Origin of the sequence: Mycolicibacterium peregrinum (genome assembly GCF_001665625.1) — a bacterium.
In the GTDB taxonomy this organism is placed as follows: domain Bacteria; phylum Actinomycetota; class Actinomycetes; order Mycobacteriales; family Mycobacteriaceae; genus Mycobacterium; species Mycobacterium peregrinum_B.
Window position 1 is genome coordinate 1 of sequence record NZ_LZSY01000200.1, and the last position, 57671, is coordinate 57671.

Annotated in this window: 49 protein-coding genes; 26 read left to right on the top strand and 23 right to left on the bottom strand. The window is 66.4% G+C overall.

All coding sequences use genetic code 11. The annotated features are described in order from the left end of the window. Positions 1-103 precede the first annotated feature (103 nt). Positions 104-328: a hypothetical protein gene (locus A5779_RS31685; RefSeq protein WP_064887905.1), complete on the bottom strand. Its 225-nt coding sequence runs from the start codon at positions 326-328 to the stop codon at positions 104-106. A gap of 111 nt (positions 329-439) precedes the next feature. On the opposite strand from A5779_RS31685, the gene A5779_RS31690 reads away from it, so the two are divergent. Further along, positions 440-3157 (top strand): HAD-IC family P-type ATPase, encoded by a 2718-nt coding sequence (locus A5779_RS31690; RefSeq protein ID WP_064887907.1) that lies wholly within the window; start codon positions 440-442, stop codon positions 3155-3157. Positions 3158-3219: 62 nt separating this feature from the next. On the opposite strand, the gene A5779_RS31695 is transcribed toward A5779_RS31690, so the two are convergent. Next, positions 3220-5118, bottom strand: a complete 1899-nt coding sequence (locus A5779_RS31695; protein WP_064887909.1) for a DUF7159 family protein — start codon at positions 5116-5118, stop codon at positions 3220-3222. A gap of 183 nt (positions 5119-5301) precedes the next feature. Between A5779_RS31695 and A5779_RS31700 the strand changes: the two genes are divergently transcribed. Further along, complete coding sequence (locus tag A5779_RS31700) at positions 5302-6960, top strand: DUF7937 domain-containing protein (protein WP_064887911.1); 1659 nt, start codon at positions 5302-5304, stop codon at positions 6958-6960. Here the strand turns inward: A5779_RS31700 and A5779_RS31705 are convergent. From A5779_RS31705 to A5779_RS31715, 3 genes are all read right to left on the bottom strand, one after another. Beyond that, positions 6957-8624: a PE-PPE domain-containing protein gene (locus A5779_RS31705; RefSeq protein WP_236734945.1), complete on the bottom strand. Its 1668-nt coding sequence runs from the start codon at positions 8622-8624 to the stop codon at positions 6957-6959. The two genes, A5779_RS31700 and A5779_RS31705, sit on opposite strands and share 4 nt — an antisense overlap. Before the next feature lie 206 nt (positions 8625-8830). After that, positions 8831-10468 (bottom strand): PE-PPE domain-containing protein, encoded by a 1638-nt coding sequence (locus A5779_RS31710; protein ID WP_236734946.1) that lies wholly within the window; start codon positions 10466-10468, stop codon positions 8831-8833. A 268-nt stretch (positions 10469-10736) separates the two neighbouring features. Further along, complete coding sequence (locus tag A5779_RS31715) at positions 10737-11450, bottom strand: TetR/AcrR family transcriptional regulator (RefSeq protein WP_055111525.1); 714 nt, start codon at positions 11448-11450, stop codon at positions 10737-10739. 350 nt (positions 11451-11800) lie between these two features. Between A5779_RS31715 and A5779_RS31720 the strand changes: the two genes are divergently transcribed. Beyond that, positions 11801-12685, top strand: a complete 885-nt coding sequence (locus A5779_RS31720; protein ID WP_082941937.1) for a cutinase family protein — start codon at positions 11801-11803, stop codon at positions 12683-12685. Between the two features lie 4 nt (positions 12686-12689). On the opposite strand, the gene A5779_RS31725 is transcribed toward A5779_RS31720, so the two are convergent. The 3 genes from A5779_RS31725 to A5779_RS31735 all read right to left on the bottom strand — a co-directional run bounded on the left by A5779_RS31725 (position 12690) and on the right by A5779_RS31735 (position 14706). Beyond that, positions 12690-12974: a hypothetical protein gene (locus tag A5779_RS31725; protein ID WP_064887919.1), complete on the bottom strand. Its 285-nt coding sequence runs from the start codon at positions 12972-12974 to the stop codon at positions 12690-12692. Positions 12975-12989: 15 nt separating this feature from the next. Continuing rightward, a complete protein-coding gene (locus tag A5779_RS31730) occupies positions 12990-14093 on the bottom strand; it encodes an inorganic phosphate transporter (RefSeq protein ID WP_413784962.1) in 1104 nt (367 codons plus the stop codon). 166 nt (positions 14094-14259) lie between these two features. Next, positions 14260-14706, bottom strand: coding sequence for a hypothetical protein (locus A5779_RS31735; RefSeq protein ID WP_064887922.1), 447 nt, complete (start codon positions 14704-14706; stop codon positions 14260-14262). A gap of 145 nt (positions 14707-14851) precedes the next feature. Between A5779_RS31735 and A5779_RS31740 the strand changes: the two genes are divergently transcribed. Continuing rightward, the gene (locus A5779_RS31740; RefSeq protein ID WP_064887924.1) at positions 14852-15985 is read left to right on the top strand and encodes a DUF7159 family protein; all 1134 of its coding nucleotides are present in this window, start codon (positions 14852-14854) and stop codon (positions 15983-15985) included. On the opposite strand, the gene A5779_RS31745 is transcribed toward A5779_RS31740, so the two are convergent. Further along, entirely contained in the window at positions 15969-17915 is a 1947-nt protein-coding gene (locus tag A5779_RS31745) for an SNF2-related protein (RefSeq protein ID WP_064887926.1), read from the bottom strand. The two genes, A5779_RS31740 and A5779_RS31745, sit on opposite strands and share 17 nt — an antisense overlap. Before the next feature lie 183 nt (positions 17916-18098). On the opposite strand from A5779_RS31745, the gene A5779_RS31750 reads away from it, so the two are divergent. Continuing rightward, positions 18099-18341, top strand: coding sequence for a hypothetical protein (locus A5779_RS31750; RefSeq protein ID WP_110777958.1), 243 nt, complete (start codon positions 18099-18101; stop codon positions 18339-18341). 25 nt (positions 18342-18366) lie between these two features. Then, positions 18367-20142: a molybdopterin-dependent oxidoreductase gene (locus A5779_RS31755; protein WP_082941938.1), complete on the top strand. Its 1776-nt coding sequence runs from the start codon at positions 18367-18369 to the stop codon at positions 20140-20142. Positions 20143-20194: 52 nt separating this feature from the next. Here the strand turns inward: A5779_RS31755 and A5779_RS31760 are convergent, their stop codons facing one another. Continuing rightward, positions 20195-22570, bottom strand: coding sequence for a lysylphosphatidylglycerol synthase transmembrane domain-containing protein (locus tag A5779_RS31760; protein WP_064887930.1), 2376 nt, complete (start codon positions 22568-22570; stop codon positions 20195-20197). Between the two features lie 247 nt (positions 22571-22817). Here A5779_RS31760 and stpK7 point away from each other — a divergent pair, with 247 nt between their 5' ends. Further along, positions 22818-24617: a serine/threonine protein kinase StpK7 gene (gene stpK7, locus A5779_RS31765; RefSeq protein ID WP_064887932.1), complete on the top strand. Its 1800-nt coding sequence runs from the start codon at positions 22818-22820 to the stop codon at positions 24615-24617. A 13-nt stretch (positions 24618-24630) separates the two neighbouring features. On the opposite strand, the gene A5779_RS31770 is transcribed toward stpK7, so the two are convergent. Further along, positions 24631-25311: a sensor domain-containing protein gene (locus A5779_RS31770; protein ID WP_064887933.1), complete on the bottom strand. Its 681-nt coding sequence runs from the start codon at positions 25309-25311 to the stop codon at positions 24631-24633. Positions 25312-25560: 249 nt separating this feature from the next. Here A5779_RS31770 and A5779_RS31775 point away from each other — a divergent pair, with 249 nt between their 5' ends. Then, a complete protein-coding gene (locus tag A5779_RS31775) occupies positions 25561-26664 on the top strand; it encodes a fatty acid desaturase family protein (protein WP_064887935.1) in 1104 nt (367 codons plus the stop codon). A 195-nt stretch (positions 26665-26859) separates the two neighbouring features. Here the strand turns inward: A5779_RS31775 and A5779_RS31780 are convergent, their stop codons facing one another. Together A5779_RS31780 and A5779_RS31785 are read right to left on the bottom strand one after the other, a co-directional pair. Continuing rightward, positions 26860-27513, bottom strand: coding sequence for a hypothetical protein (locus tag A5779_RS31780; protein WP_207549149.1), 654 nt, complete (start codon positions 27511-27513; stop codon positions 26860-26862). 128 nt (positions 27514-27641) lie between these two features. Next, entirely contained in the window at positions 27642-28307 is a 666-nt protein-coding gene (locus A5779_RS31785) for a sensor domain-containing protein (RefSeq protein WP_064887938.1), read from the bottom strand. Between the two features lie 337 nt (positions 28308-28644). Between A5779_RS31785 and A5779_RS31790 the strand changes: the two genes are divergently transcribed. Next, entirely contained in the window at positions 28645-28857 is a 213-nt protein-coding gene (locus tag A5779_RS31790) for a hypothetical protein (protein ID WP_064887940.1), read from the top strand. A gap of 78 nt (positions 28858-28935) precedes the next feature. After that, complete coding sequence (locus tag A5779_RS31795) at positions 28936-30288, top strand: cytochrome P450 (protein WP_064887942.1); 1353 nt, start codon at positions 28936-28938, stop codon at positions 30286-30288. Here A5779_RS31795 and A5779_RS31800 read toward each other — a convergent pair. Together A5779_RS31800 and A5779_RS31805 are read right to left on the bottom strand one after the other, a co-directional pair. Continuing rightward, positions 30285-31013: a hypothetical protein gene (locus tag A5779_RS31800; RefSeq protein ID WP_064887944.1), complete on the bottom strand. Its 729-nt coding sequence runs from the start codon at positions 31011-31013 to the stop codon at positions 30285-30287. The two genes, A5779_RS31795 and A5779_RS31800, sit on opposite strands and share 4 nt — an antisense overlap. 3 nt (positions 31014-31016) lie before the next feature. Continuing rightward, a complete protein-coding gene (locus tag A5779_RS31805; RefSeq protein ID WP_064887946.1) occupies positions 31017-32189 on the bottom strand; it encodes an FAD-binding domain in 1173 nt (390 codons plus the stop codon). Between the two features lie 190 nt (positions 32190-32379). Between A5779_RS31805 and A5779_RS31810 the strand changes: the two genes are divergently transcribed. The 7 genes from A5779_RS31810 to A5779_RS31840 all read left to right on the top strand — a co-directional run bounded on the left by A5779_RS31810 (position 32380) and on the right by A5779_RS31840 (position 40868). Next, entirely contained in the window at positions 32380-33414 is a 1035-nt protein-coding gene (locus tag A5779_RS31810) for a patatin-like phospholipase family protein (RefSeq protein WP_064887948.1), read from the top strand. Next, complete coding sequence (locus tag A5779_RS31815; protein WP_064887950.1) at positions 33414-34487, top strand: galactokinase; 1074 nt, start codon at positions 33414-33416, stop codon at positions 34485-34487. Before A5779_RS31810 ends, A5779_RS31815 begins: the two co-directional genes overlap by 1 nt. Before the next feature lie 45 nt (positions 34488-34532). Next, positions 34533-35408, top strand: a complete 876-nt coding sequence (locus A5779_RS31820; protein WP_064887952.1) for a formylglycine-generating enzyme family protein — start codon at positions 34533-34535, stop codon at positions 35406-35408. A gap of 125 nt (positions 35409-35533) precedes the next feature. Next, positions 35534-36346, top strand: coding sequence for a GntR family transcriptional regulator (locus A5779_RS31825; protein WP_064887953.1), 813 nt, complete (start codon positions 35534-35536; stop codon positions 36344-36346). A gap of 62 nt (positions 36347-36408) precedes the next feature. Continuing rightward, positions 36409-37761: an arylsulfatase gene (locus tag A5779_RS31830; RefSeq protein WP_064887955.1), complete on the top strand. Its 1353-nt coding sequence runs from the start codon at positions 36409-36411 to the stop codon at positions 37759-37761. Positions 37762-37821: 60 nt separating this feature from the next. Continuing rightward, positions 37822-39738: a DNA topoisomerase (ATP-hydrolyzing) subunit B gene (gene gyrB / locus A5779_RS31835; RefSeq protein ID WP_064887958.1), complete on the top strand. Its 1917-nt coding sequence runs from the start codon at positions 37822-37824 to the stop codon at positions 39736-39738. Between the two features lie 194 nt (positions 39739-39932). After that, positions 39933-40868, top strand: coding sequence for a hypothetical protein (locus tag A5779_RS31840; RefSeq protein ID WP_064887960.1), 936 nt, complete (start codon positions 39933-39935; stop codon positions 40866-40868). Here A5779_RS31840 and A5779_RS31845 read toward each other — a convergent pair. After that, complete coding sequence (locus A5779_RS31845; protein ID WP_064887962.1) at positions 40816-41154, bottom strand: DUF202 domain-containing protein; 339 nt, start codon at positions 41152-41154, stop codon at positions 40816-40818. The two genes, A5779_RS31840 and A5779_RS31845, sit on opposite strands and share 53 nt — an antisense overlap. Next, positions 41151-41519: a YidH family protein gene (locus tag A5779_RS31850; protein WP_064887964.1), complete on the bottom strand. Its 369-nt coding sequence runs from the start codon at positions 41517-41519 to the stop codon at positions 41151-41153. The genes A5779_RS31845 and A5779_RS31850 overlap by 4 nt, the downstream gene beginning before the upstream one ends. Positions 41520-41662: 143 nt before the next feature. Here A5779_RS31850 and A5779_RS31855 point away from each other — a divergent pair, with 143 nt between their 5' ends. Genes A5779_RS31855 through A5779_RS31870 form a run of 4 tightly spaced genes read left to right on the top strand, consistent with a single transcriptional unit; the run spans position 41663 to position 46317 of the window. Further along, positions 41663-43120: an ABC transporter substrate-binding protein gene (locus A5779_RS31855; RefSeq protein ID WP_064887966.1), complete on the top strand. Its 1458-nt coding sequence runs from the start codon at positions 41663-41665 to the stop codon at positions 43118-43120. A 38-nt stretch (positions 43121-43158) separates the two neighbouring features. Further along, positions 43159-44046 (top strand): ABC transporter permease, encoded by an 888-nt coding sequence (locus A5779_RS31860; RefSeq protein ID WP_082941939.1) that lies wholly within the window; start codon positions 43159-43161, stop codon positions 44044-44046. Beyond that, on the top strand, positions 44043-44792 hold the full coding sequence (locus tag A5779_RS31865; RefSeq protein WP_064887968.1) for an ABC transporter ATP-binding protein: 750 nt from the start codon (positions 44043-44045) through the stop codon (positions 44790-44792). The genes A5779_RS31860 and A5779_RS31865 overlap by 4 nt, the downstream gene beginning before the upstream one ends. A 28-nt stretch (positions 44793-44820) precedes the next feature. Further along, positions 44821-46317 carry a SulP family inorganic anion transporter gene (locus A5779_RS31870; protein ID WP_064887970.1) on the top strand — a complete coding sequence of 499 codons (1497 nt, stop codon included), beginning with the start codon at positions 44821-44823 and terminating at the stop codon, positions 46315-46317. A gap of 18 nt (positions 46318-46335) precedes the next feature. Here the strand turns inward: A5779_RS31870 and A5779_RS31875 are convergent, their stop codons facing one another. The 3 genes from A5779_RS31875 to A5779_RS31885 are packed head-to-tail and all read right to left on the bottom strand — an operon-like array spanning position 46336 to position 49217. Continuing rightward, positions 46336-47142: an NYN domain-containing protein gene (locus A5779_RS31875; RefSeq protein ID WP_064887972.1), complete on the bottom strand. Its 807-nt coding sequence runs from the start codon at positions 47140-47142 to the stop codon at positions 46336-46338. A gap of 28 nt (positions 47143-47170) precedes the next feature. Next, positions 47171-48166 (bottom strand): ABC transporter ATP-binding protein, encoded by a 996-nt coding sequence (locus tag A5779_RS31880; protein WP_064887974.1) that lies wholly within the window; start codon positions 48164-48166, stop codon positions 47171-47173. A gap of 1 nt (position 48167) precedes the next feature. Further along, positions 48168-49217 carry an ABC transporter permease gene (locus A5779_RS31885; protein WP_064887976.1) on the bottom strand — a complete coding sequence of 350 codons (1050 nt, stop codon included), beginning with the start codon at positions 49215-49217 and terminating at the stop codon, positions 48168-48170. A gap of 152 nt (positions 49218-49369) precedes the next feature. Here A5779_RS31885 and A5779_RS31890 point away from each other — a divergent pair, with 152 nt between their 5' ends. Together A5779_RS31890 and A5779_RS31895 are read left to right on the top strand one after the other, a co-directional pair. After that, complete coding sequence (locus tag A5779_RS31890) at positions 49370-51019, top strand: acyl-CoA synthetase (RefSeq protein ID WP_064887977.1); 1650 nt, start codon at positions 49370-49372, stop codon at positions 51017-51019. Between the two features lie 222 nt (positions 51020-51241). Further along, the gene (locus tag A5779_RS31895) at positions 51242-51562 is read left to right on the top strand and encodes a PASTA domain-containing protein (RefSeq protein WP_064887979.1); all 321 of its coding nucleotides are present in this window, start codon (positions 51242-51244) and stop codon (positions 51560-51562) included. Positions 51563-51670: 108 nt separating this feature from the next. Here the strand turns inward: A5779_RS31895 and A5779_RS31900 are convergent, their stop codons facing one another. After that, a complete protein-coding gene (locus tag A5779_RS31900; protein ID WP_064887982.1) occupies positions 51671-52669 on the bottom strand; it encodes a hypothetical protein in 999 nt (332 codons plus the stop codon). 273 nt (positions 52670-52942) lie between these two features. Continuing rightward, positions 52943-54517, bottom strand: coding sequence for a serine/threonine-protein kinase (locus A5779_RS31905; protein WP_064887985.1), 1575 nt, complete (start codon positions 54515-54517; stop codon positions 52943-52945). Positions 54518-54647: 130 nt separating this feature from the next. Between A5779_RS31905 and A5779_RS31910 the strand changes: the two genes are divergently transcribed. Further along, entirely contained in the window at positions 54648-55601 is a 954-nt protein-coding gene (locus A5779_RS31910; protein WP_064887987.1) for a hypothetical protein, read from the top strand. Positions 55602-55609: 8 nt separating this feature from the next. Here the strand turns inward: A5779_RS31910 and A5779_RS31915 are convergent, their stop codons facing one another. Next, the gene (locus A5779_RS31915) at positions 55610-56101 is read right to left on the bottom strand and encodes a hypothetical protein (RefSeq protein ID WP_064887989.1); all 492 of its coding nucleotides are present in this window, start codon (positions 56099-56101) and stop codon (positions 55610-55612) included. A gap of 199 nt (positions 56102-56300) precedes the next feature. Here A5779_RS31915 and A5779_RS31920 point away from each other — a divergent pair, with 199 nt between their 5' ends. Together A5779_RS31920 and arr are read left to right on the top strand one after the other, a co-directional pair. Continuing rightward, a complete protein-coding gene (locus A5779_RS31920) occupies positions 56301-57047 on the top strand; it encodes a Mut7-C RNAse domain-containing protein (protein WP_064887991.1) in 747 nt (248 codons plus the stop codon). 128 nt (positions 57048-57175) lie between these two features. Further along, positions 57176-57616, top strand: a complete 441-nt coding sequence (gene arr / locus A5779_RS31925; protein ID WP_064888008.1) for an NAD(+)--rifampin ADP-ribosyltransferase — start codon at positions 57176-57178, stop codon at positions 57614-57616. Positions 57617-57671: the final 55 nt, after the last annotated feature.

The following is a 57671-nucleotide window of genomic DNA, read 5'->3' on the forward strand; positions in this document are numbered from 1 at the left end:
GCCTACCTCAGCCCGGCCAGACCGTGGCCCGCACCGGGTAGGCGCAACGGAGGGAAGTCACATCTGCCGTTGCCTGGCCGCATATGACCAGGCAACGGCAGACTCATGACTTGCGCCCGGCGACCAGATAGACCACGGGAACCACGCCCGAGGAGCTCAGCACGCCGAGCGCGCTGCCCCACAACCATTTCGGTCCATTGATCCGGCTCGCTTCGCGACCGGCGAGGTCACGCAGCGCCCAGGCGCGCAGCCCGGCGTCGACCGCTGCCACCGCGATCACGGCCGTCTTGGCTCTAGGAGACAGGTCGTTCCAACGCTTCTTGGCCACTGTGGCGTTCCTTTCGGATGAATGGACGTCACCCTCCAAGGTATCCGGTGCCTGCGGCCCCACAGCGAGCTACCGTTTGCGCGGCGGCGCTGCGCCGGGCACTATCCGAATATGGCGGAAACCACCGCCCCGGCACAGGATGCATTGGTCAGCGCGCTCGCGCATTCCCGCAGCGCCACTGAAGTGCTTGAGGTTCTGGGTAGTTCAGGCGACGGGCTGGATGGTGGCAGCGCGCGGGAGCGGCTGGCCGCCCACGGTCCGAACAAACTTCCCGAAAAGCGGCCCCGGCCTGCGATTCTCCGATTCTTCGCGCACTTCAACAATGTTCTGATCTACATCCTGGTCGCCGCGGGTGTGCTCAAGGCCATCCTCGGCGAATGGGTCGATTGCGCCGTCATTGTTTCCGTGGCGGTGATCAACGCCGCGGTCGGCTTCATCCAGGAAGGCCGGGCCCAACGGGCCCTCGACAGCATCCGGGGCATGTTGTCCGTTACCGCGCAGGTGCGCCGTGACGGTCACTGGCAGCAGGTTGATGCGCAGACGCTGGTGCCCGGCGACATCGTGCGCATCGCCTCGGGGGACCGCATCCCGGCTGACATGCGTCTGCTCGCGGTCGCGAACCTGAGGGTGGAGGAGTCGGCGCTGACCGGTGAGTCGCTGCCGGCCAAGAAGGATGTGGCAGAGGTGGGCCCGGACGCCGGCCTGGGCGATCGGATGTCGATGGTGTACTCGGGCACCATCGTGGCGGCGGGCTCGGCCACCGGCGTGGTGACCGCCACCGGAACCCACACGGAGATCGGCCGGATCCAGTCGCTCATCGCCGACGTGGAAACCATCGATACCCCACTGACCCGCAAGTTGGCCCGGTTCGGCCGTCAGCTGTCGGTGGGCATTCTGGGTGCGGCCGCGGTGATGCTCGTCGTCGGCAAGCTGGTGCATCAATTCACGGTGAGTGAACTGATCACGGCGGCAATCGGTTTCGCCGTAGCCGCGATCCCGGAGGGACTGCCCGCGGTCGTCACCATCACCCTCGCGCTCGGCGTGCAGCAGATGGCCCGCCGCCGGGCGATCACCCGCAAGCTCCCCGCCGTCGAAGCGCTCGGCGCGGTCAACGTCATCTGCTCGGACAAGACGGGCACGCTCACGCAGAACGAGATGACGGCCCGAACCGTTGTCACCGCGCGGCACCGGTTCGACGTCACCGGAACCGGATATCGGCCCGAAGGCGGTATCGAACTCGATGGGACACCGATCACGCCGGCCGACCATCCCGACCTGGCTGCACTGTTGACGACGATGGCCGTCTGTAACGACGCACGCCTGGACGAGTCCGACGGTCAGTGGCGGGTGGTGGGCGAACCGACCGAGGGTGCGCTGCGCACGCTCACCCAGAAGGCGCAGATCGACGACGCCGACTGGCCGCGGCTGGCCGTAGTGCCGTTCGAGTCGGCCAACAAGTTCATGGTGACCCTCAACGACACCCCGGGCGGGGAGCGCTACCTCTACGTCAAGGGTGCGCCGGACCGGTTGCTCGATCGGGCGGCCACCGAGGCCGGGTCAGCCGCAGCGCCTCTCGACCGCGCCGCATGGGAGGAGCGCATCGACGAACTCAGCGGACAGGGCCTGCGGGTACTTGCCGCCGCCCGACGGCCGGCGTCCGGATCGGACACCGTGGACATCGACGACATCGAGGGCGGACTGGAATTTCTCGGCGTCGTCGGCATCGTCGATCCGCCCCGCCCCGAGGCCATCACCGCCATCGAGACCTGCCATGCCGCCGGGATCCAGGTCACCATGATCACTGGCGACCACGCCGGCACCGCGCGGGCCATCGCGCGCGAGATGGGCATCATCAAAGTTGGCGACGCACCGCGGGTCGTCACCGGAGCCGAGCTGGAGGAGATGAGCCAGACCCGGTTGCGGCAGGTGGCCGACGAAGTCGACGTCTACGCCCGCACGAGCCCCGAACACAAGCTGCGCATCGTCAGTGCCCTGCAAGCGCAGGGCAAGGTGGTCGCAATGACCGGTGACGGCGTCAACGACGCACCGGCATTGACCCGCGCCGACATCGGGGTCGCGATGGGGATCAAAGGGACCGAGGCGACCAAGGAAGCGGCCGGGATCGTCCTGGCCGACGACAACTTCGCGACCATCGAGCGGGCAGTCGAAGAGGGTCGGCGGATCTACGACAACATCCGAAAATCGGTGTTGTTCATGCTGCCCACCAACGGTGCGCAATCGCTGATCATTCTCGTCGCGATCCTGGCCGGGTTCGCGCTGCCGTTGCAGCCGGTGCAGATCCTCTGGGTCAACATGGTCACGGCGGTGACGCTGTCGCTGGCGCTGGTGTTCGAGAAGGCCGAGGACGGCCTGATGCAACGGCCGCCCCGGACGCCGCGGCAGGCGTTGGTGAACCGGGCCGACGTCGCGATGATCTCTCTGGTGTCGGTCTTGATCGCCGGGGCGACCCTGGCCGAGTTCTTTGTGGCGCGGGCCGGCGGTTATCCGCTCGCGGTGGCGCAGACCGCCGCGGTGAACATGTTGGCCCTGGGCCAGCTGGCCTATCTGCTGAACTGCCGGTTCGTCACCTCGTCGAGCCTGCGGCCCCAGGTGTTCCGGGGTAATCCGTGGGTGTGGCGGATGGCCGGCGCGATGATCGCCCTTCAGCTGGTCTTCACCTACGCGCCGTTCATGCACACCTGGTTCCACTCGGCACCCATCACGATCCGCGGGTGGTCGGTGGCGGTTGCGTTGTCCGTCGTGATCTTCCTGACCATCGAGACGGCGAAGTGGGTGGGACGCAGATTCATGCCCGAGTGGGCGACGTAGCTACCGGCCAACCATCCCGTGCTTGCTGCCCGAGTCACGACTTATGAGCGGCGACAGAGCGGCTACGGACTGACCGGCATCGTCGTCACCGGCGAGCCGCCGGAACCGCTCCCTGAGCTGCCGCTCCCCGAGCTGCCGCTCCCGCGACCGAAGAGCCCGCCGCTGGACGAGTCACCCCCATACGACCCACCGCTGGACGACGAGCCACCGCCGTACGGGGAGTCCCCGCCGAACGGCGACTGCGGCGCAACCGTTGTCACCGGAGTCTGGTACGTGGGCTGTTCGACCGGTGCCGTGTAGGTGGGCACGGTGCGGGTCGGCACCTCGACCGGGGGCACGGTCTCCTGAGCCGACGTGTGGGTCGGCGCCACCGTGGTGGTCGGAGGCACGGTGGTGGTGGGTGGCGCTGTCGTCGTGGGCGGTGCCGTGGTTGTGGGCGGTGCCGTGGTTGTGGGCGGTGCCGTGGTGGTGGGTGGCGCCGTGGTCGTCGTCGGCGGCGCCGTGGTGGTGGTCGGGGGAGCCGTCGTTGTCGTGGGCGGTGCCGTGGTGGTCGTGGGCGGTGCGGTGGTGGTCGGCGGGGTCCACGTCGGCACCGTGGGCCATACGACCGGTGGAAGCGGGATCGGAACGGGCACCGGAATCGGGATGGGCACCGGTGCGGGTGGAGCGATCGGCGCGGGAGCGGGCTGGACCGGGGGCGCGACGGGTGGGGCTACTGGAGGAACCTGGTTGACCGGCTGGTTGCCGGTGTCCTGGCGCACCTTGGGTGCTGCCGGAGCAGCGGGTGGCGGGGTCAGCACCGAGATGGGCAGCGCCACCGGATCCGGCTCGTGCGGGACCGGCGGAAGGTAATTGCCGGGCACCGTCGCCGCCTGCTCGGTGGGCGCAGGCTGTGCGCGTACGTCGGCCGTCGGCCGGACGTTGATCGCGACCGCGGTGGCCAGCGTGGCGAAGCTCACCACGACGAAGGCCAGGGCGCTGCCCATCAGCAGCATCCGTGGCGGCGGCGGTGCGATGACGGTCGTGTAGTCGGGGTCATCCTCCTGCTCGGGGATGAACTCGTTGACCGCGTCCATCGGCATCTCGTCGGCCCACGGCTGGTCCTCGGGGTCCTGCGAGTACGCCAGATCAGGTCCGACGGCCGCGGAATCTGCGGGGGCAGGTGCCATCTGGGTGGCCTCGGCGGCAGGAGCCATCGGTGCCATCTGCGTCGCGTCCGAAGCCGGTGCCATCTGCGTGGCATCCGAAGCAGCGGGGGCCATCTGGGTGGCACCCTGTGGCACCCCGACGACGGGCGCCATCTGGGTGGACGCACTTGCCGGCGCGAGGTCGTCGACCAACTGGGCCGCACCCCGGGCGATGGCATAGCCCGCATCCGGTGCCACCTCGACCGGTGCCGTCGAACGAAGCTCTGCCGCAACAGAATCAAGATCGAGTCGCTGTCCGACCAACAGCACCCGGCTGGGGGCGTCGTCGGCGGACACCCGCTTGAGCACTGCCGCGCACGCAGCGGCGGCCCCGGCGGTGCCGATCGGGATGGTGGCCAACGTCGAGCTCGGCGCGGCATCCTCTTCGCCGACCACGGTGAGCGACACCGTGTCATCGTCGGCCACCAGCAATGCGGCGTCAGCGCCCACACTGCGGGCCAGGGCCGCGGCGGCCTCGGCTTCCGCCACCACCTCGACGTTCGGCACTCCGGCGTCGAGCACGGTCTGGCGCAGCGTGTCGGCGGCCGTTTCGTCGGGCAGGCACAGTCGGGTCGCGGCAACCTGGTTGCCCGACTCGGTCACCGCGCGGTAGGTGCCGATGATGGTCTCGGCAAGCTCCGACATCTCGGCCACGAAGTCATCGGGCAGGTCGAGCGCGTACTGATCCAGAACCTGGCCGCCGCTCGCGGGCGATCCGATCATGGCCAAGCGCGCCACACGCCCGGTGACCGCCACCCCGAGGACTACGTCCACGGTTCTTCTCCTTGCCTTGTGCATGTTGTACGAGCCCCGACGGACAAATCCAAGCTACCGCACAGCCGAGGCCCACCTAGGTGGCCGAACGACCGCGGCTGCCAGCGCTGCTTGTGCGCCGGAGCAAAAGTGAGCACGCTGGTTGGGTCCGTTGCGATGTCACTCATAGAGAGGAATCGGTACGTGAGCGACGAGCGTTACGACGCGTCCGCCACCGTCCAGGTGGCGACCACGGCCGCGCCGGCGGCGGAGCGTCCTGGGCGGGTCGGCTACGTACCGACCCGCACCAACCGGGTACGTGACGGCCTCGCCGTGGCACTGCTCGTCGTCGCGATGCTGCTCCCGTGGAACCTGGAATTCGGCTTGGGTGTGCCCGGCAGCGCCGGGTCGACGTTTGTGATGTTGGCCATCGTGACGGTGCTCGCCATCGCCGGCGCGTTGGCGCCGCACCTGGGACCGTTCCGTCTCGGCTCTCCCCGCTCCGACGTGGGGCGCACCAGCCGCATCCGGTTCGTGCTCACCGCCGCCTACCTGGTGGTGGTCATCTGTTTCGTCGGCTATCACGTGGTGCAGACCGTGCGCGGCGGCGGCACCGGGGCCGTGCCGCCGGGGGTGGGTCCGGGCATGCTGCTCGGCGTCGCGGGCGCGCTGCTGGCCGGGCAGCCACCCATCACGTCGATCACCGTCGAGGACAACAAGTTTCGGCGCTGGTATGCCATAGCGCGGGTGATCGGTTTTCTGTCGATCGCTCTGGCGACGCTGTCGGTCGCGTTCAACGTCTACTGGCGGCTGCGGTACCTGTTCGTCACCCAGGTCGAGTTCGGCGGGCACGACATCGCCGTCATCGTCACGACACTGCTCTACGGCGCGGAGGCGATGATCGCGCTCGTCATCGCCTCACGCTGGCTGACCGAGCGGACCGGCGCGGCGCGGTTGGCCACGACGGCGATCGGGGTCTCGGGCGCGGTCGCCGCCACCCTCGTGTGGCTGGCCGGCATCGGCCGCGATATCGATGCGTTTCACGGCATCGCCCAGAACACCTCGACGGCGGCGGTGGGCTACGAGGGTTACCTCGCCTGGGCCGCGGCCGCCGCGATCGTCGCGCCCACGACGCTGTACGCCGTCTTTCTGATCAGGCCGCCGACCATCGGCGCCTATCGCGGTGCCGCGCAGAAGTGCCTGACGCTGATCGCCTTCTGGGCGTTCGCGGCGGCGGCACTGCGGGTCGTCGACTTCCTGATCGCCCTGTCGCTCGACCTCCCGCGCGCGCTGTACGACACGGTCGCGATGACGGTGTTCAACCTGGTGACCGCGCTGGTTGCACGGTGGCTGCACCGCCAGCTCGACAGGGGGCTGACGTCGACGACCGTGGCCGCGGCTTTCAGCGCGGTGTTGTTCGTCTTCACTGTGGCGAACGTGGCCATCGGGGTGGCCCTGGCACCGCGTTACTCCGGTCCGGCTCCCGCGGCGATCTACGGCAACAACCTCGCGCAGCAGATCACCAGCACCTTCGATGTCGCAGTGTGCGTGTTGAGCCTGCTCGTGTTGGCGGTCATGGTGTTCACCGGGCCGTTCGCCGGCTACCTGGTGCGACGCCAAACCCGCGCGGCCAAGCCGGTGGCCCCGGAACCTCCCACGGAGGTCGTCCCGTCAAAGCCCGCCGTCGAGGAGTCCGCACCGCCGACCATCGTCCGGCAGCCCCGGGCCGCGTCGGTGCCGAGAATTGTTCGCCTGAAAGAGGATTCGACGACGGTGCTGGCTGCTCCGCCGACCACCGATCTGCAGGTGCCGACGCAGGCGCTGCGGATCCAGCGTCGTCCGCAGCGTCCGCCGCAGGGCTAACCCGCGCGGTCGCTCCTGTGCTGCGAGGGGCGATGGCGCTGAGCGGGTGGGGATTTCGGAGCCTTCTTGGCCGAGCCGATCGTTGAGCGTATCGCTGAGCGAACGGAATCCCGGTCGGAACCCTTCGCTCCCGGAACCGCCTTCAACCGTGGCGCCACACCGGTGCGTGGCGAGTCCGGTTGGGTTCTGGTGGGCCGACCGACACGGCTGGGGGCGGTGGGCTTCGGCGCAGCGACGGGACTGCCGTTGTCTCCCTTGTCTCCCTTGTCGGCCTGGTCGGTCGCAGCGGGCGCAGCGGGCGCAGCGTTGGGTGCGGCCTTGGGCGGAGTGTTGGGCGGAGTGTTGGGCGCGGCCTGGCCGGCATCACTCGGCTCAACGACCTTCTGCTGCGTCGGCGTCCTGGCACCGAGAGCTTGGAACACCTTCGCCAGCGGCCTGGTCGCGTCTGTCAATGCCGCCCCCACATCGACCACCACCTGTCGCAGCGCTTGTTCGAACGGTGAATCGCGCACCGGATCGGCCGGGTGCTCGGGCAGCGGGGTGTCCGGATCGGCGTCGGAGACGACGGGCTGGGGCAGGGTCGGAACATACTTTTCGCCGGCCAGGATCGCCAGTGACTGCTCGAACGCACCGGGCAACGCGTTCAGAGCTTCGTGGAACTTCTCTTCGGGGGCGATCCAGCTGAATTCCTTGACCCGGCTGGGGTCTGCGGTGCGGTCGTATCCCATTTCGACGAACACCCGCAGCACCGGGTCGATGGCATCGACGAAGCGTTCCGCGCCGATCAACGCGGCGGGTATGCGCAACGGCGCCAGCAGCGGAAGGTACTGGGGCAGCGTCACGTAGGTGGTGTTGCCGACCTGGGTGGTGACGGCGTTGGGGGCGTCCGGGTACTCCAGCACGTAGCCGGGGAAGGCGTGCTCAAAGACCTGCCCGGCAAGGGCGTTCGCGATGGACAGCACGTTGAAATAGGCCGGGAAATCGGCGATGCCGTCGTATTGATTCTGGTAGAACGTGGTTTTGAACGGGCTGTCCGACGGTCCCGGCCGGCCGAACGGGAAGATGTCACCCAGCACCGGCAGATCGCTCCAGGACGCGAAGCGGGCGAGGATGCCGCCGTTGGGCTGATACGGATCACCGAGCAGGATGAACTCGTAATTCTGGGCATTGGCCACATAATTCGGAATTTTGGCCATCTCGGTACGCGCGATCTCGAGGACCTGTGTGCCCTGCGATACGCCGATGATCGTCACCTTGTCGCCCGCCGGCGTCCTGGCGATGTCCTGCAGGAGGTAACCGGCACCGATCGCCTCGGACCGCTTCAAAGACTGTGTCCAGTACGGCAGGTCGGACCAACCCGGCAGATCCGAGATCACCGGGATGCTGATGCTGATCTGCGCCGGATAGGGGACCGTGCGGTACGAGTCGCCTTCGGGAACGATGCTGCCGTAGAAGAACATCGGGATGCTCAGACCGAACGCGTCGTAGGACGCCCCCACACCGAGGGTCGTTCCGGCCAGTTGCACCGCAGCACTGTAGGTAGCCGTCGGGGTGCTGACGGTGACCCCCGCCGATACCGCGACGACGACGCCGCCGGCGAACACCATCGCTCCCCACCGGCGTGCACGGCGCGGCGGCACCCCTCGTCGACCCCGACCCTTCATAGCCTGCACCTTTCCCCGATGTGGTGCTTACAGGGACCGCAAGTTACCAGCGAAAACAGCGGTCCACTGCAAGTTCGCGGCAACTTCTCGGACGGCGGTTGTGCCGTTGGTTCGGGAAATGACGGCCAAGAGTTGTTGCGGCAAACGAAGATTCGTCGACGGTGCGGGCAACACCGTCGACGAAATCCTTCAGGAGCCGGTGACGGCTAACTTGCGTGCGCGCTCGCGCGCTTTGAATTCCCTTCGCGCTGACCGTCTGCCGGGTGCACGGGCTGCTTTGCGGCGCCCCTCGCTGATCGAACCGACGCCCGGTCGGAGCGATCGGTTCCCGACACCGCGCTCGCTCCCCGCTCACGGGTCGACGTGCGGTCGGGCGTGGTGCTCGGGCCGCGCTTCCCGGAACCGTCGGCATCCGGGACCGCTCTCAGTCGTCGCTGCGCCGAATCGGTTTGGGGAGAATCTGTTCGCGCCCGCTGGTGCCGACTCAGTGGGCTGGGCTTCGGAGTGGTGTCGCTGTCGGCCTCGGCGTCGGCTTTGGCTTCGTCCTTCGCCACGGGGTCCGACTCGGCGGCCACCTCGGCCGCCACCTTGGCGGTCACCGGAGTGGCGCCGTCAGCCGGCTTGACGGTCTTCGGTGCCGTTGCCTCGCCGATGGCCTGCAGTACCTTAGCGAGTGGTCGGGTTGCATCCGACAAGGCCGCCGCCACGTCCTCCACCGAGTGGCGCACACCTTGCTCGAACGGCGAGGTGCCCACCGGGTCGATCGGATGTTGGGTCACCGGGGTTTCGGGTTCGGTGCCGGAGACGACAGGTTGCGGCAGCGTCGGGGTGTACTTCTCGCCGGCCAGGATCGCCAGTGACTGCTCGAACGCACCGGGCAACGCCTGCAGAGCTTCGTGGATCTTCTCGTCAGGGGTGATCCAGCCGAATTCCTTGACCTGGCTGGGATCTGCGGTGCGGTCATAGCCCATCTCGACGAACACCCGCAGCACCGGATCCATCGCGTCGACGAAGCGTTCCGCGCCGATCAGGGATGCGGGTATGCGCAGCGGTGCCAGCAGTGGAAGGTACTGGGGCAGCATCATGTAGGTGGTGTTGCCGACCTGGGTGGTCACGGCATTGGGGGCGTCGGGATGTTCCAGCACGTAGCCGGGAAAGACGTGCTGGAACAGGATCCCGGCGACGGCGTTGGCAACGGACAGCACGTTGAAATAGGCCGGGAAATCAGCGAAGCCGTCGTATTGGTTCTGGTAGTAGGTCGTCTTGAACGGGCTGTCCGACGGTCCTGGTCGGCCGAGGGGGAAGACATCGCCGAGCACGGGCACATCACTCCACGAGGTGAAGCGGGCCAGGATGCCGCCGTTGGGCTGGTACGGGTCGCCGATGAAGACGAACTCGTAATTGTCCGCATTGGCAACGTAATCCGGGTCTTTGGCCATCTCGGCGCGCACGATCTCAGCCACCTCGGTGCCCTGTGACATGCCGATGATCGTGACCTTGTCGTCGGCCGGTGTCTCGGCGATGTCCTGCTGGAGGTAGCCCGCTCCGATCTGTTCTGACCGTTTGAGCGAGTGCGGCCAGTACGGAATGTCGGACAGCCCGGGCAGATCGGAGATGATCGGGATGTCGAGGTTGATCTGCGCCGGGTAGGGGACGGTGTGGAACGAGTCGCCCTCGGGCACCGTGCTGCCGTAGAAGAACAGCGGGATGCTCAACCCGAATCCGTCGAACGAGGGGCCGACGCCGATCGTGGTGCCGACCAGCCGGACCGCCGCACTGTAGACGGCGGATGGAGTGCTGACGCTGACCCCGGCTGATACGGCGACGGCCACTCCGCCGGCCATCAACATCGATCCCCAACGACGTGAACCGCGCTGCCGGCGCGCACCGCGCGACGACTCCCCCCGACCCCTCATCTGTTCCCGCTTTCCTCATGGTGGTGAGCGGCCGCCCAGATGGCACGGCCGAATCTCGGGCCCGCGACCAGCGTGTCAACAGGGAAATGTGACGGGCGCCACTTCGCGTGCTGCGGGAAAGTTACCAGCGGGTAGCGAGTTGTGACAAGAGCCACTTTTTGCAACAAGAACTCTTGTTGCAATGAGGGGTGCGGTTTCAGCGGGCCGTCGCTGCGATCCCGGCGCGAACCACCGAGACGAACGTCGTCATGGTGCCGATCAGGGTGTCGATGGTCGGCGGCGAGTCGCTCGTGGTCTCTCTTTGGTGCAACCAGTCGGCCACGCTCTCGAACAAACCGCCCACGGTCGACACCGCCAGGTCGTGGTAGTCCACCGCGCCGTTCTCGGGTAGGCAGGGAAACTCGCGTTGCCGCCACAGTTCTTCGAGAAAGGCAGCGGTCCAGCGCCGATTCTCGCGGCGGGCCCGTTCGACCCGCGGCGAGATCCCGGCGCATTCACCGAATGCCACCACGGCCACTCGGGGATCGTCGACAAGTGCGTGGGCGAACGCCGACAGCAGGCGATGGACGGTTTCGTCGGGATCATCGGGGGCGTCGGCCAGTGCTGCGACCGCCTGCTCCTCGATGCGCTCTGCGATCTGGGTCAGCAGGGCCAGGTAGCAGTCCTCTTTGCTGTCGAACACCTCGTAGAACGCCTTGTTGCCGACATACGCTGCCTGGCAGATCTGCTCGATCGAGGTGTTCGGGTACCCGTCGCGGGCGATCAGCTCGAAGGCCGCCGTCAAGAGTTGTTCGCGCCGATGGGCACGACGCTGCTCGGCATCGAGTCCGCGGATCGTGCGCTGCCCGCGGGGCTTCGCAGTGGGCTCCGGCGTTTCGTGCGCACCGGGGGCCACCGGCGGTCTACCCATGGGTTGCAGTGTAGTGGCGTCACCGGCACGCAGACCTTCGATGTGGACCTTCTGATGCCCGGCTCGGGTGACCGGTAGACGATGATCGCCCGGGTTTGCCGGTGTGCCGGCGGACTGCTGGGGCTCCTGCGTCGGGCTACAGCCGAGAGTTGTTGCGGGAAAGGCAATTCGGTCGGATATGTCGGACAGGATGAGACTGAGTGGATGCCAAACGTCTTGGCTCACTTATTGAGAGTTCTCTTTGGTTCTTGAGGGAACTCTATGCTTCACATTCTCGGAGCGCGCCAACAGCGCTGCTATGCCACAGTAAATCGGTGGGAAAGTTCGGAAGTGCCGGTTTGGTTGCCGTCATGGCGGGGGCGGCTTCCGTGATGGGCAACATGGCGATGCCGTCCGCCGCTGCGGCACCGTGTCCGGATGCCGAGGTGATATTCGCCCGCGGCACGATGGAAGCGCCCGGAGTAGGCGATACCGGCGACGCATTCGTTAACTCGTTGCGCGCCAACGTCGGCGCGAAATCGGTGGATGTCTATCCCGTCGATTACCCCGCCACGACTGACTTCCCGACTGCCGTCCAGGGGATCGCCGACGCACGAGCGCGCATCATGACCACCGCCGCCACCTGCCCCGACACCAAGATGGTGCTCGGCGGGTTCTCTCAGGGCGCGGCGGTCATCGGCTTCGTGACGGCCAGTGTTGTGCCCGACGGGGTTTCAGTGGCCGACGTGCCTGCGCCGATGCCGCCCGATGTGGCGGATCATGTCTCGGCCGTGGCCTTGTTCGGCAAACCATCGCCGCGTTTCATGAAGGTGCTGAACAACCCCTCGGTGGTCGTGGGCCCGCGTTACACCGCGAAGGCCATCGACCTGTGTGTCGACAACGATCTGGTGTGCGATCCGCAGGGCAGGAGCTTCGGTATCCACACCCAGTACGCGGAAGCCGGCCTGGTGAACCAGGGGGCAGCATTCGCGGCGAGCAAGCTTCAGGACGACTGGGCGCAGGAGGCAGCTCAGCCGGTGCCGCCGGCCACGCTGGTGGGTACCGGACCGTCGCAGCCGTCGCGGGTGCAACCGGCCCAGCCCGCGCAGGCTCCTCCGCCCGCACAGCACATGGGCCCGGCCCCGCAGAACCTTCCCGGCCCGGCACCGGCGCAGAGTCCCACGGCGCCGACGCCCGCCGCACCCGGGCCGGTCGCACCGGCGCCGGCGGCACCGCCCCCGATTGCGCCGGTGTAGCCGACTAGTGGTGCGCGTTGTTGCCGAATAGGTAGACGCCGGTGTGGTGGCCGATGAAGTTGTTCGCGATGTAGAGCACTCCGACAACCACCACGACCAGCACCAACGCGAACATCACCCAGCTGAGGCCCACCAGCAGACGACGCCGAGCCGTAGTCACGGGCCCTTCGGCCACGCCCGCGATGTGCAGCCGGACGCCGATCGCGAACAGCGTGGGCACGGATGCGCCGACGGCCAGGCCGAAGAGCAGGATCTTGCTGACGGCCACGAGGTTGATCCAGTTGTACATCTGATTGCCCCGTCCCTAATTGCCTGCGGCCGTGCCGTCGACCGCGGTGAGGCTGCCCTGCCACGCGTCGTTGACGTTCTTGTGGTCGATCGGCGGTTTACGTGACTTGAGCCAGATGGGCACTGTCGCGGCGACCAGGGCCAAGAACCCGACCAGTGCCCCGGCAAAGCCGCCGATCCCGTGCACCAGGAAGTAGGTCAGCGCACCCACCAGACCGGCCGCCGGCAGGGTGATCAGCCAGGCGGTGGCCATGTTGCGGGCGACGCCCCAGCGCACCTCGGTGCGCCGGCCCAACCCGCTGCCCAAGATGGACCCGGTGGCGACGTGTGTGGTGGACAGCGAGTAGCCGAAGTGGCTGGACAGCAGGATGGTCGCCGCCGAGGAGACTTCCGCGGCCATGCCCTGGGGAGCTTCGGTGTCGACCAGGCCCTTGCCGAGGGTTCGGATGACGCGCCAGCCGCCCGACAGTGTGCCGAGGGCGATGGCGACGGCGCAGGCCACGATCACCCAGAACGGCGGCATGGTCGCGGATTCGTCGACGGCGCCGTAGGAGATCAGGGCCAGGAAGATGATGCCCATAGTCTTTTGGGCGTCATTGGTGCCGTGCGCCAGCGAGATGAGCGATGCCGAGCCGATCTGCCCGTAGCGGAACGCGGCGATCGTGCGGTCCTTGGGCAAGCCGCGGATCAAGCGGTAGACCAGCCAGCTGGCGATGCAGGCGACCACGCCGGCGATCAGCGGCGAGAGCACCGCGGGCACCATGACGGTGGAGACGACGCCGTGCCAGATCACGCCATGGCCACCGACCGCGGCGATCATCGCCCCGACGATGCCGCCGATGAGGGCGTGAGACGAGCTGGACGGGATACCGAGTAGCCAGGTGAACAGGTTCCACAGGATCGCCCCGACGAGTCCGGCGAACACCAGCTCCAGGGTCACCAGATCGGCATCGACCAGGCCCTTGGCGATCGTGGCCGCCACGGCAGTGGACAGGAAGGCGCCGACGAGGTTCAGCAATGCCGAGAGTGCTACGGCGGTACGGGGTTTGAGTGCGCCGCTGGCGATCGATGTCGCCATCGCGTTGCCGGTGTCGTGAAAGCCGTTGGTGAAGTCGAACATCAATGCGGTGAAGACGACGATGCACAGCAGCAGAAACTGTAACGACACGGTAAACAATTCTTGAACACAATCGCAACGAAAACCTAATTAACTGGCTGAGTTTTCGGTCACGTTTGGGCGCTCCAGGTAGAACCCCGGAGATTGCGGTGGCGTGGTAGCGACCCGGTCAGCGCTTCGGGATGTCGATGCCGAGGAGTTTGAGCCCCTCATTGATGTGCAAGTGGGCCTCGTCCATGGTGGCGCCCAACTTCGTCAGCCGGGTGGAACTGTTTGCCGGTGTCAATGCCTCGCACTGGTCGGCCATGCTGCGGAAGCCGTCGAAGCCTTCCCCCAGGGCGTTGTTCACCGCGACGTCGGGTCCGGGCAGGACCTTGGGTTGGACGGAGTCGACGTATTTACGCAAATCGGTGCATGCGGTGTGTAGTGCGCCGTAGTTGGTGACGGGCGCCGTCATCGCATCGCCGATCGGGCCCAGTTGAGTGCCGAGGCCAACGACCGCGTCGATGACGGCCTGCCGCCATTCATCGGTCACCGGGGCTGCGGTGGGCTTGCCTGCGACAGTGCAACCGGCGAGCACAGACGTGGCGGCCAGGAGGGCAGCGATGTACCTCATATGCAGCGAGCTTATGGGGTGCAACCGTTCCCGCGCGGCACGATGCCGCACAGGGGAGTTTGCGCGGAGATCGCCGCACCCACGTGTAAGCGCCGTCACACCGGTAACCTGGGTGACGACTGACTAGGCAGATCGGGGGATCGGTATGGATCTCGTGCTCGGCCTCGCGATGACTTCGAGAGCCGTTCGATGGGTGCTCGTCGAAGGCACGACGGGCGAGGGGCGCCCATTCGACCGTGGCGCGATCTCTCTCGACGACGCCGGCAGTTACGACCCCGACGGCCTGCTGCGCGGACTGGTGGACGACACCGAACTCGACGGCGGACACCACATTCACGCGATCGGCGTCACCTGGACGAATGACGCTGCGCCACTGGCGGGCCACATCATGCAGTCCCTCGATACCCGCGGCTACGGAAATGTTTTCGCGGTGTCGGAGATCGAGGCGGCCGGCATGCTGGCCAGCGGCATCGCCGAGATCACCGAGCACGACGACATCGCCGTCTGCATCGTCGAACCCGACGCCGCGGTGGTGGCGATCGTGACGCCCGACGACGTCAGCGCCGACCGCATCGATCGTTCGGACACGTTCGTTGCCGACATCGCCGGCCTCCTGGCCCTCACCGGACGGCCGATCAGCGCGCTGTTCATCCTGGGCTCCGACGCGCATGGTCCGATCGTCGCCGATCTGGCCGAGTCCATTCCGGCCGCGGTGATCACCGCCAACGAATCCGATCTCGCGTTCGCCCGCGGTGCGGGACTGGCCGCGGCGCTCGCGGTGAATACCGTTACCGCGCCGGTCAAAGCGGTGCACTGGACCAAGGTCGGCGCGCTGTCGTCGGTGGTCGGCGGTGCCTTGGTGACGCTCGTCGTCGCGACCTCCGCCGCGATCGGGCTGCATCTGCATCCCGGAGCAGTATCGGAGACGGCGCAGGCTTCCAGCATCCACGAGTCGGCCCCTGAGGCCGGGCCGGCACCGAAACCGGTGCAGAAGCCGGTGGACAAGGCTGCGACCAAACCGGCCCCCGCCGCCCCGCCGCCGGCTCCGGCCGCCCCGCCGCCGGCCCAAGCGGTCGAGGCCGCCAATCCGCCGGCACACCAGCCGCCCGCCCAGGTCCCGGCCGCGCCGGCACCCGCACCCGCTCCGGTCTATGTGCCGCCCGCACCGGCTCCGGTGTACAGCCCTCCGCCGTATGTGCCGCCGCCGGTGACTTATCCGCAGCCGCGGCTGCGGGACCGGATCATCGAGCGCATCCCGATCATCAACCGTTTCCACTGAACTTGGCGGTGAGCCCGGCCCTGGCCAGTCGCGCCTGCTCGGCGCGCACCACCTCGTCCTGATGCGGGGGAGGCTGGTCGGGATGCTGCGCCAGGCGGCGGATCGGTTCGTCGACCGTGCCCCTGGCCAACAGGCGGTAGACCCGCACGGAGTGCAGTTCGCTGAGCCGCTGGGTACGTCCGATCACCTGTCGTTCGGTGCGCGGCTGCCACTGAGGTTCGGCGATGATGAATACCGCCGGGGCGTTCAGCCGGCGCAGGTCCAGCTTGCCGGCACCGATGTGGGCCAGCAGGGTCGCCGGGCCGCGGTCGGTGGCGAATGCGTCGACGACGGCCTGCTGATCGGGGACTGACGCGTCGATGGCGCCGAAGATGTTGCCCGGCAACGTTTTCCGAATCACCTCGAGCACTGCGGGAAAGTGGGAGAACACCACCACCCTGGCGCCGTTGATGTGGGCCTCGTTGGTGAGTTCGACCAGTCGGTCCAGCTTGGCGCCCGGCGTCGGTGAACCGGATGGCCAGGCGCCCTGCCGGATTGCGCTGAAGTTGCCACTGGTGACGGCCTGGCGGTAGCGCTCGCGGTCAGCCCGATTGGGCCGCACCCATTCCTCGGTGGCGATCCGCGCCGGCAGCTCGTCGACCACGTCCCGGTAGTCGCGTCGTAGGTACACCCGGTCCACTGCGCGGCGGAATGCGATCGACCCGCGATCGCCCGCGTTGGGCGCCACCTTGCCCGCCACATCGGGCTGCAGGAAATCGGCGAGGTGGCGAAAACCGCCGACCCGCTGATGCATCGGCACGCCGGACAGGAACAGCACGCGGTTGTCGGAAGTCAACACGTTGCGGACGGCGCGGGCCCGGTCCGATTTGGGGTCACGCAGCAGGTGTGCCTCGTCGACGATGACCAGGCCGGGCCGCTCGGGCAGTTTGATGCGCTGCAGGGTGTCGTAGGAGACGATGGCCACGCCGCCGGAAGTCTTCCAATTCTCCAGGCGCGCATCGCGTTCGCTGCCGCGGATCTCGACCGACCGCAACACGGTGTGCTTGGCTATTTCTGCGGCCCAATGGATTCCGGTGTTGGGCTGGCAGATCACCAGGGTGTGACGCAGGTGCTGGGTGGCGGCCAGGTGCGCGGCGACGGCGAGCGCCTGCAGGGTTTTGCCGAGGCCAAGGTCGTCGCACAGCAGAACCCGCTCGCGCGCCACCGCATAGCGGGCGCCGAACTCCTGGTATCCGCGCAACTCGGTCTGCAGTAGGGAACGGTTCAGCGCGGTCTGTTCGACCTGCGCGGCCACCTCTGCCCCGACGAAACCCTGGGTGGCATCAACATCTGTTGTCCCGGAGGCGAACTCGCTGAGAAACTGGTCGATCAGGTGGGGGTCGGCACGGTAGGACGTCCACGGGTCGCCCTGGGAGCGGTGGGCCTCCTCGATCTGGTCGAGCAGCTCTGCGACTGATTCGCGCAACTGATCGGAGGCGGTGTGGCTGCGCAGGCGAGGCATCAGCCGGCGCAACTGTTTGACCGGTGCATCGGCGTGAGCGAGCGTGAGTAGCGACGTCAGTAGCTCGGTGTCTTCTTTGCGCAGCCGGGGTCGAGTGGTGGTGCGGATGTGGTCGGCCATGGCCTGCGCCGCGGCCTGGACGGATTGGGCGGCCTCGATGTCGACGCCGGGTACCTGGGTCAGCACCCGGGCCGGCACCGTGTGGATGTCGGCGACCGTCCGATACTCCGAATTGGTGAGCCCGCCGAGGCGGGCGCCGCGGGCGAGATATGGGCGCAGGTGCTCCAGTGGTGCAGCCTGCAGCGTTCGGGTCACCACCTCGTCGGTGCCCGCCTGGACACGGTCGACGATGTCGGCGCGAAGTTTGCCAATATCGGCGAGCGCCGCATCGGCATGGGGGATCAGCTCGGCGGGGTCGGCGCTGTCCATGAGAAATCATCATTGCACTGTCGGGCCGCGGCCGGGTGCACGGATTTGTCCGACCGGCCGGACTTCGCTGGCGGGCTCTGCGCGAAGTTCTCGCATCCACTCACCTCCGCCACAGGAAATGCCCAGCCAGCAGGCCTACCGTGAGGGAAGAGCCATACAAAAACATATGGAAGGTGGCAGATCATGCGAATAGTCCCTGCCGCCGCGCTGGCCATGGCCGGCGTCGCGGCGTCGCTCATCTTTGCGCCCCTCGCGGGAGCCGCACCGGTACCGACCGGCAGTCAGCACATTGGACCGGCGCCGCAGTCGTGCACCACCACCAACGTGGGTAGTGAGTGCATCTCACCAGGAAACGCGCAGATCAACGATGCTCCGCCGTTCGTCAACAATTTCCCGATGTATGGGGACTTCCCGTGGATCCTGTGATGCGCGGTGATGAGGAGGTCGGGGCATGGCCGTCGACAATCGGCTGGAGGCACTCCTAGATAACGATCGGCCCGTCGGGGCGCTGCGAGAATCCGTCGATGAACGGCAGTTCGCCGGCGGCATTCCCCGGGCACCTGCCCGGTTCCCGATGGTTCGGCTGGGCCGACGCTGGGTCAACGGATTGTGGCTGGTGCTTGTCGGTGCCGTCGCGTTGATCGTCGTCGTGGTGGTGGCCCAACAATTACGGCAGTACGGCTGGATGCAGGACTTCCTGGCCCGCTATCCGGGTACGTCGACCAGCTATGCGCCCGCGGTCACCACCGGGTTCCCGGCGTGGCTGCGTTGGCAGCATTTCTTCAACATCGTCTTCATGATGTTCATCCTGCGCTCAGGATTGCAGATCCTGGCCGACCATCCGCGGCTCTATGTGAACTCGGGTTGCCGGCCGGGCACCGAGTGGCTCAGGTTGCGTGGCGCGGTCCCCGAAGACCGGCTGGACAAGGCCGACGCACCACGTCTGTGGACCTCCAAGGACGACGCGGTGACCCTGCCGAAGTGGTTGGGAATACCGGGTATTCGTCACTCGATCGGGCTGGCCCGGTGGTGGCATTTCAGCTTCGACCTGTTGTGGTTGGTGAACGGAGCGGTGTTCTACGTGCTGCTGTTCAGCACCGGGCAGTGGCACCGGATCGTGCCGCAATCGTGGGATGTCTTTCCCAACGCAGTGTCGGCCGCGGTGCAGTACGCGTCGCTGAATTTCCCGGTCAACCAAGGCTTTACCGTCTACAACGGTCTGCAGGTGTTGGCGTACTTCATCACCGTGTTCGTTGCGGCGCCGCTCGCGTTCATCACCGGCCTGCTGCAGGCGCCGGCCGTTGCCGCACGGTTCGGCACCGGCCGCGGACCGCTCAACCGCCAGGTGGCCCGAACTGTGCATTTCGTGGTGTGGCTGTGGATGGTCGGTTTCATCGTCGCCCACGTCACCATGGTGCTCAGCACGGGCGCGTTGGCCAACCTCAACCACATCACCCTCGGCAGTGACACCCGGTCTCTTCGGGCGGTGGCTGTTGTCGGGGTGGCCGTCGCGATCGTGCTCGGGTTGTGGTTGGCGGCAACACCATTGACGTTGCGCTATCCGCGACTGGTGCAGAACGTCGGGCGGTTCACCGTCGGTTGGGCCAAGGCCTGGATGGAGCGGACCCACCCCCGGGCGTCGTACCGGGACAAGGACATCACCCCGTACTTCTGGGCCAATGGCCGACTGCCCGACAGCGAGCGGTACCGGCGGTTGCGGGACGGCGGCTGGTCGCAGTACACGCTGCAGGTGGCGGGGCTGGTGGCCAATGCGGTCGAGCTGTCCTACGCAGAGTTGTTGGCACTGCCCAAACATGAACAGATCACCCAGCACTACTGCATTCAGGGCTGGTCGGGGGTGGCCAAGTGGGGCGGTGTCCGGATGGCCGACATCCTGGCGCTGGTGCGGCCGCTACCGGAGGCGAAGTGGGTGGTGTTCTACTCGTTGGCCGACGGCGCCGAACCCGGCCATGGGCGCTACTACGACTGCCACCGCATCGAGCACATGCGTGAGCCCATGGCGTTGCTGGCCTACGAGATGAACGGCGAACCGCTCAGCGAGGCGCACGGTGCGCCGCTGCGCCTACGAAATGAGTTGGAACTCGGCTTCAAACAGGTCAAGTGGATCGAGGCCGTCGAATTCGTGGCGGATTTCCGGACGGTCGGATGGGGCCGTGGCGGCTACAACGAGGACCACGAATACTTCGGCCATCGGATGCCGATTTAGGCGGTTCGGGCCAATGGTCCAGTGCCCGCCGGCCGGGACACACCGACGGGCGTCAGATCATCTCGTTCTTTGTCAGCCACCGCATCACGGGCCAGCCGATGAACACCGGCAGCCAGCAGGTCAGCACCCGGTAGAGCAGCACTGCGGGCACCGCGATCGCAGCGGGCACGCCGAACGCCGCCAGGCCACCGATCAGGGCCGCCTCGACGGCGCCGACACCGCCGGGGGTGGGGGCCGCCGAGGCCAGGGTGCCGCCGACCATCGTCACGACTGTCACGGTGACGAACGAGGTGGTTCCGCCGAATGCCTCGACGCTGGCCCAGAGTGCCAGGGCCGCACCGAGAGTCGTACCTGCGGCGCCCAACACGATGAGTGCGAGCCGTTGCGGTTCGCGGGCCAGTTTCACCAGGTCCTCGGTGACCTCTTCGAGCTTGGGTCGCACCGAGGACGACAGCCAGCGCCGCAGTTTGGGTACGGCCAGGAATGCGCCGATGAGACCGAGGGCCAACCCCGCGATCAGGTACAGGATCGTGGAACTCGGGACGAAGTGCGACAGGTCGGCGGAGGCTCCGGCCGCGGTGCTGAACAGGATGAGCAGGATCACGTGCACGATCACCTGCACCGACTGCTGCAGGGCCACTGCGGCGGTGGCGCGCGCCGTGCTCAGCCCGCCCTTCTGTAGGAACCGCGTGCTCAAGGCGAGGCCGCCGACGCCCGCGGGTGTGGTGGTGGCGGCAAAGGTATTGGCCACCTGCATGATCGACAGATTGCGAAAGCTGACCAGCCCATCGGCGCACGCCCACAGGGCGGCCGCCGCACCCACATAGGTCAGCGCCGAGACGGTCAGCCCGAGCAGGGCCCACGCCCAGTTGACGGTGCGCAGTTCGGAAAAGAAGGTCGGCACGGTGCTGATGAACGGGTAGGCCACGTACACCAGGGCACCCAACAGCACCAGCTGGATCACCTGGGTTCGGGTGAACCGCGTGATGGTCTCGGTCTGGATCTGGTCGGCACCGGTCTGGCGTTTCACCTCGTCGCGCGCGGCGGTCATGATGGCCTTGGCGTCGGGAACGGCGTCGCGGACCCGGGACGGCACGGCGGCCTTCGTCAGTCGCCGCGACGCGGTCAGCACGGCCTCGCGACCGAACGCGTCGATCGCCGCGGCAACGGCAGACTGCGGGTCGTACAGCGCCGTGGTGGTGACGAGTAGTTGGGCGATGTCGGACTGCAATTGGGCGTCGGTGGCGCCGTATTCGGCGCTGCCGAAGCCGCCGAACAGCACGGCACTGTCGTCGACGGTGATCTCCTTGCTGCGGAGGTCGCCGTGGGAGATCTGGTGGTCGTGCAGGGTGCGCAGCGCGTTCCACACCCGCCCGACCGTGGTCTCGTCGATGCACTGGTCCAGCGGGATTCCGCGTTTGCGGTTGTGCGCGTACAGGGTCCAGCCGCGGTCGAGCGCGGCCACCGACATGGTCGAGGTACTGGCCAGGCCCAGGTCGCCGATCGCGATGGCCATCAGCGCCCGGTGCTCGACGGCGCGGCGCATCGAGGTCTGTAGGGGGGCGGTCTCGTTGGAACGCAGGCGCAGCTTCCGCCACACCTGGCGCACGGCGCCGCCGCTCTGTTGATTGGGGCCGTAGAGCTCGATGACAGCACTGGAGTCAGGATCCTGGGAGGCCGCGTCGAGCATCAGTGGTCCGGCGCCGGCCGGGCGCACCACGGTGAACGAGGAGACGACGAAGCCGCGCCGGGCCAGGGCGCGCACCGCGCCGTCGAGCGGGACCTCCAGCGCCGGGGTGCCGACGATCCACACCACCAGGGCGCCGACGAACCAGCCGGCGGCCAGACCCAGTAGAGAGCGGGCCGGCACCACGGCGCTGACCACGAGGTGGATGGGCACGAACGCCAGCAGCAGCGTCCACCACCAGCGCCGCAGTCGCCGGGACAGCCACGGCCCGGAGACGGTCAGGACCGCGGCCAGCATGCCGATCCAGCGCGGGTCGTCGAGGAACTGCGACAACTGGGAGCTGAGCCGGTCGGACAGGTCGAAATGCCATCGGGGTGCGGCGATGCCGTTGGCGGTAATCGACAGCGACAACATGGTGATCAGCGCCGCGGCCGCGTATGCGCCGAGCAGTTTCCACTGCCGGCCCAGGATCAGGCTGACCAGGATCACGAATGGCAGCGCCAGGATCGCGATGCCGTACGCGAGGTAGACCAGATTGGACTGGGTGGGGGTCAGCACGCCGACGATCTTGGAGATCGACTTTTCCAGCGCCACCCATTCGTAGCGGGTGATCAGTGAGCTGGTGATCACGGTGGCCAGGAAGATCGCGGCCAGTGTCAGACGCAGGATGTCGTTGGTGCGACGGGTCGGCGGTTGCAGGAGGCTGCCGGTGACGGTGATGTCCCGTCCGTCAACGCGCATGTTCCCCCTTCCTGGCCCGGTATCGAGACGCGCTATCAAAGCCCGCGACCAAGGTAGCGGGATCGGATGCGGATATCGGCATTTGATCGCCATCTGGACCGTTACGAATTCACATCGTTCTCATCTGTCACCGCAGGCGACAATTTTTGCTCGCTCGATGTGATCTAGAGCGACGCATGCGGCAAACGTGATGTAACTTCGATCGACATGCCGACGCCGAATTGGCCGGTCCGGAGGAGTTGAACGGGTGGATTCGACCCCATTCGGGCACTATCAGCTGCAGAAGCTGATCGGTCGGGGCGGAATGGGCGAGGTTTACCGGGCCTACGATTCCGACACCGACCGCATCGTTGCGCTCAAGGTCCTGCCGCCGCACCTGGCGCAGGATTCGACGTTCCAGGAACGGTTCCGCCGCGAGTCGCACGCCGCGGCGGGCGTGAGCAATCCGCATGTGGTGCCCATCCACGGCTACGGCGAGATCGACGGGCGGCTCTATCTGGACATGCGGCTGATCGAGGGCCGCAACCTCGGCGCCATGCTCACCAAGACCGGCAAGCCACTGGACCCGGCGTTCGTGGTCGGCATGGTGGAGCAGGTGGCCGAGGCGCTCGACGGGGCGCATGCGGCCGGGCTGATCCATCGGGACGTCAAACCGTCGAACATCCTGATCGCCGACAACGACTTCGTGTACCTGATCGATTTCGGGCTGGCCCGCACCGCGGGTGATTCGGGCATGACCACTGCGGGCAGCACGCTGGGCACGTTGGCCTACATGGCGCCGGAGCGGTTCGACGGCGGCAAGGTCGATCTGCGTTCGGACGTCTACGCATTGGCGTGCGTGCTCTATGAATGCCTCACCGGGGAACGGCCCTATCCCTCCGACAGCCTTGAACAGCAGATCGCCGGGCACATGGTGTCCCCGGCGCCGCGGGCGTCGGAGAAGGATCCGCGGCTGGCGGCCTTCGACGAGGTGATCGCCAAGGGCATGGCCAAGAAGCCGTCCAAGCGTTATCAGAGTGCCGGGGCGCTGGCGGCGGCGGCGCGGGCCGCGCTGCAGGTGCCGGTGCGCACCACCGGGCGGTCGGGTCGCCATTCGGCGCAACGGGTTCCGACCCGGGTGCGGGTGTCGAAGAAGGTGACCGTGATCGCCGGTGCGACCGTTCTGGTGGCCGCGCTGTGCGCGGTGGGGGTGTGGCAGCTGCGCGATGACGGTTCGGATCGTGTCGCCAATACGGTCGGGTCAGCCGGATCCGGACCGGTGCAGGCGCCGACGGGTGCGGTCGACGAGGTCGCGAAGACCGTGCCGTCCGGCATCCGTGACTCCGGTCGATTGGTGGTCGGGGTGAACGTGCCCTACGCGCCCAACGAATTCAAGAATTCGAGCGGCGAGATCGTCGGGTTCGACATCGATCTGATGAAGGCGGTGACCCGCACGATGGGGCTGGTGCCCGACTTCCGCGAGACCGGTTTCGAGGGGATCCTGCCGTCGGTGGCCGACGGCAATTTCAACGTCGGCATGTCGTCCATGACCGATACCGCCGAGCGCGAGAATCAGGCCGACTTCGTCACCTACTTCGAGGCGGGCACGCTGTGGGCGCGACGCCCCGGCTCATCGGCAGACCCGGGCTCGCCGTGCGGACTGCGAGTTGGGGTGGCGTACAGCACGATTCAGGACACGCAGGAGATCCCGGCCAAATCGGACGCTTGTGTGGCAGCGGGTTTGCCGCCGATCGAGAAAGTGGTCCGAACCCATCAGGACGAGGTGACGGCCGCGCTGATCGCCGGTGAGGCGGACGCCATGACCGCCGATTCACCCGTCACGGGGTTCGCGATCAAGCTGAGCGGCGGTGCGTTGGAGCCGGCCGGTGAGGTGTTCGACGCGGCGCCCTACGGTTGGCCGGTGGCCAAGGGTTCCGGTCTGGCCGAATCGTTGCGGCTGGCGCTGGAGCACGTGATGGACACCGGCGAGTACCGCACGATCGCCACGATGTGGGGCGTGGAGAAGGGCATGATCACCCAGCCGGTGATCAATGGGGCTGCCCCTTGAGCGTTTTCCGTCCTCAGACCGCGTTGCGTCCGGCGATGGCCTTGGCCAGCTGCACGACCTGGCCGTCGGTGAGATTGGTTCCCGTGATCCGGACGTCGACCACGAGGTTGTCGACGGCCAGGATCGCGCGCCGGCTGCCCTGCTGCGGGCTGAAGGGTGACTGCTCGTTGGTGACATCGATATCGTCGACGACGCTCGGGTTTCCGAGCACGTAGGTGCTTGGTCGGCGGTTGCCGTCGTAGCTGATCTTGAGGCTGTCCCCGGCGCACTGCCGCCAGGTGTCGACCGTGCGGCTGACGAGTGTCCTTGCCGCCGTGGGGGTATCGAAGGCGGTGACAGCCTGGTCGACCTCGAGGTCGTCGCCTTCGTCGGCGAACAGCGACTCGCGGAACTGCCGGAAGCCGCTGTCGCGGTACACCTCGTCCATGGCGTTGCCGATCACGGCCAGGCACACCGGGCGCGAGGCGTGCTCGTCGGCGTCGAGCCGGGCGGGCTGGCGTAGTGCTGTCTTGGAGTGCAGGTCCGAGGTGGCGAGGATGGTGTTGAGTTCCGATTCGCTGGCCAGCATGCTGCCCAGGACGTCGACCTGTGAGCCGGTGTCGTCCTCGGTTGGCTTGGTGCCGCACCCGGTGAGCGCGGAACCGGCCAGCGTAATGGCCGCGATGGCCGCTACGGCCGCCCGCTTCACGTCCATCTGCCCCCCTTGATCGTGTTTGCTGATCGTAAACGGTCAGAGGGGCCCGGCGCAGCGCTCCAGCGTTGCTGCGGCATCTGTGGACACACCGGTCTCAGCAGCACCACGAACGGGACTTTCGCGGCGCGCCGGCGCTCGCGTCTCGTGCCCTGACCTCGTGCTGTGGCAGGGATCCGCATCCGCCTCTAGGCTGAGGGGACTCACCCAGGTGGCCCGGACCATGCCGCCGTACACAGACGGACCGGGAAACTGACTATCAGCCATATCGCGGCATACGCGAAGTTGAGCCGCGCGGACATCGACGCCATCGCGGCCGAGCTCGATACCATCCGCAGCGACGTCGAGGAGTCTCTGGGTGCTCGGGATGCCGCCTATATTCGACGCACCATCGTGTTCCAGCGGGCGCTCGAGGTGGCCGCGCGGCTACTGATCGCAGGCACCCGGTCGAAGGCCGGTCTGCTTGCCGGGACGGTGACGCTGGCCTATGCGAAATCCGTCGAGAACATGGAGATCGGGCACAACGTCGGCCATGGCCAGTGGGATTGGATGAACGATCCCGAGATTCACTCCAGCACCTGGGAGTGGGACATGGTGGGCCCGTCGGCGCAATGGCGGTATTCGCACAATTACCACCACCACGTGTTCAGCAACGTGCTGGGCGTGGACGACGACCTCGGCTTCGGCATCCTCCGGATGAGCCGCGACCAGCAGTGGGAACCTCAACATCTGGTGCAACCTTTGCGAAATGTGCTGTTGGCGCTCATTTTCGAGTGGGGGATAGCCCTGCACGACTTGTACTCCGCTCAGGACCGGGCGGACACCGAAGCCGGCAGGAAAGCTGCGGGGCAGAAGTTTCGCGCCAAGATCGGGCGGCAGCTCACCAAGGACTACGTCGTCTTTCCAGCGCTGAGCCTGGGGCGTTGGCGGCGGTCCCTGGTCGCGAATCTGGGCGCGAACGTGCTGCGCAATCTCTGGGCGTATCTGGTGATCTTCTGTGGGCATTTTCCCGACGGTGCCGAGAGGTTCACTCCGGAAACGCTGCAGGAGGAGAGCCGCGGTGAGTGGTACCTGCGGCAGATGCTGGGCGCGGCGAACTTCAAAGCCGGTCCGGTACTGGCCTTTTCAAGTGGAAATCTGTGCTATCAGATCGAGCACCATTTGTTCCCGGACCTGCCCAGTAATCGCTTGCCGGAGATCAGCGTGCGGGTGCGCGCATTGTGCGAGAAGTACGACCTGCCCTACACCAGCGGGTCTCTGCCCCGGCAGTATCTGCAGACACTGCGGACGATCTTCAAACTCGCACTGCCCAATGCGGGGTGGCGATCACTGTTCGGAGCGGCGCCACCCGTCTGACCGGGATCCCGAAAAGGAACTTTACTTCTGCAGTCCCTGTGCCGTTGACGGTCGAACAGGGAGAAGCTGTCGATCAGCGGATGGCGCGCCCTGTACCCCCAGTAGACGCCGATATGGGAGCAGTGTCAACGTTCTTGGAATAGTCGTTGTAATACATTGTGGTGCAATGTTTTTCGGTTTCGCGGACGGTGCCGCTCACACCTCGTCGACACCTATCGACGCCGGGGCGGCGACACCGCAGGCGGCGGCGAACTGCACCGGGTTGAGGCCGTCGGCGGAGTTCATGTCGCAGTTGCCGAATGGCGGTGCGCCCTGCGGTAATCCGAAACCGAACCCGCTGCCGTCGGTGTACTGATGGGCGACCTTGCCCGGATAATCGGGGTTGCTCCCGTATGCGGCGATGATGAGCCGGAGCCCGCTGGGCTTGGTGCGCCACATGCTGTTGAGGTCACCGACGTTGCCGTAGCCGATGATGCGGGCTCGGTCGCCGGCGTAATCGGCGAGGTTCGCGTACAGCAGGTTGATCCAATCCGAGCCGTCGCCGCGCGGGTTACCGCCCTGTTCGACGTCGAGCATGAGCGCGATGCGCGGGTGCAGGCCCCCGTTGGCGTCGATCATCGCGCGCACGGTGGTGGCGTTGGCCAACCAGTTGGGCCGGCAGTAGGTGTAGACGATGCCGAACACCAGCCGCCCGGAACTCAGCGCACCGCGCATCCAGGCGTAGTTGGCCGCGAAATTGTGGTCGCGGTACGTGCCGTCGCTGACCCGGATCGACAGCACCTGATACGGGTAACTGTCGTCGACCGGTTGTTGCCACTCGGAGACGTCGGCGAACAGGGTGTCCTTGATGACGGCGGCGGTCTGTACCACCCGCGGGACTCGGCCGGACATGCGCCGCTTCCCCCGCGGGACCCGTTGATTCACAGCACCGCTGGGCATGGTCGTACTCCTATGACCAGGGTAGGCCGGGGCCGGGGTCAGAGTGCGTTGCGGCCGGCGATGATCTTGGCCAGCTGCACGGTCTGCTGGTCGGTGATGTCGTTGCCGCTGATCCGCAGGTCGACGACGAGGTTGTCGACCGCCAGGATCGCCCGGTGGGTGATGCGGTCGGTGACGTCCACGGGTTCGTCGTGCGTGATGTCGACACCGTCGAGCACGCTCGGGACGGCCATCCAGCGGGCGTCCTGCGTTTTGCCGCCGTCGTAGCTGAAGGTCAGGGTGTCGTTGCCGCAGCGGCGCCAGATGTCGACGGTGCGGGCCACCACGTCCTTGGCGGCCTTGGAAGTATCGAACTTGGCGATGGCCTGGTCGACCTCCACGTCGTCGGCGTCGTCGGCCAGTTGGGTTTCGCGGAACTCGCGGTAACCGCTGGGGCCGTAGATCCACTCCATCGCGTTGCCGATGACAACCATGCACTCGGGGCGGGAGACGGGCTCGTAATTGGCATTCGTCATCGGGGAACGCAGTGCGGTCTTCGGCCGGACCTTGGCGTTCATCACGGTGTTGATCTCGGATTCACTGGCCATCATGCTGCCCAGCACGTCGACGTGAGTGCCGTCGGAATCAGGGGCTGTGGGGGTGCAGGCGGTGAGCAGGGCAGTGCACAGCGCCAGGCCGGCCGCCGCGTTGCGATGAGCGCTCATCAGGTCCCCCTTGGATCTGTTTGCTGATCCTAAACGCCATCGCGGGGTGCACCAGACGGTAATCGGTGACCAGAGGGTGAACTGGCTCGCGCGGCTCGCCCGTTCGGCACTCGCGCCCGTTTCTACATCCGGGTCGTGATGGTCGAGCTGTCACGACCCAGTGGTGGAAAACGGCGCGGCTCGCAGCTTGCTCGTTCCCCCGATCGGAGGACATGGGATTCGTCCGGCCGATGGGCCGGTCGGTCGATACAGGCGCGGGCCGGATCGGCGCATTCTTATTTCAACGCCGGAACACACCGGAACAACACCAAAAGCCTTATCCGACAAAGGAGTCGACATGAGCACCATCGCCCGCCGCATCGCCGCAGGATTCACTCTGGCCGCCGCTCCCGCGCTGATCGCCCTGGGCGCCGCCACCGCTCATGCCGATTCCGCCACCCTGAACGCCGGCCCGTCGGTCAGCGCGCATCAGGCCTTCCCGCACCAGCACAACATGCCCCAGCCCGGGTCCGCGACCCATCACCACCACCAGCGCAACCACGCCAAGTAGGCCTGGGGGAGGCAAGGCCCGGACGCAAGCCGGCGTCCGGGCCTTTGGTATGCGGTCGACGGCTCGTATGGTGGGTTTATGGGCGGTACCGCGTCACTACCGCCGGGGCCGCCGTTGCCCCGGGTCGTACAGGCCGCGTTGATGATGCATTACTGGCCGCGTTTCGTTTCGGCCTGCCGCCGCCGCGACGGCGACGTGTTCACGCTGCGGGTCGCGGCGATGGGCACGATGGTGTACCTGGCCGACCCGGCCGACATCAAGGTGGTGTTCGCCGGGGATCCGACGATTTTCCATGCCGGGGAAGCGAATTCGGTGCTCAGTGCGCTGCTGGGTGACAGCTCGGTGTTGGTCATCGACGAGGACGAGCACCACGAACGCCGCCGGCAGATGCTGCCGCCGTTCCACCGCGACGCGGTGGCCCGCCAGACCGAGATCATGGCCGAGATCGCCGCGGAAAACATCGCGGGCTGGCCGGTGGGAACCGCGTTCCCGGCGGCACCGAAGATGGCCGAGATCACCCTGGAGGTGATCTTGCGAACCGTGATCGGGGCATCGGATCCGGCCCGGCTGGCCGCGCTGCGGGAGGTGATGCCGCGGCTGCTCCGGGTGGGGCCGTGGGAGTTGATGGCGGTCGCCCGGCCGGCCCTGATGCAGCGACGCCCGTGGCGGGCGCTGCGGCGAAACATCGAAGAGGCCAACCGGCTGCTGGGCGCGGAGATCTCCGAGCGTCGCGCCGACCCGGAGCTGGCGACCCGCACCGATGTGCTGGCCATGCTGGTGCGTTCCACCGATGAGCGCGGGCACACCATGACCGACCGTGAACTGCGCGATCAGCTGATGACGTTGCTGGTCGCCGGGCATGAGACGACAGCGACCGCGTTGTCGTGGGCGCTGGAACGGCTGACCCGTAACCCGGGAGTGCTGGACAAGGCGGTAGAGGCCGCACGAACCGGCGACGACGAGTACCTCGACGCCGTGGCGAAGGAAACCCTGCGGATCCGACCGGTGGTGTTCGACGTGGGGCGGCTGCTGAAACAGCCGGTCGAGGTGGCCGGTCACCGGTTGCCGGCCGGGGTGATGGTGGCCCCGGGTATCGGACTGGTGCACGAACGCGACGACGTGTATCCCGACGCCGACAAATTCGATCCGGACCGGATGCTCGGCGCGACGCTGGGGCCCACCACCTGGTTCCCGTTCGGCGGCGGCAACCGTCGTTGCCTGGGCGCGACGTTCGCGACGGTCGAGCTGCGGGTGGTGCTACGCGAAATCCTATGCCGGGTCGACCTTTTCACCACGACCGCGGCCGACGAAGGGCAGCGCGTCAAACACGTCACGCTGGTCCCGAACCGTGGGGCACGGGTCTGTGTGCGGGCGCTACGGGAGGTGCCGTCCGCCAGCGCTGCTCAGGCGTCGCTGGCGGGGGAGGGCTAGTCCACCTCGAATCGAACGAGCACGAGGGCGTCGAGCTGCTCGGCGAACTCACCTGGCGGGTCTGGATCGTCGTCGCGGAATACCTGAACACCCATTCCCGGTGGCACATCTGGGGACAGACACAAGCGCAGGCCGCTATAGGTCCGAGTGACCATCAGCAACCGGTCGGCTGCCGGGCCCTCATCCCACTCCGGGACGTCGTCGGGGTCGCCGTCGGCCACGGCCTCGGCCAGGGTTGGCATCGCGTCCACGGCCATCAAGCCAAAGGACTGCCCGTCGGGCACGGTGAACGAGCCATGGACTGTGCGATAGAAATCGGCCAGCTCGGCCGGAGCCGCCGACCACAGCTCCGGGTACCGCGCAACCGCCTCTGCCGTCGGCGGCTCACCGACCCATACCGCAACGGTGCGCTGGGCCTGTTTGTATCCCACGTCGGCGAATCGGAAGACAAACTCGACGACATAGACGAGCACTGGTCGGTCATCGCGCTGACCCACCCATGCGTCGACCAGGAACTCTTGCAGCACCCCCCAAAATCGCGGGACCAATGTCCGCGCGCCGTCGGTCCACAGCGACAGCGCCGCCACCGCACGCACGCTCGGATCGGCCGCGTCGAACACCGGTAGCCACGACGCAGGGATCATCTCCCGCTGCTCGGGTGCTAGACGGGACACGGCCGAGCCGCGGCGGAACTGTTCGTCGATCTCCTCGTCGGTCACGCCCATGGCTCACCCGATCCGGTAGTCGGGCAAATCGAGGTCATCGCGCACGCTGCCGGCAAACAGCCCGGCTATCGGACGTCCCAGGTTCATCGCCCGCAACGCGACATCGCGGAACCACAACCCGAACCGGGTTCTCGTGGCGAAGAAACCCAGCATCCGTTCGGCACCGGCCTGCTTGCCCTCGATGAACGGCCGCAGCAGCGATTCATAACTGTCGAAGGCGCGGCGGTGATCGTCGCCGGCGCGGGCGAGTTCGCCCGCCAGGGCGTACGCCTCGGTGATCGCCAGCCCAGTGCCCTCTCCGCCGAGCAGCGAGATGCAGCCCGCCGCATCGCCGATCAACAACACCCGATCCTCGGACCAATGGTCCATCTTGATCTGGCTGACCACGTCGAAGTAGAGGTCGTCGACGTCGTCCACCGCGGCCAGAATCTGTCGCGATTCCCAGCCGGCGTCGTCGAACTGATTGTGTAACTGCTCTTTTGGTGTCAATCCGCGGTTGTCGTGCTGGTCGCGGAACACGAACAGAAACATGGTGCGGTCCCCGCGCAAGGTGAACTGCCCGATCTGGCGTCCGGGAACGCTGTACGTGAGATAGGTATCCGAACTCCCGCCGCCGTAGCCGTCCACCACACAGGCCGCGACCTTGCAGCCCAGGTAGTGCTCGAACCGGGCCTCGGGACCGAACACCAGGCGGCGCACGTTGGAGTGCAGGCCGTCGGCGCCGATGACGAGGTCGAAATCGGCGGCCGGGTTCTTCTCGAAGGCCACCCGAACCCCGTCGGGCCGTTGGTCGATGCCGGTGATGCTGTCGTCGAACACCGTCGGCACGTCGCCCTCGACGGTGCGGTAGATGGCGGCGGCCAGGTCGCCGCGGGGCAGGCTGGTGTAGTCGTTGCCGACCATGCGGCGGAACACGTCGACGCGGAGCTCGGCACGTGTCCTGCCGTCGGATCCGAGCGAGCGCACCGACTCCACGTCATAACCCGCGTCGCGGATCGCGGATTCGATGCCCATCTTTCGGGTGACCCGGTAGCCGATGCCCCAGAAGTCGATCATGTAGCCGCCCGTACGAAACGCCGGCGCGCGTTCGATCAGCGTCGGGTTGTGGCCGGTGCGCTGCAGCCAGTGCGCGAGCGCCGCCCCGGCGACCCCGGCTCCACTGATGGCTATTCGCATGATGATTCGAGGCTACTCGCGTGGCGGGATGCTTAGCCGTGCCGTTGACGAGGCCGCCGCTTTCTACACCAGGGCTGCTCGCGCGGTGGGAGCACAGCCCTGACGTAGAAGTCGGCGCGAACTCCGATCAGGTCCACCGTGCGGCCCCGATGTCCAGCCGAGCGTCAGACTCGCATGCCAAGCTGGAGGCATGGCTGCGAAACGTTCCCCGCACCGTGCCGACCTTGTGCTTTCCGGCGGCGGGGTGAAGGGCATCGGCCTGGTGGGCGCCGTCGTTGCACTCAAGGACGCCGGGTATGCGATCGAACGGATCTCCGGAACCTCGGCCGGCTCACTGGTCGGCGCCGTGGTGGCTGCGGCCGAGCAACGTAACGAACTGACCAGTGCGCAGCTGCGCGAGCTGGCGTTGAACGTGCCCTACCGCAAGTTTCGCGACAGTGGGCCGATCGAGCGCATCCCGGTGCTGGGAACGGCGTGGGGGCTGCTGCGTGAGACCGGTATCTATCGCGGGGATTTCGCCTACGACTGGATACGCAGCGAGCTGAAGAACCTGGGCGTCAAGACTTTCGGTGATCTGGCGATCGACGATGATCATCTGCTTCCGGAACGGCGCTACCGGTTCGTGGTCACGGTGACCGACGTGACGACGGGGCAACTGGTGCGTCTGCCCTGGGACTACCAGCGGGTGTACGGGCTCGACCCCGACGAGCAGCTTGTCGCCGACGCCGTGCGCGCCTCGATGTCGATTCCGTTCCTGTTCCATCCGGTCACGCTGAACACCGCGGCCGGCGAGCCGTGCACGCTGGTGGACGGCGGCGTGCTGTCGAACTTCCCGATCGACTCGTTCGACCGACCCGACGGCGCGGAGCCGCGCTGGCCGACCTTCGGGGTGACGGTGGTGCCGTATCTACCGGCGCCATCGGCCGAGCAGCTCATCCCCGGGTTGGGGATGTTGCGCTGCGGCGAGCCGACCTTCCTGGAAAGTCTGCTCACCACCATGCTGGTCGGTCACGACCAGGCCCATCTGAGCCTGCCGTGGGTGAAGGTGCGTGCGGTCCAGGTGGATTCGACCGATGTCGGGGTGCTGGACTTCGACATCACCCGCAACGAGGCCGAGGCGCTGTACGACAAGGGCTACGCGGCGACGACGGAGTTCCTGACCACCTGGGACTGGCCGGCCTACCTGGACCACTTCCGCCGGGCCACGCGGGTGGATCCGCGCTAGTGCGAATCAGATACTCCGCGCCGGGCCGGGTCAATCTGATCGGCGAGCACACCGACTACAACCAGGGCTTCGCACTGCCGATTGCGTTGCCGCAGCGGACCTTTGTGACTTTCGACCCGGACCCGTCGGGCGTGCTGTCGGTGTCGAGTGCGTTCGGCGACGGGCCGGTGCGGATCGGACTGGATACCGTGCCCGGGCAGGTCACCGGCTGGGCGGCCTACGTCGCCGGAGTGGTGTGGGCGCTGCTGAACGCCGGGATCGCGGTGCCGGGCGGGACGATGACGATCACGAGTGAGGTGGAGATCGGATCGGGGCTGTCGTCGTCGGCGGCGCTGGAATGTGCGGTGCTCGGTGCGCTGGTCGCCGCCGTCGGTGCCGATCTCGATCGCATCGAGCAGGCCCGGATTGCGCAGCAGGCTGAGAACGAGTACGTCGGTGTGCCAACGGGACTGCTCGACCAGTTGGCGTCGCTGTTCGGTTCGACCGGGCAGGCCCTGCTTATCGATTTCCGCGACGTCACCGTGCAGCCGGTGCGCTTCGATCCCGACGCGTCCGGCGTGGCACTGCTGTTGATCGACTCCCGGGCTCGGCATGCGCACGCCGGTGGCGAGTACGCGGCCCGGCGGGCATCGTGTGAGCGGGCTGCCGCCGTACTCGGGGTGGCGTCGCTCCGGGAGGCCGACCCGTCCGCCCTGCACAGGGTCACCGAAGTCGATGCCCGGCGGGCACGTCATGTGCTGACGGAGAACCAGCGGGTGCGCGATTGTGTTGCCGCGCTGGCATCGTCGGACTTCGCGGCGGTCGGCGCGCTGTGGAACGCGTCGCACGCCTCGATGCGCGACGACTTCGAGATCACCACACCGCACCTCGATCTGATCGCGGCGACCGCCGTGCACGCCGGTGCGCTGGGAGCGCGGATGACCGGCGGTGGATTCGGTGGCTGCGTCATCGCGCTGGTACCGGGAGAGCGGGCGGAGGTGGTCGGCGACGCGGTGGCGCGAGCGGTGCGTGCGGCCGGCTATCCGGCTCCGGTCATCACGAGGACGCATGCGGGCAGTGGGGCGGGGCCGTAAGAGTTCCGGACTGCGCTGGGATCCGGACCTCCCTACTCTGTCCGAATGCTCACCGAACTCGTCGAACTTGACGGCGGCACGTACCGCATGGGATCGCAGAACTTCTATCCCGAGGAATCGCCGGTGCATGACGTGACGGTCGCACCGTTTGCCATCGAGCGCCATCCGGTCACCAACGCCCAGTTCGCCGAGTTCGTGGCTGCCACAGGTTATGTCACGGTCGCCGAGCAACAACTGGATCCGGCAGCGTTTCCAGGGGTGTCCGCCGACGAGCTCGTCCCGGGTGCCCTCGTGTTCCGAGCGACCGACGGGCCGGTCGACCTGCGCGACTGGCGGCAATGGTGGACCTGGGCGGAGGGGGCCTGCTGGAAGCATCCGAAGGGGTCCGGGTCGACCATCGCCGACCGGCCGGACCACCCTGTGGTCCAGGTCGCGTACCCGGACGCAGCGGCGTACGCAGCGTGGGCCGGACGTTTGCTGCCCACCGAAGATCAATGGGAGTATGCGGCCGGCGCGGGTTCGGCCACCGTCTATGCCTGGGGCGACGATGTGCGGCCGGGCGGGCGGCTGATGGCCAACACGTGGCAAGGCCAGTTCCCGTACCGCAATGACGGGGCACTGGGTTGGATCGGGACTTCACCGGTTGGCGCGTTCCCGTCGAATGCTTTTGGCCTGTTCGACATGATCGGCAACGTGTGGGAGTGGACCGCTACCCGCTTCACACCCAGGCATCAAGAGACCACCGAGGCATCTGGATGCTGCCCCACACCTACCGGTGACCCGTCGGTGATGCAGACCCTCAAAGGTGGGTCACACCTGTGCGCCCCCGAGTACTGCCATCGCTACCGGCCGGCCGCCCGGTCCTCGCAATCGCAGGACAGCGCCACTACTCACATCGGTTTTCGTTGTGTCGCGAGCTAGCGTGCGGTGGCGGAAGCCGCGTCTAAACGCCGCCTCATAGCCGCTGGCCTAGGGCTTTACGAAGTAACAGGTGGCGTAACACGCGCCGTATCGCCACCAGGTGTCAGCGGTGGCACAGTGAGGTCATGACCCGCCGCCCGCACATCCCGCCGAAGGACTTTCCCCGTCCTGCGACCAGGGAGTATGCAGGCACTCGGGCCGACGCCGCCCGGTGGGCCCGCGATGTTCTGCGCGGCCAGATCCTCGACGGTGTCTATGGCGGATTGGCGGCCGCGCGCCCGATGTTGCCGCCGGAGAACGAACTCGCCGCCGAGTTCGGAGTCAGCCGCAACGCGATCCGTGAAGCGCTGGAGCTGCTCCGCGGCGAGGGCCTGATCACCCGGGTGCAGGGCGCAGGGACCTTCGTCACCGGCGCCAAGCTGAGCCAGCGCATCGATCGCCTCGAGGGGTTGGCCGAGTCTCTGGCGGGGCACCAACTCCCCGTCGAGAACACGGTGCTCTCCGTGCGCGAGTCGGTTGCGTCGCCCTTCGTCGCCGCCAAACTTCAATTGCCCGAGAACGCACCGATTCTCTTCATCGAACGGCTGCGGTCCGTCGGCGGGGTGCCGCTGTCGCTGGACACCACGTCGTTGCGGATCGGGGCGATACCCGTGGACGCCAACCTCGATCGCCAAGATGTGTTCGCCTTGATAGAACGCGAACTCGGCATGCGGCTGGGTTGGGCCGAGATGACCGTGGAGTCCGTCTCGGCGGATGCCGATACCGCCGCACTTCTGCAAGTCCGTTCCGGCGCACCACTGTTGCTACTGCACCGGTTGACCCACCTGGAAGATGGGACCCCGTTCGACTTCGAGACCGTGCGCTATCGCGGGGATCGATGCTCCTTGATGACGATTGCCGCGCGATCGCCTGACCAACCGTCACAGCCGCCAAAGTAGCCGGCACTTCTCCGCTTCACCTTCACTGGATTTCACCCTATCGACAGAGAGGTAGCTCAACCATGCCCAAAAAACCCAACATCGTGTATTTCCACGTCGACAACCTAGGAATGGGCGAGCTCGGCTGCTACGGCGGTGGCATCCTTCGTGGCGCTGACACCACCCGGATGGACGCGTTCGCCGCCGAGTCGCTGAAGCTGTCGCATTTCGTCGTCGAACCGCAGTGCACACCCACCCGCTCCGCCTTGATGACCGGGCGATACCCGATCCGATCCGGCAATCACACCATCGCGCTGGGCGGAAACGGAGGTGGCATCGTGGCCTGGGAACGCACCATGGGTGACATCCTGTCCGAAGCCGGCTACGCCACAGCATGTTTCGGGAAGTGGCACATCGGTGCCGAGGATGGTCGGTGGCCCACCGATCACGGCTTCGACGAATGGTACGGCCCGGCCCGCACCTATGACGAGTGCCTGTGGCCCGACGACCCGTGGTACAAGGCCGAGCGCGACGGCTACTCCTACATGTACGACGGGACCAAGACCGACGGCGTCCGGACCACCGATCAACAGCTCACGGTCAAACTCAAAGGTGAGGTAGACGGCGAATATGACCGGCGTGCCAAGGATTTCATGAAACGAAGCGTCGAGGACGACAAGCCGTTCTACCTGTACCACAACCACTCGTTGATGCATTTCCCCATGGAGGTCCGCGAGGAGTTCAAGGGCAAGAGCACCAATGGCGCGTGGGGTGATTCGTTGCTCATGCTCGACCACGACTTCGGCAGCATCCTGGACTACCTGACCGAACTCGGCGTCGAGGACAACACCATCGTCATCATGGCCGGTGACAACGGCGCCGAGGACCACCTGGCCGGCCGTGGTACCGCGGGGTTCTTCGACGGGTCCTACTTCAGCTCCGCTGAGGGCGGTATCCGTACACCGTGTCTGATCCGTTGGCCGGGACACGTGCCGGTGCGCGAGAGCAACGAGATGGTTCACGTCACCGATATGTTCCCGACCTTGCTGCGGTGGGTCGGATGCGAGATTCCCGAAGACCGGATCATCGACGGTATCGATCAGCGGGAATTCTTCAGTGGGGCAGAGGAATCCAAGCGCGAGGGCTGCATGGTGTGGCTCAACGAGGAGCTGCACGCGGTGAAGTGGTCGCAGTTCAAGATCAACTTCAAACGCCAGCAGCATTTCCACGACCCGGAGATACCGCTGGGCTTCGCGCGGATCACGAACCTGCTGGAGGACCCGAAGGAACGTGAAGCGGTCAACCAGACCTGGGTGCGGTGGTGGGTGATGCAGCACGCGTACCGCTTCATCCAGGAGTTCGACGCCAGTGTCGAGACCGAGGAGTTGATTCCGGCCGGCGCGCCCATCGATTTCGTTCCCGCCCGCAGTCAGTAACCCCGGAAGCCCTGTCCGCCAAGTCGGCGGGCAGGGCCTCCTTTCGAGAGGACCCCGGCTATGACCACCAGCTATGGTGCCGAATCGATCACGATCCTCGAAGGACTCGACGTTGTCCGCAAACGACCCGGGATGTACATCGGGTCGACCAGTGAACGCGGTCTGCACCACATGGTCTGGGAGGTTGTCGACAACGGGGTCGACGAGGCAATGGCCGGGCATGCCACCCGCGTCGACGTCGTGCTGCTCGCGGACGGCGGTGTCGAGGTGCGCGACGACGGACGCGGCATCCCGGTCGCCATGCACGAGACGGGTATTCCCACCGTCGACGTCGTGATGACCCAGCTGCACGCAGGCGGAAAGTTCGACGGCGACTCCTACCAGGTGTCCGGAGGCCTGCATGGCGTGGGCGTTTCCGTCGTCAACGCGCTCTCGACACGCCTCGAAGTTGTCGTCCACCGTGACGGCTACGAATGGTTCCAACGCTACGACTACTCGGAACCGGGCACCCTCACCCGCGGTACCGCCTCGACGCTCACCGGCACCACGGTCCGATTCTGGTCGGACCCGGATGTTTTCGAGATCACCGAGTACAACGTCGAGATCATTGCGCGGCGCCTGCAGGAAATGGCCTTTCTCAACAAAGGCCTCGTCCTCACGCTCGCCGACCTGCGTGGCTCCGGCGGGGACACCCGCATCTACCACCATCCGGGTGGGTTGATCGATTTCGTCGGTCACATCAATCGCGTGAAGGACCCGATTCAACAGAGCATCATCGCGTTCGAGGGCGCCGGGCCGGGCCACGAGGTGGAAATCGCCATGCAGTGGAACGGCGGGTATTCGGAGTCGGTACACACCTTCGCCAACACGATCAACACGCATGAGGGCGGTACCCATGAAGAGGGTTTCCGCGCGGCATTGACGAGTGTGGTGAACAAGTACGCCAAGGAGAAAAAACTCCTCAAGGACAAGGATCCGAACCTCACCGGTGACGACATCCGCGAGGGGTTGGCGGCGGTGATCTCGGTGAGGGTGGCCGAGCCGCAGTTCGAGGGGCAGACAAAGACCAAGCTCGGTAACGCCGCGATCCGGTCGTTTGTGCAGAAGGTCTGCCATGAGCAGCTGACGCACTGGTTCGAGGCGAACCCGGCCGAGGCCAAAGTCATCATCGTCAAGATCGCGTCGTCGGCGCAGGCCCGGGTTGCCGCCCGCAAGGCGCGAGACCTCGTGCGCCGAAAGAGCGCCACCGACATCGGCGGGCTGCCAGGCAAGCTGGCAGACTGCCGTTCCACCGATCCGGGCAGGTCCGAACTGTATGTGGTGGAGGGTGATTCGGCCGGCGGTTCGGCCAAGAGCGGCCGCGACTCGATGTTCCAGGCCATCTTGCCGCTGCGGGGCAAGATCATCAACGTCGAAAAGTCCCGTATCGACCGGGTTCTGAAGAACACCGAAGTCCAGGCCATCATCACCGCCCTGGGAACCGGGATTCACGACGAGTTCGACATCACCAGACTGCGGTATCACAAGATCGTGTTGATGGCCGACGCCGATGTCGACGGCCAGCACATCTCCACCCTGCTGCTGACCCTGCTGTTCCGGTTCATGAAGCCTCTGATCGAACATGGCCATGTGTTCCTGGCTCAGCCGCCGCTGTACAAACTCAAATGGCAACGCAGTCAGCCGGAATTCGCCTATTCCGACCGGGAACGCGACGTACTGCTGGACTCGGGCGTCAAGGCCGGCATGAAGATCAACAAGGATGACGGCATCCAGCGCTACAAGGGTCTCGGCGAGATGGATGCCAAGGAACTGTGGGAAACCACCATGGACCCGTCGGTGCGGGTGCTGCGGCAGGTGACACTCGACGATGCGGCCGCGGCCGACGTGCTGTTCTCGATTCTCATGGGCGACGACGTAGAAGCGCGGCGCAGCTTCATCACCCGCAACGCGAAGGACATCCGGTTCCTCGACGTCTGACCCCTCTCCGTCCCACATCCCTTTCGCGACGCTGTGACGAGCGTGCAGCCTTTCCGGCCAGAACTGCGGGATCATGCGGAAAAGCTGCACACTCGTCACAGCGTCGTCGCCACACACCCCAGACCGGACCTCGCCTGTGGATAACCAAGGCCCGGGGGCCGGAATCTGTCGGTCAGCCTGCCGATGCTGGCTTCATGGACGGACAGTTTCCGGGCGGCCTTTTCGGGCGAGCGCGCGTACCGTTTCTCGGTGGTGAAGCGATCCGCACCGGCCGCATCAGCGCGCGCGATCTCGAGACGAAGTATCGCGCTGTCTATCGCAATGTGTATCTGGCCAACGACGTCGCCCTGACGCCGGAACTGCGGGCTCGGGCAGCGTGGTTGTTCGCCGGCGCCGATGCGGTGCTGAGCGGGATCTCGGCCGCGGCGGTCTATGGCACCAAGTGGCTCGACGCCAATGCACCGGCTGAGGTTGTGCGGGCCAATCGTCATGCGCCAGAAGGGCTCCGAGTGCATTCGTATGCACTTGCGCCAGAAGATGTTCGCGAGTTCGACGGGATGCGGCTCACCACCGAGGCGCGTACGGCGTTCGATCTGGGTCGGCTGTTGCCGACCACCGAGGCGATACCGATCCTGGATGCGCTGATGAACAAGACCAAACTGGACCCCGACGCAGTGTGGCGCTTGGTCGACGTGAATCCAGGGATCCGCGGTATCGATCGTCTGCGGATATCTCTGGCACAGTCTGACGGTGGTGCCGAGTCGCCGCTCGAGACACGCACTCGGCTCGTGCTGCAGGACACATGCATACCAGGGCTCGAAACTCAGATCCCGTTCTACGACCAGTGGGGTTTGGTTTGCACTCGAGTGTCGATGGGCTGGCGCCGATGGAAGGTCGCGGTCGAATGCGACGAGGAGCCCGATTCTGCGGGTCACCGCACGTGGGTGCACGAGCAAACGGCCGAACTTGAAGCCCGCGGCTGGGTCGTGGTGTGGGTGACCGAGTCAATGGTGTTCGGGCAGAACAACCTTGTCCAGCGGGTACGGCAGAAGTTGTGGGCCGCGCAAGACCGGGCCATCACGACCCCTCGGGCAGCGCCAGATATGCCAGGACCAGCGCGCCTTCCATGATGACGGCGGTCCCGATCGCCGGCACACACCGGCGGCCCGTCGCGGTGCAGGGCCGCGGGTCCGCCCGTAGTTGTCGGCGTCGGTGGACGCCCACGGCATACACGGCGGCGGCGAGAGCGGCCGTGCCGACAAAGACCGCGATGCGCGCTGGGCTGCTCAAGAAGTGTCGGTCGCGCACCAACAGCAGCGCCCCGGAGACCGCGACGGCCAGGGCGGTGCGTGTCCACGCCAACGTTGTCCGTTCGGCCTGCAAACCGCGATCCTGCACCAACGCCAGGCGGGTCATCGAACGGTCGCGACCATCGCGAAACCCACAGTGACGAAACCCAACATCGTCAGACCGACAGTCAGATACGTAGGCATGACGGCACGCGGTAGCGGCTGATCGCGACGCATGGCGCGGTCCACGTGAGCCCACCGGAGCAGGCCGGCGACCGCGGTCAGGATCGCCATGGCGCCGACCGCCATCCCCAGTATGTGCCGAAGGCCAGGAACTGTCATTTCGGGCATGAATTGCACGACGGCAACCGCCGCTGCGAGCAAGCCCAGGGACGTGCGCTGCCACGCCAGAAACGTCCGCTCGTTGGCCAGGGTGAACCGATAGTCGGGTTCGATCGGGGTATCGATTGTTGTTGGGTCCGGGATATCCACGGCTGCAATACTTTCCGATGAAAAGGGGGACTGCCGACGCTATCGTGGTGGCGTAACTCAGGTGTCGTCTCGGTGCGGATGGCGTAACTGCTGCGCAACCTCGCATGACAGTGAGGTAACAGAAGCCGTCGACCCTTGTCGGTATGGACGACGTGCAACATCTCCCACGTGGCCGGTGGCGTGCCCGGTCCGCCGCTCTGGCGGCCACCCTCACCCTCGGTGGAGTGCAACTGCTGACCGGCTGCGGTCTGCTCACCGAGCCGACCGTCGTCGTCAACGTCGGCTATCAATCCAAGACCATCAACACCGTCAACGCCGGCACCCTGTTGCGCGACCGCGGCGACTTCGAGCACGCCCTCAGGGAGCTGGGTGCAACCACCGGCACGAAATACCGGGTGGTGTGGCAGGACTTCGCCTCGGGCGCCCCACTGACCGCGCAGATGATCGCCACCCACGTAGACATCGGATCGATGGGGGACTACCCGTTGCTCACCAACGGGTCCAAGACGCGCATGTACGACGATGCGGCAACCGAGATGATCGCCACCACCGGCTACAACCTGCGCGGCTCGTTGAATCAGGTTGTAGTCCCTGCGGATTCGCCTGCTCAAACCCTTGCTGATCTGACCGGCAAGAAGGTGTCGACCAGCCTCGGGTCGGCCGGCGACGGAATGTTCTCGTCGGCGGTGCGTAACAGCGGGATGGACAAGAGCGCTGTGCACATCGTCAATCAGGACCCGTCGGTGGGGGCGTCCGCCATCGACGGCGGGCAGGTCGACGGGCTGGCGCAGTTCGTGCCGTGGCCGCAGCTGGTGATCTACCGCAACCAGGGCCGGTTGCTCTATGACGGCGGCGACAACAACACTCCGACCTTCCACGGGGTGGTGGTACGAAAGCAGTTCGCCGACGGTCATCCCGAGGTGATGGCGGCCTTCCTGCGGGCGATGAAGACCACCACGGACGACATCGTCGCGCATCCACTGCAAGCCGCACTGAGGGTGGGAGAGCTGACCGGTATCGAGCCCGAGGTGATCTACCTCTATAACGGCCCCAATGGCCTGGTCAGCTTCGACATGACCCTCAAAGACCAGTTCCTACGCGCCTTCGCGGCCGTCAAGGACTATCTGGTGGGCCGCGGCTCCGTGACAGCGGATTTCGATGTTCCCGCCTTCGTCAACGACGGGTATCTGCGGGACCTGTTCGGCGATCAGTACGCGCTGCGCCGAAACAGTGTGGCCAATCCGATGACCCTCGCCGGATTCGACGATGTGTGTGGAATGCCGGTCGACGACGCGACGCAGGCCTCCGAACTGTGGGCGTCGGGCGCTGAGACCACCGACGTCGCGGCCACACCGAGCTGCCTGTTGCGCCGGGTGGCCGGCGCACCCGAGGTGCGGGCGGCATACGTGCCGGACTCCCTGACCGGTCTGCGGATCTTCGCCGATCACGCCATCTGGCTGCAGGATCCATCCGCCCCACCCGCCCATCGGTACAAGCCGTTCGCCACGTCAACCGGGGCTGATGCCTACCGGCACGACCAACCTCAAGCCCAAGCCGTCACATACGCCACCGCGGTCGGACAGTCCCGCACTGCCGGCTGACCACCTACCCATCAGGACCAATCAAGAAGGGAAACCGCATGACCGAGCTCATGACCAGACCCACGATCGTTCCACCACGAGTGTGGTCGCCGGCGGAGCACCACGGAGGATCCATGCGGCGCAGGGTCGCCGACCTGGTACCTGCTTCCGTGGCCCGCAGGATGCCGGCACTGCTGCTGCCGTTGATTCCCATCACCGGGTTCCTGGCGGCCTGGCATTTGTTGACGACCAACAATGTCGTTGCCTGGCTGCGGTTCAACCGGATGCCGAGCCCGGAGAGCGTGCTGCACGCACTGACGGCGAGGATCAGCGCGGGCAGTTACTACGACGACTTGCTGGCAAGCCTGCAGCGCATCCTGCTGGGCTTCGGTCTGGCCGCGGTGGTCGGGATCGGAGTGGGCGTTCTTGTCGGCCGCTCCGAGATCGCCCGGATGGCGTTGCGCCCCTTCATCGAACTGATCCGCCCCATCCCGGCGATCGCATTGGTGCCGCTGACCATTCTGCTGTTCCCGTCCAGCGAGCAGGGCATCGTGTTCATCACGTTCTTCGCCGCGTTCTTCCCGGTGGTGGTCAGCACCATCCATGCCATGGACTCGATGCCGAAGGTGTGGGAGGAAGCCGCGCAGACCATGGGTGCCGGCCGGACGTCGCTGTTGTTCCACGTGATCATTCCCGGCGCGTTGCCAGGTATTTTCGCCGGACTGTCGGTCGCAATGGGTGTGGCCTGGATCTGTGTGGTGAGCGCGGAGATGATCTCGGGCCAGTTCGGCATCGGGTACTACACGTGGCAGGCCTACGGTCTACTCGACTATGCAGGCGTGGTGGTCGGCATGATCTCCATCGGTGCGCTGGGGCTGGGCACCGCCTGGTTGGTCGAGCGCGTCGGACGACGGGTCAACCGCTGGCTGCCGAGGGCCGCTCGATGAGCGCCGGGGCCGTCAACCTCCGGCAGCTGCAACTCGGCTTCAACGGCGTTGTCGCAGCGAACATCACCCTGCAGATCGAACCCGGCGAAGTCGTGGTGTTTCTCGGTCCGTCCGGCTGCGGTAAGTCGACCATCCTGCGGGCATTGGCCGGGCTGCTGAAACCGATGGGCGGCACCGCGACCGTCGATGGTGCGGCCGTCACCGGCAACGCCGCGCAGTGCGCCATGGTGTTCCAGGAGGACGCGCTGTTCCCGTGGCGCTCCGCCCTCAAGAACGTTCAGTTTCCGCTCAAACTCCGAGGGATTCGGGGCAGGGAACTCAAGACGACGGCGGCCGCTCGGCTGGAACAGGTCGGTCTCGGCGACTACCTCGATCACCTGCCAAGTCAGCTTTCGGGTGGCATGCGACAGCGGGTGCAACTGGCCCGTACGTTGGCCTGTGAGCCGCGGGTGATGTTGATGGACGAGCCGTTCGGTGCACTGGACGCGCAGACCCGGCTGGAGATGCAGCAGCTGCTGACATCGGTGTGGGAGACCCAGAAGATGACGCTGCTGTTCGTCACCCACGATGTCGACGAGGCGCTGCTGCTGGCCGACCGGATCGTGCTGTTGAGCCACCGGCCGGCGACCGTCGCCGACGTCATCACGATCGAGAAACCCCGCACGGCGGAGGCACAGTTCGAGGAGTCCTACCAGCGTCGCCGACGCGCGATCCTGGACTTCCTCGGCCACCGCCCCGCCGCGTAGCTGTTGCACTGTCCGTCAAGGAGATTCGATGAGTATCACCATCCCTGGATTCCGCGCGCCCTCAGACAGCCTCGACCGGCCGTCACTGTGGTCACCGGCCGTGCTGCGCACCGAGGTGCTGGCAGGTCTGGTTGTCGCGCTTGCGCTGATTCCGGAGGCCATCGCGTTCTCGGTGATCGCCGGCGTCGACCCGCGAGTGGGTCTCCTTTCGACGGTGACGATGGCGATCACCATCGCCTTCACCGGCGGTCGGCCGGCGATGATCACGGCCGCCACCGCGGCGGTCGCACTTGTCGTCGCCCCGGTGGCACGGGAGTTCGGGGTGGGGTACCTGGTCGCGACCATTCTCCTGGCGGGCGTGTTCCAGATGCTGCTGGCGGCATTCGGGGTGGCCAAGCTGATGCGGTTCATCCCGCGCAGTGTGATGGTCGGCTTCGTCAACGCGCTGGCCATCCTGGTGCTGGTGTCGCAATTGCGGCATCTGATCGATGTGCCGTGGCTGGTGTACGTGCTGACCGCGGTGGGCGTCGCGATCATGGTGGCGCTGCCCAAGGTGACCACGGTGGTACCCGCGCCACTGGTGGTGGTGTTGGCGTTGACGGCCGCGGTCGTGGCGATGGGCTGGAACGTGCCTGACGTGGGAGATCAGGGGGCACTGCCCGATTCGCTGCCCGTACCGGGCTTTCCGCAGGTTCCGCTGACCCTGCACACACTGCAGGTGATCGCGCCCTTTGCGCTGGGCGCGGCGCTGGTGGGGCTGTTGGAATCCTTGATGACAGCCAAGCTCGTCGACGACATCACCGATACCCCGTCCAACAAGACCCGCGAAGCCTGCGGGCAGGGCATGGCCAATGTGGTCACCGCGATCTTCGGCGGCATGGGCGGTTGCGCGGTGATCGGGCAGACCATGATGAACGTCAAGGTGGCCGGGGCCCGGACCCGCTTGTCCACCTTGCTGACCGGGGTGTTCGTCCTGATCCTGGTGGTTTCCCTGGGAGATCTCGTGGGCCGCATCCCGATGGCCGCGCTGGTGGCGGTGATGATCGTGGTGTCGTTCGCGACGTTCGACTGGCACAGTGTGACACCGCGCACCCTGAAGATGTTGCCGCGCAGTGAAACTCTGATCATGGTGGTCACCGTCGTCGCCACTGTCGCCACGGGCAACCTCGCGGTCGGGGTGTCACTCGGGGTACTGGCGGCGATGGTCGCCTTCGCCCGCCGGGTGGCGCACTTCACCTCGGTGACCGCCTCGACCGGACCGGACGGCGTGCGGACATATCGGGTCCGCGGAGACCTGTTCTTCGTGTCCAGCAATGACCTCGTGCATCAATTCGACTACGCAGACGATCCTGCCGAGGTGGTGATCGACATGTCCGGGACCGCCCTGTGGGATGCCTCGTCTGTCGCAAGCCTCGATGCGATCCGGCTCAAGTACTCGTCGCGCGGCAAAACCGTTTCCTTCACCGGACTCGACGGCGCCAGCCTGGACCGGCTGAACCGATTGTCGGGCCGGCTGGGCGTCTGAGCGGCTGCAGAGCGCCGGCTACCGAAGCTTGACCATGCGCGTCGTCGAACTCTCATCCAACTCGACGACATCGGAACGTGACCGCAGGAAGTCGCTGAAAGACTTGAAGCCCAAAGACTTCTCGCTGAACGACGGGTCCATCCGCTTCATCTGGCCCTTGACCGCCGAGTTGTGTAGCCACTCGACGTCGTCCTTCTCCAGGCCGATCTGTAGCGCACGGGTCAGCAGCGCGGTGGCCTGGGCCTGCGGGTCGGGCTCTTCCTTCTTGCGGGTCCGCCTCTGCTGCTTGGGTTCCGGCTCTGGGGCCGGCGTGGGGATGCCGGGCAGGGCGTCGTAGACGACAAACTCGTCGCACGCGGCGGCCAGCATCCGGCTCGAGGAGCCGGCCACGCCGATGCCGACGACATAGCGGCCCAGGCGTTTGCAGCGTTGGGCCAGCGGGATGTAGTCGGAGTCGCCGGCCACGATCACCACGTGAGTGAGGTCGGGCAGGCGGAACATGTCCTCGACCGCGTCGACGGCCAACCGGATGTCGGCGCCGTTTTTGCTGTAGGCGGCGGTGGGGAAGAGCTGCACCAGATCGACTGCGCGGCCGACGAGCTGTTCGCGGTATCCGGCGTTGACATCGGCCGACCAGTCCGCGTAGGCGCGGGTGAGCACCAGGGTGCCGAAGGAGGAGGCGAAGTCCAGGATGGCGGCGACGTCGACGGTAGCCTTGGTGAGCTTGTCGGCCTCCAGACCCTTCGCCTTGTCCTTCTGAAATGAGTTGCGGCCGTTGACCTGGTCGTAGCGGGAGATCACGATGTTGTCGAAGTCGAGGTACACCGCGACGCGGGTGTCGAGTTCGGTCGTCTCAGTCCTCGGCCTCGGATTCGGGTTGCCCGATCAGGTTACGGGCGCCGGTAGGGCCGAGCAATTCGCGGAACGCCTGGACGGTGTAGCCGACGACGGTGGCGTCGGTCTTCGCGCGGGCGGTGGCAGACCGGGGCAAGCTGAACAATGGCCCCATCTCCCCGAAGTAGTCGCCGGGGCCGACGACCTTGATGACTTCCTCACCGCCGCTGGCCAATTCGCGGGCCAGTTCGATGTCACCGTCGGTAATGATGTAGATCAGGTCGCCCATCTCGCCCTGGGAGAACAGCACCTCGCCGGCTCCGATGGTCACGGTCTCGGTGTTCTGATGCTCGACGGCAACATGCGGGACGAGCTCGACCACGTGGTCGGCCAGCGGCAGGATGCGGGTGTCGTGGGTCGCGACGACGACCACGTGGTCGCCGCTGGCGAGCTCACGGATGAGCCGCAGCACTTCCTCGACCTGAATGAAATCGAGGTGGGCGGTCGGCTCGTCGGCCAGGATCAGCGGCGGATCGAGCGCGATCGCCCGGGCGACCGCGACGCGTTGCTGCTGCCCGCCGCTGAGATCGCCGGGGCGGTGGTGCAATCGGCTCTCAAGGTTGACGCGGGTGAGCAATTCGGTGGCGCGTTCGCGGGCTTCACGCCGGGTCCGGCCCGCGGCGCGCAGGGGCACCATCACGTTCTCCAGCGCGGTCAGGCTGGGCACCAGGTTGAAGGCCTGGAACACGATGCCCACGGTGTCGCGCCGGTAGTCCGAGAGCGTCTTCTTGTCGAGCGTTGTCACGTCGATGTCGCCGAACTCGATACGGCCCGCAGTCGGTTTGAGGATCCCGCCGAGGCATGACAGGAGCGTGGTCTTCCCGCAACCGCTGGGGCCCAACAGAATTGACAGCGAACCGGCGGGGACTTCGAGGTCGAGGCCGTCGATCGGGCGTACCGCGTAACCGCCGCTGGAGTATTCCACGACGAGGTCTTTGACCATCAGATCTGCCATATCAGGGACCTCGGAATGCCAGTGCGGGGTCGACGTTCACGGCGCGACGCAGCCCGGCCACACTGGCCAGCAGGCCCACCGCGACAGCGACGATCGGTAGCGCGACGAATGCCACGGTCGGCACGTCACAACGCATCGGGAAGAGCGGTCCGAGCAGCAAGGACAGCCCAGCGCCCAGCACCGCGGCCAGCAGAGCGACCGTCACGGCCTGCATGGCCAGGCCGGCCATGATGGAGCGGCTGGCCACGCCGACGGCCTTGAACACCGCGAAGTCGCGCGTGCGTTCCAGCGCCGACAGGTAGATCACCGAGCCGACGATCAGCACCGCGACCGCCCACAGCAGGCCGGCCATCAGGCTCATCGCCTGGTTGGCGCCCCGCAGGGGACGCACCATGTCGTCGATGGCGCCGAACCGGTCGACGATCCGAAATTCCGGTGGCGGTGAGCCCGGGTTGCCGACGATGCCGACCGAGGAGATCAGCTTCTGCCCGGAGAACAGCAGCAGCTGGGCGCCGGGGACCGACAGGTAGATGTTGTCCTGGGCGGCCAGTGCGGTGAGGTCGTCGACCAGGCCGACGACGCGCAGTTTCGCCGCGCCGACCGCGACATCTGAGCCGATCGGCTGGTTCATCGTCGTCGAGACCGCGACCTCGTCGGTGGCGCGCGCGGCCCGGCCCTCCTTCAGCGCCGGCGTGCCCGGCCCTGCCTCGGGTACGCCGAACACGTTGACGTTGCGCGGGGTGCCGTTGTTGGGGATGGTCGAGGAGCCGTAAACGAGCGGGACGGCGGTGGTGACGCCGGGCAGCCGGGCGGCACGCTGAACGTCGGTGAGCGGCAGCGGTGCCGAGCCGAGGAACGGGCCAGCCGCACCCGCTTTGATCATGTATGCGTCGAGGCCCAGGGCGTCGACGCTGCGTTCGGCCTCCACTCGGAAACCATGGGCCAGACCCGTCAACACCAACGTCATGGCAAAGACCAGGCCGGTGCCGACGGCGGCGATCAGGAATCGCCGTCGCCGCCATTGCAGATCGCGTAACGCCGCCATCAACACGTCGGTGCCCTCCGCATCTCTGCCGACGTTACCGAGGTGGATGTTGCTGGTGGCGGTTATTGGGGCATTTGGTGTGGGGGGTGCGGTTTCGTACCGGTGACGGACGCCCCGCGCACTGCTACTGTCCAGCGAAATCGGCGAGGGGCAGAGGTATGCAGGCAATAGCCGAAGTTCGGCAAAAGCTGGGTCAGATCATCGAGTCGGGGCATGCGGTGGCGCGGCTCGTCGACCGGGGCATCATCGAGCCACTGGACATCGGCGCGGCGGTGCGCAGCGCCAAACTTGCCGGGCTGTACGGGCCGCAGGCCACCATGGCGATTCAGGGCGGGCGCCGGTACGCGGACCTGCCTGCGGTGGTCGACGAACGCGGCACGTTGACTTATAAGCAGGTCGACGACCAGTCATGGGCGTTGGCACATGGCCTGCAAGGTCTGGGGCTCAAGGAAGGCTCCGTTGTCGGGCTGCTGTGCCGGGATCACCGCGGCCTGATCGTCGCGATGGCCGGCTGCGGCAAACTCGGTGTGCGGCTGGTGCTGATGAACACCGGCTTCGCCAAACCGCAGTTCGCGGAGGTGTGTGCGCGCGAGGGCGTCAGCGTGGTGATGCACGACAGCGAGTTCCTCGGACTCCTCGACGCGCTCCCTGCCGAGCTTCCTCGGGTACTGACCTGGGTGGACGACGACGCCGAGTTACCCGACGGCGCACAGACAATCGACGACATCGTGGCCGCCAACCCGACCGGACCGCTGCCCCCGCCGAGCAAGCCCGGAGGGTCGGTCATCCTGACCAGCGGCACCACCGGTCTGCCGAAGGGCGCCCCGCGCGACGCCGTGTCCCCGTTCGCGACCGCGCAGATCGTCGACCGAGTTCCGTTCCCGCGCAAGGGAACCATGGTGATCGTCTCGCCGATCTTCCACAGCACCGGGTGGGCCACCTACCTTGTGGGTGCTGCCTTGGGCAACAAGGTGGTGACGGCGCGACGGTTCAACGCCGAGGGCACGCTGAAGCTGATGGCAGAGCACCGGGCCGACATGCTGGTCGCGGTGCCGACGATGCTGCACCGGATGGTCGAACTGGGCCCCGAGGTGCTCGCCAAGTACGACACGTCGGCGCTGAAGGTGATCCTGATCGCCGGGTCCGCACTGAGCCCGGAGTTGTCCACTCGGGTCCAGGATGCCTTCGGCGATGTGCTGTACAACATGTACGGCTCCACGGAGTGTGCCATCGCCACCATCGCCACGCCGGCCGAACTGCGGGCCGCTCCAGGAACTGCGGGGCGTGCCCCGGTGACCTGCGAGGTGGTGCTCTACGACGAGAACGACCAGCGGGTACAAGGTGCCAACCGTCGCGGCCGGATTTTCATCCGCAACGGCGCGCCGTTTCAGGGCTATACCGATGGCCGAACCAAGCAGATCATCGACGGCTACATGTCCAGCGGCGACATGGGCCATTTCGACGAGAACGGACTGCTGTTCGTCGACGGCCGCGACGACGACATGATTGTCTCCGGTGGTGAGAACGTCTTCCCACAGGAAGTCGAGAACCTGCTGGAGGAACGCGACGACATCGCCGAGGTGGCGGTGGTCGGTGTGGATGATGTCGAGTTCGGAAAGCGGTTGCGGGCCTTCATCGTTGCCGAACCTGGTGCCAGCCCTGACGCGGCCGAGATCAAGCTGCACGTGAAGAACAACCTGGCCCGGCACAAGGTGCCCCGCGATGTGGTGTTCGTCGACGAACTGCCGCGCAACGCCACCGGCAAACTGCTGCGACGGGTACTCGTCGAGATGGTCGTCGATAGCTGACGTCTGCGTCATCACGCTCAGCTTCCAATGTCCTGTTGGGGACGCTGTGACGAGTGTGCAGCCTTTTCCGCCAGAACTGCGAGATCGCGTTGAAAGCCTGCACGCTCGTCACAGGCACGGCCCGTGAGACTCCTCTCTCCTGCCGCAGGGCGCGTCGGTGGGAGCTGGGTTGTCGGTGGCTAGTGCGGACGATGCGCGGTTCACTTCAAACAGGAGGTTGTTATGAAGCGTGTATCGGTGGCAGTCGTCGGTCTGGTGGCCGCCGCTCTGGCGACGAGTCCGGCGGCGGTGGCGTCGCCGTCGTGGACCATGCCGAATCTGATCGGGATGGACCTGCAGGGTGCACAGGACGCGATCCAGTCGCTGACGCATGGCGAGGTGTGGTTCAGCAGCTCGACCGATCTGACCGGGAAGGGCCGGGCCCAGATCAGCGACCGCAACTGGCAGGTGTGCAGCTCGACGCCGCCGCCCGGGGCGAAGTTCTCTGCGTCGACCAAGATCGACTTCGGGGTGGTGCGCATCGAGACGGAGAAGTGCCCGTGATGGTGTGAGTGGGTCTCGGTGTGGCTGAACGCGCCCGCTGGGGAGGATTGCGGTGACAGTGCCAAGCGAGTGGCACTCGCGGCGGTCCAGCGGGTGCCTTGAGCGTGGTTACCGCTCGCAGAGGTGCACCATCTGCGTATCGGCGTCGACCAGTCGTTGAACGATGTTGAAATATGACACTTTTCGGATACGGATGCCGTCGTTGGAGAGTCCGGGTGTACGGGCTTGTTCGACGATGTCGACAATCTCGGACGAAAGGTCACTGATCTGTCGCAGGCGCCGGCCGACGGCCGGATCATCGACCCGCTCGGCGTAGCGGCCGAGTTGAGCCGACCACGTTCGGTACTCCGATAGGTCGGGCCCACCGGGGCCGATCTTGCTGGAGTCGAGAAGCTCTCGGTGGTCACTGATGTAGCGAGCCGCACCGATGGCGGTTCGGCAGTCGCGACCGGAGAACTGGCTCAACATGCCGAATGCCAGCCCGGCCACGACAGCCAACAGAAGGACCAGACCGGCTCGAAGCCAGCGCTGGCGGGTCGTGGGCGGCGCCGCAGGCGCCACTGTCTGCGCGACCGCACCGGCAACCTCCGGATCGGCGTCGGCAGCAGTGCGCAATCGTGCCAGATGCGGTTCACGGCGACGCCGGTCCCACTTCGGCCAGACCTGGCCGACCACCAACATCACGGCGATAGCCAGGTAGAGCAGGGCGAGTCGCGGTTGGTCCGCGAAGAATTCGAGCACCGGGAGCGCAATCGCGAATAATCCGATGAGCACCCAGCTGAGACGGCGGCGTGCCGGGGTGACCCGGTCCCGATACGCATTGCTGAGATCGATGGCGCGGACAGCAGCGGTCAGGACGGCCGGGTCAGTGGGTATCGGTTCGCTCCGCAGCGCCCGGGCCACAGCGGAGCGCTGCGCGGCGGTGAGCCCTTTCAACACGGTGGCGTACGTGTTCACGACGGGCTGCGTGATCAGTGTGATCGGGATGGCAGCGAGCAGCCCGAATGCGGCCAGGCCGATGGCCACCGCCCAGGCCGGCCAGGGTGTCCACCAATGGTATTGCGGGTGAACCACTGCCCACCCGAACAACAGGATCCACACCGTCATCCACACCGATATGACTAGCCACCGAGCCCACCATGGTGCGGTGTTGTACCAAACCCACAACGGACAATGTCCTCTCGACGGATGGCGCCGCGTTCAGCCACTCCCTGAGATTGTGACATCGCTGGTCACCTGCCCGGTGCGCCAGTTTCCCGCCACGGCACCGTCAGCTCGGCGGGAACAGTGTGCGGGTGAATCCGTCAAACTTCTTGACGGATTCACCCAGACAGGTTGTCGAGAGCCAGGACTCGTTCAATCCGAGGTATTCGTCGCTGGTCAATTGAACGCAGTGCTGCCGGCCACGGGATGCGTCGTGCTGATGAGCTTGGCGTAGCAGTGATTTCGATCGAAGCCGTGGTCGCTGCACCAGGCCAAGGCGCCGCTTGCGGTGGGATAGGTGATCGGCGCGATGGTGACCCAGAAGTTGGGCGCGTCGAACGTCGACCAGTCACCGGACCACAGCAGCTTGGCGCCGTACTCGTGGCGCAGCCGCAGATGCTCTTCCAACGTCAACTCGTTGTCCCACACCACACCTTGGTCGACGACGCCCGGCCGCTTGGAACTCAACTGCGGCACCCATCGATCGGAACCCTGGGTGCTCACGACGGTGTGGTCTCCCAGTGAGATCTGGCGTAGCTGTGCCGAACTCGACGCTTCGGCGTTGCGGGTCGCCGTCGGCGTATACGACGGCGTGGCAGCCGTTGTCGGCACCGGCGCCGTCTTGTACACGGTGGGCCCGGCGACGGTCACGCCGGTCGGCGGCGAGAGCGCCGATGTCTGAGCCGGTGACGCGTCGTCTGAGTTCTTCGACAGGAGCAGACCGATGACCAGCCCGACCCCGCCAAGCAGGAGCGCAGCCACCAGCACGACGGCAGCCAGCGGCACCAAAGATTGCCGCGGAGGCGGTCCAGGCTCAGTGACGCCGGATGCGATGTGCGCGACGACCGGCGGTGCGGTGAACACCGGGGGTGAAACATACGGCGCCATCATGGTTTCGGCACTGGCGGCGACCCGCTCGTCAGTTGTGTGCAACGCCCGTTGCGCGGCGCGCCCCAATGCGCCGGCGCTGCCGTAACGGTCGTCGGGCTCCTTGGCCATGCCGCGCGCGATGACGGTATCCAGGGACGTGGGGATCCCGGAGTGGGCAGTACTGGGCCGCGGCGGCGGGGTCGTCAGATGCGCCGCGATGAGCTGTTCGTTGCTATGGGTCGGGAACGGCGCGTCGGCGGTCAACGCCTCGTAGAGCACGCAGGCCAGCGAGTAGACGTCGGCGGCGGGCGTGCACGGCTCGTCGCCGAACCGTTCCGGGGCCATATAGCTGAACGAGCCGATCCGGCTGTCCGCCTGGGTGAGGCTCGAATCGCCCTGGGCCTGAGCGATACCGAAGTCCAACAGATAGGCGAAGTCCGCGGAGGTGACGATGATGTTCTGCGGCTTGACGTCCCGGTGGATCAGCCCGCGAGCGTGCGCGGCATCCAGCGCGGAGGCAATCTGCTCGACGATGGTTACCGCGCGGCGCGGCTCGAGCGGGCCGGTGTTGATGAGGTCGTGCAGGGTCTGCCCGCGGACCAGGCGCATGTCGATGTAGAGGTTGCCGTCGATCTCGCCCCAGTCGTGAATCGGGACGACGTGGGGCTCCTCCAAGCTCGCCGCTGCCTGCGACTCACGCAGGAACCGGGTGCGGAACTGCTCGTCGTGGGCAAACTCCGCGCGCAGGATTTTCAGGGCGACGGTCCGGCCCTTGTCGGTGTCGACGGCCTCGTACACCTCGCCCATGCCGCCACGGCCGAGCAGCGCGGTCAGCGCATATTTGCCGAACCGGCCACCCACGCCCGGGTTGTTCTCGACCATCCTGTGTGCCTCCTCGACTGGCGAACAGGCGAACGTAGCGCGGGGTGCCGACAAGTTTATTTCGCGTTTGCTGGTTCCGGAGCGGAATTGGCGTGTCGCTGGTGCCGGCACTGGCCGTAGGCTCAGGACCATGCGATTCGCTCCCGTTGCCGCCGCGATGTTCGTCGCGGTGATGGTTGGGGTGAGCGGCTGCACCGGTGTGCCCGACCGTGAACGGGAAGCCGGCGACATCCGGAGCCGCATCGCGGCGATGCCAGGGGTGTCCGACGTCGGCCTGATCTATGACAACGGCATCCTCGAGGGCACCCGGTTCGAACTCGCGGTGTCGATGGACCAGGCCACCGATCAGCAGGTCGGCGCAGTGGCTGCACAAATCGACGAGCTGCGCGGCAAGGACTTCGCGAAGTTCGACCAGCGGGTGAAGATCATTGTGGCCAAATGGACTTCGCTGTCCGCCGGCACCGATCTGCCCGACGACATCGAGCACGTGAGCGGACTGGTGCGTCGCCTTCGTGCCGACGTTCCGGCCGGGGAAATGAGCTGGTTCAGCGGCGCCGCGCCGGACGCGTCGAAGATAGAGGTTCGGGATGCCGAGGAACCCGGTGCGGCGGTCGACGCCATCCTGCGGATCTTCGCCGACCGGCCGCCCAGCGGCATCGAGGTGTCTGCCGCCGATCGGGTCGCCGATCCGCACTGGATGATCGTCAACCGGTTCACCCCCGCGGATAAGCAGCGTATCGACCAGCAATTGGCTGCAGCAGCTCCCGCCGACCCTGGCTGGATCGGCGTCCGTGACGGGCGGATCGACCACTTCACCTTCGGTGTGCCGACGCGGGAGACCGCCTACGAGGACATCGTGCGAACCATCCACGCGCTCGAGGCCGGTCCGGAGCATCCGGTCAGCCTCACCTGGGCCTGGCCCGGCATTAAGTACCGCTACGACGAGCCACGCTGGGCGGGCACCGCCATGATCGGCAAATGCGAGTACGTCAACGGCGACCGGACCGTGTCCGAACCGCTCCTCCCTGAGGCGTTGGCGTTGCAACAGCGCATCCGCGACGAGTTCGACACCTGCCTCAAATAGCGGCCGGGTCAGCCTTGGCCGGCGGGGGTCAGTTTGATCGCGCAGAGATGTTCTCGGTCGATCGCCTCGGTGAACTCGTCGAGCGTGGGGATGCGCGGATCGAGGAACGTCAAACCCATCATCCGCTGGGCGCGTTTGGCGCCGTAGGACTCGGCGCAGCGGTGGAACAGGTCGGCGACGGCCGCGCGGTCCGCGACGAGTTCGCCGTGCATGGTCGTCGTCTGGCCATCCAGTAGGACCTCGGCGGTGGCGCCGCCGCGGAAGTTGATCTTCCACGCGGCGTCGGTCATCGCATAGAGCGTGTTGTCGATGACGTGTGCGGTGAGCGGAATCGCGTACTGCCGTCCGGTCTTTCGTCCCCGGACGTTCAGCACCATGAACTGTTTGCGGGTGGCGCCGGCAAACGGGGTGCGCACCAGCAACCGCATGATCGGGTTGACGACGCGCAGCATCAGTTTCGGCGGATGCGCCACGGTGACCGCGGGCGACTGCTCTGTCATGACCTCAAGCTAGGCTGATTGTTCGGTGTTGCCCAGGGGGCCGGTGGATGCTGATCGTGTCCTGGCTGCCACCTGTCCGACTGAAACCGTCAAAACTTTTGACGGTTCCACGCCGGCTGATCCAACGGCTTGCCGTCATCGTGTCCATCTTTCATGTCAATGATTGCAGCCGGCGAGGGACGAGCGTCACCATGGCGATATGGCCGGTTTCGTCACGGTCCGGGTCTACGCCGAGCTCAACGACTTCGTGGAAGCGGACTCGCGCGGCCGCGTCGTGCGCCGGCCTTGCCGGAGCCATCAGACCGTCAAGGACGTCCTCGAGGCCATGGGCATTCCGCACACCGAGATCGACCTGATCCTCGTCAACGGGGACCCGGTGGGTTTCGACCACCGCCCGGTCGGCGGCGATCGCATCGCGGTGTATCCGATGTTCGAGGCGCTCGACATCGGGTCCACGGCGCGGCTTCGGCCCCAGCCGTTGCGGGATCCGCGGTTCGTGATCGACGTCAACCTGGGACGCCTGGCACGACTGCTCCGAGTGCTCGGGTTCGACGTGTGGTGGTCGAGCGACACCGACGATCAAAAGCTGGCCGACATCAGCCTGGACCAGCAGCGGATCCTGCTGACACGAGACCGTGGGCTGTTGAAGCGTCGCGCGATCACCCATGGCCTGTTCGTTCACTCGCAACAGCCCGAGGAGCAGACGCTGGAGGTGATGCGGCGGTTGGACCTGCGACGGCGAGTCGCGCCGTTCACTCGGTGTGTGCGGTGCAACGGCAGGCTGGCTGCGGTGGCGAAGGAGCAGGTGATCGACCACCTTGAGCCGTTGACCCGCCGCTACTACGACGAGTTCAGCCAGTGCCCGGAATGCGGGCGGATCTATTGGGCCGGTTCACATTTCGCGAGATTGACCAGCCTGGTCGACGGGCTGCTCGAACAACTCTGATCGCTCGGGCGAATCGGATTGGCTGGGCGCGAAGCACATTGGCCTCTTCCCACTCTCACTATACGGCGGGGGGTGGGGCTTGCGGCAAGGCCCCTGACGTGCTGCACAATCTTCCGGTCCGTGACGAGATGGGGGATTTTGTGACGAATACGCCGAAACCGTTCGAGGTGCACGAGTCCGGTGCGCTCCTGCACGGCACCAAAGCAGACCTGGCGGTGGGTGAGTACCTGGTGCCCGGCCGTGAGTCGAACTACGAAGCCGGCCGGATCATGAACCACGTGTACGTCACCCGCACGTTGGATGCCGCGGTGTGGGGAGCCGAGATGGCCGCCGGCGAAGGACCGGGCCGCATCTACATCGTCGAACCCGAAGGTGCGCTGGAGGACGACCCGAACGTGACCGACAAGAAGCTGCCCGGAAACCCGACCTGCTCCTACCGCACCCGCGAGCCGGTGAGAATCGTCGGTGAGCTCACCGACTGGGTGGGGCATTCACCCGAGCAGCTGCAAGACATGCGCGACGGCCTGGCTGACCTCCGTCGGCGCGGGCTGGACGTCATCTACGACTGATCTCTCCAGGCCCCGCCGGTTCGCTCGATACGGGGATTTGTGCCCACTCCCCGTA

Excerpts from the sequence above, each read along its gene's own strand:
- A5779_RS31865 (WP_064887968.1), top strand. The coding sequence starts at position 44,043 with ATGAGCGCCGGGGCCGTCAACCTCCGGCAGCTGCAACTCGGCTTCAAC.
- A5779_RS31890 (WP_064887977.1), top strand. The coding sequence starts at position 49,370 with ATGCAGGCAATAGCCGAAGTTCGGCAAAAGCTGGGTCAGATCATCGAG.
- A5779_RS31880 (WP_064887974.1), bottom strand. The coding sequence starts at position 48,166 with ATGGCAGATCTGATGGTCAAAGACCTCGTCGTGGAATACTCCAGCGGC.
- A5779_RS31710 (WP_236734946.1), bottom strand. The coding sequence starts at position 10,468 with ATGGCCGGCGGAGTGGCCGTCGCCGTATCAGCCGGGGTCAGCGTCAGC.
- A5779_RS31790 (WP_064887940.1), top strand. The coding sequence starts at position 28,645 with ATGAGCACCATCGCCCGCCGCATCGCCGCAGGATTCACTCTGGCCGCC.
- A5779_RS31860 (WP_082941939.1), top strand. The coding sequence starts at position 43,159 with ATGACCGAGCTCATGACCAGACCCACGATCGTTCCACCACGAGTGTGG.
- A5779_RS31795 (WP_064887942.1), top strand. The coding sequence starts at position 28,936 with ATGGGCGGTACCGCGTCACTACCGCCGGGGCCGCCGTTGCCCCGGGTC.
- A5779_RS31785 (WP_064887938.1), bottom strand. The coding sequence starts at position 28,307 with ATGAGCGCTCATCGCAACGCGGCGGCCGGCCTGGCGCTGTGCACTGCC.
- A5779_RS31750 (WP_110777958.1), top strand. The coding sequence starts at position 18,099 with ATGCGAATAGTCCCTGCCGCCGCGCTGGCCATGGCCGGCGTCGCGGCG.
- A5779_RS31920 (WP_064887991.1), top strand. The coding sequence starts at position 56,301 with ATGGCCGGTTTCGTCACGGTCCGGGTCTACGCCGAGCTCAACGACTTC.
- A5779_RS31705 (WP_236734945.1), bottom strand. The coding sequence starts at position 8,624 with ATGAAGGGTCGGGGTCGACGAGGGGTGCCGCCGCGCCGTGCACGCCGG.
- A5779_RS31905 (WP_064887985.1), bottom strand. The coding sequence starts at position 54,517 with ATGGTCGAGAACAACCCGGGCGTGGGTGGCCGGTTCGGCAAATATGCG.
- A5779_RS31900 (WP_064887982.1), bottom strand. The coding sequence starts at position 52,669 with ATGACGGTGTGGATCCTGTTGTTCGGGTGGGCAGTGGTTCACCCGCAA.
- A5779_RS31855 (WP_064887966.1), top strand. The coding sequence starts at position 41,663 with ATGGACGACGTGCAACATCTCCCACGTGGCCGGTGGCGTGCCCGGTCC.
- A5779_RS31720 (WP_082941937.1), top strand. The coding sequence starts at position 11,801 with ATGGCGGGGGCGGCTTCCGTGATGGGCAACATGGCGATGCCGTCCGCC.
- arr (WP_064888008.1), top strand. The coding sequence starts at position 57,176 with ATGGGGGATTTTGTGACGAATACGCCGAAACCGTTCGAGGTGCACGAG.
- gyrB (WP_064887958.1), top strand. The coding sequence starts at position 37,822 with ATGACCACCAGCTATGGTGCCGAATCGATCACGATCCTCGAAGGACTC.
- A5779_RS31745 (WP_064887926.1), bottom strand. The coding sequence starts at position 17,915 with ATGGACAGCGCCGACCCCGCCGAGCTGATCCCCCATGCCGATGCGGCG.
- A5779_RS31740 (WP_064887924.1), top strand. The coding sequence starts at position 14,852 with ATGGATCTCGTGCTCGGCCTCGCGATGACTTCGAGAGCCGTTCGATGG.
- A5779_RS31730 (WP_413784962.1), bottom strand. The coding sequence starts at position 14,093 with ATGTTCGACTTCACCAACGGCTTTCACGACACCGGCAACGCGATGGCG.
- A5779_RS31840 (WP_064887960.1), top strand. The coding sequence starts at position 39,933 with ATGGACGGACAGTTTCCGGGCGGCCTTTTCGGGCGAGCGCGCGTACCG.
- A5779_RS31845 (WP_064887962.1), bottom strand. The coding sequence starts at position 41,154 with ATGACCCGCCTGGCGTTGGTGCAGGATCGCGGTTTGCAGGCCGAACGG.
- A5779_RS31725 (WP_064887919.1), bottom strand. The coding sequence starts at position 12,974 with ATGTACAACTGGATCAACCTCGTGGCCGTCAGCAAGATCCTGCTCTTC.
- A5779_RS31755 (WP_082941938.1), top strand. The coding sequence starts at position 18,367 with ATGGCCGTCGACAATCGGCTGGAGGCACTCCTAGATAACGATCGGCCC.
- A5779_RS31830 (WP_064887955.1), top strand. The coding sequence starts at position 36,409 with ATGCCCAAAAAACCCAACATCGTGTATTTCCACGTCGACAACCTAGGA.
- A5779_RS31820 (WP_064887952.1), top strand. The coding sequence starts at position 34,533 with ATGCTCACCGAACTCGTCGAACTTGACGGCGGCACGTACCGCATGGGA.
- A5779_RS31870 (WP_064887970.1), top strand. The coding sequence starts at position 44,821 with ATGAGTATCACCATCCCTGGATTCCGCGCGCCCTCAGACAGCCTCGAC.
- A5779_RS31915 (WP_064887989.1), bottom strand. The coding sequence starts at position 56,101 with ATGACAGAGCAGTCGCCCGCGGTCACCGTGGCGCATCCGCCGAAACTG.
- A5779_RS31805 (WP_064887946.1), bottom strand. The coding sequence starts at position 32,189 with ATGCGAATAGCCATCAGTGGAGCCGGGGTCGCCGGGGCGGCGCTCGCG.
- A5779_RS31825 (WP_064887953.1), top strand. The coding sequence starts at position 35,534 with ATGACCCGCCGCCCGCACATCCCGCCGAAGGACTTTCCCCGTCCTGCG.
- A5779_RS31760 (WP_064887930.1), bottom strand. The coding sequence starts at position 22,570 with ATGCGCGTTGACGGACGGGACATCACCGTCACCGGCAGCCTCCTGCAA.
- A5779_RS31715 (WP_055111525.1), bottom strand. The coding sequence starts at position 11,450 with ATGGGTAGACCGCCGGTGGCCCCCGGTGCGCACGAAACGCCGGAGCCC.
- A5779_RS31690 (WP_064887907.1), top strand. The coding sequence starts at position 440 with ATGGCGGAAACCACCGCCCCGGCACAGGATGCATTGGTCAGCGCGCTC.
- A5779_RS31895 (WP_064887979.1), top strand. The coding sequence starts at position 51,242 with ATGAAGCGTGTATCGGTGGCAGTCGTCGGTCTGGTGGCCGCCGCTCTG.
- A5779_RS31735 (WP_064887922.1), bottom strand. The coding sequence starts at position 14,706 with ATGAGGTACATCGCTGCCCTCCTGGCCGCCACGTCTGTGCTCGCCGGT.
- A5779_RS31810 (WP_064887948.1), top strand. The coding sequence starts at position 32,380 with ATGGCTGCGAAACGTTCCCCGCACCGTGCCGACCTTGTGCTTTCCGGC.
- A5779_RS31770 (WP_064887933.1), bottom strand. The coding sequence starts at position 25,311 with ATGGACGTGAAGCGGGCGGCCGTAGCGGCCATCGCGGCCATTACGCTG.
- A5779_RS31800 (WP_064887944.1), bottom strand. The coding sequence starts at position 31,013 with ATGGGCGTGACCGACGAGGAGATCGACGAACAGTTCCGCCGCGGCTCG.
- A5779_RS31910 (WP_064887987.1), top strand. The coding sequence starts at position 54,648 with ATGCGATTCGCTCCCGTTGCCGCCGCGATGTTCGTCGCGGTGATGGTT.